General features: G+C 71.8%; 50 protein-coding genes (1 of these 50 running past the window's edge). 33 read left to right on the forward strand and 17 right to left on the reverse strand.

Annotated elements, in window-relative coordinates; genetic code table 11:
* Positions 1-155 precede the first annotated feature (155 nt).
* The 7 genes from AB0D53_RS29680 (at position 156) to AB0D53_RS29710 (ending at position 7,849) form a co-directional block, all read left to right on the forward strand.
* Entirely contained in the window at positions 156-1,049 is an 894-nt protein-coding gene (locus AB0D53_RS29680; protein ID WP_362452100.1) for a glycoside hydrolase family 16 protein, read from the forward strand.
* Between the two features lie 120 nt (positions 1,050-1,169).
* Positions 1,170-2,231 carry a GDSL-type esterase/lipase family protein gene (locus AB0D53_RS29685; RefSeq protein ID WP_362452101.1) on the forward strand — a complete coding sequence of 354 codons (1,062 nt, stop codon included), beginning with the start codon at positions 1,170-1,172 and terminating at the stop codon, positions 2,229-2,231.
* Between the two features lie 73 nt (positions 2,232-2,304).
* Positions 2,305-3,612, forward strand: coding sequence for an MFS transporter (locus AB0D53_RS29690; protein WP_362452102.1), 1,308 nt, complete (start codon positions 2,305-2,307; stop codon positions 3,610-3,612).
* On the forward strand, positions 3,599-4,783 hold the full coding sequence (locus AB0D53_RS29695; RefSeq protein ID WP_362452104.1) for an acyltransferase: 1,185 nt from the start codon (positions 3,599-3,601) through the stop codon (positions 4,781-4,783). Before AB0D53_RS29690 ends, AB0D53_RS29695 begins: the two co-directional genes overlap by 14 nt.
* A 30-nt stretch (positions 4,784-4,813) precedes the next feature.
* The gene (locus AB0D53_RS29700; protein ID WP_362452105.1) at positions 4,814-5,824 is read left to right on the forward strand and encodes an LLM class F420-dependent oxidoreductase; all 1,011 of its coding nucleotides are present in this window, start codon (positions 4,814-4,816) and stop codon (positions 5,822-5,824) included.
* Entirely contained in the window at positions 5,821-6,597 is a 777-nt protein-coding gene (locus AB0D53_RS29705; protein ID WP_362452106.1) for an alpha/beta hydrolase, read from the forward strand. The genes AB0D53_RS29700 and AB0D53_RS29705 overlap by 4 nt, the downstream gene beginning before the upstream one ends.
* A gap of 214 nt (positions 6,598-6,811) precedes the next feature.
* Entirely contained in the window at positions 6,812-7,849 is a 1,038-nt protein-coding gene (locus AB0D53_RS29710; protein WP_362452107.1) for a helix-turn-helix transcriptional regulator, read from the forward strand.
* Here the strand turns inward: AB0D53_RS29710 and AB0D53_RS29715 are convergent.
* Positions 7,804-8,688 carry an alpha/beta hydrolase gene (locus AB0D53_RS29715; RefSeq protein WP_362452108.1) on the reverse strand — a complete coding sequence of 295 codons (885 nt, stop codon included), beginning with the start codon at positions 8,686-8,688 and terminating at the stop codon, positions 7,804-7,806. The genes AB0D53_RS29710 and AB0D53_RS29715 overlap by 46 nt on opposite strands.
* A 190-nt stretch (positions 8,689-8,878) precedes the next feature.
* Between AB0D53_RS29715 and AB0D53_RS29720 the strand changes: the two genes are divergently transcribed.
* The 9 genes from AB0D53_RS29720 (at position 8,879) to AB0D53_RS29760 (ending at position 19,338) form a co-directional block, all read left to right on the forward strand.
* Positions 8,879-9,523 (forward strand): hypothetical protein, encoded by a 645-nt coding sequence (locus AB0D53_RS29720; protein WP_362452110.1) that lies wholly within the window; start codon positions 8,879-8,881, stop codon positions 9,521-9,523.
* The gene (gene asnB / locus AB0D53_RS29725) at positions 9,511-11,334 is read left to right on the forward strand and encodes an asparagine synthase (glutamine-hydrolyzing) (protein ID WP_362452111.1); all 1,824 of its coding nucleotides are present in this window, start codon (positions 9,511-9,513) and stop codon (positions 11,332-11,334) included. The genes AB0D53_RS29720 and asnB overlap by 13 nt, the downstream gene beginning before the upstream one ends.
* Positions 11,331-11,900, forward strand: coding sequence for a flavin reductase family protein (locus tag AB0D53_RS29730; RefSeq protein ID WP_362452112.1), 570 nt, complete (start codon positions 11,331-11,333; stop codon positions 11,898-11,900). The genes asnB and AB0D53_RS29730 overlap by 4 nt, the downstream gene beginning before the upstream one ends.
* Positions 11,897-13,360 (forward strand): 4-hydroxyphenylacetate 3-hydroxylase N-terminal domain-containing protein, encoded by a 1,464-nt coding sequence (locus AB0D53_RS29735; RefSeq protein WP_362452113.1) that lies wholly within the window; start codon positions 11,897-11,899, stop codon positions 13,358-13,360. The genes AB0D53_RS29730 and AB0D53_RS29735 overlap by 4 nt, the downstream gene beginning before the upstream one ends.
* 15 nt (positions 13,361-13,375) lie before the next feature.
* Complete coding sequence (locus tag AB0D53_RS29740) at positions 13,376-14,191, forward strand: class I SAM-dependent methyltransferase (protein WP_362452114.1); 816 nt, start codon at positions 13,376-13,378, stop codon at positions 14,189-14,191.
* Positions 14,192-14,268: 77 nt separating this feature from the next.
* Positions 14,269-15,921, forward strand: coding sequence for an ABC transporter substrate-binding protein (locus tag AB0D53_RS29745; RefSeq protein WP_362452115.1), 1,653 nt, complete (start codon positions 14,269-14,271; stop codon positions 15,919-15,921).
* On the forward strand, positions 15,921-16,874 hold the full coding sequence (locus AB0D53_RS29750; protein ID WP_362452116.1) for an ABC transporter permease: 954 nt from the start codon (positions 15,921-15,923) through the stop codon (positions 16,872-16,874). Before AB0D53_RS29745 ends, AB0D53_RS29750 begins: the two co-directional genes overlap by 1 nt.
* Positions 16,871-17,725, forward strand: a complete 855-nt coding sequence (locus AB0D53_RS29755) for an ABC transporter permease (protein WP_362452117.1) — start codon at positions 16,871-16,873, stop codon at positions 17,723-17,725. The genes AB0D53_RS29750 and AB0D53_RS29755 overlap by 4 nt, the downstream gene beginning before the upstream one ends.
* The gene (locus AB0D53_RS29760) at positions 17,722-19,338 is read left to right on the forward strand and encodes an ABC transporter ATP-binding protein (protein ID WP_362452119.1); all 1,617 of its coding nucleotides are present in this window, start codon (positions 17,722-17,724) and stop codon (positions 19,336-19,338) included. Before AB0D53_RS29755 ends, AB0D53_RS29760 begins: the two co-directional genes overlap by 4 nt.
* On the opposite strand, the gene AB0D53_RS29765 is transcribed toward AB0D53_RS29760, so the two are convergent.
* Positions 19,292-20,734 (reverse strand): NAD(P)/FAD-dependent oxidoreductase, encoded by a 1,443-nt coding sequence (locus AB0D53_RS29765; RefSeq protein ID WP_362452120.1) that lies wholly within the window; start codon positions 20,732-20,734, stop codon positions 19,292-19,294. The genes AB0D53_RS29760 and AB0D53_RS29765 overlap by 47 nt on opposite strands.
* A 114-nt stretch (positions 20,735-20,848) precedes the next feature.
* Between AB0D53_RS29765 and trxA the strand changes: the two genes are divergently transcribed.
* Positions 20,849-21,220, forward strand: coding sequence for a thioredoxin (trxA, locus tag AB0D53_RS29770; protein WP_072488462.1), 372 nt, complete (start codon positions 20,849-20,851; stop codon positions 21,218-21,220).
* A gap of 76 nt (positions 21,221-21,296) precedes the next feature.
* On the opposite strand, the gene AB0D53_RS29775 is transcribed toward trxA, so the two are convergent.
* Both AB0D53_RS29775 and AB0D53_RS29780 read right to left on the reverse strand, forming a co-directional pair.
* Positions 21,297-21,653: a hypothetical protein gene (locus tag AB0D53_RS29775; protein WP_362452122.1), complete on the reverse strand. Its 357-nt coding sequence runs from the start codon at positions 21,651-21,653 to the stop codon at positions 21,297-21,299.
* A gap of 89 nt (positions 21,654-21,742) precedes the next feature.
* Positions 21,743-22,765 carry a LacI family DNA-binding transcriptional regulator gene (locus AB0D53_RS29780; RefSeq protein ID WP_362452125.1) on the reverse strand — a complete coding sequence of 341 codons (1,023 nt, stop codon included), beginning with the start codon at positions 22,763-22,765 and terminating at the stop codon, positions 21,743-21,745.
* Between the two features lie 49 nt (positions 22,766-22,814).
* Here AB0D53_RS29780 and AB0D53_RS29785 point away from each other — a divergent pair, with 49 nt between their 5' ends.
* The 3 genes from AB0D53_RS29785 (at position 22,815) to AB0D53_RS29795 (ending at position 25,249) form a co-directional block, all read left to right on the forward strand.
* The gene (locus AB0D53_RS29785) at positions 22,815-23,033 is read left to right on the forward strand and encodes a hypothetical protein (protein WP_362452127.1); all 219 of its coding nucleotides are present in this window, start codon (positions 22,815-22,817) and stop codon (positions 23,031-23,033) included.
* A 140-nt stretch (positions 23,034-23,173) separates the two neighbouring features.
* Positions 23,174-24,688, forward strand: coding sequence for an SPFH domain-containing protein (locus tag AB0D53_RS29790; protein WP_362452128.1), 1,515 nt, complete (start codon positions 23,174-23,176; stop codon positions 24,686-24,688).
* Between the two features lie 93 nt (positions 24,689-24,781).
* The gene (locus AB0D53_RS29795) at positions 24,782-25,249 is read left to right on the forward strand and encodes a type II toxin-antitoxin system PemK/MazF family toxin (protein ID WP_362452130.1); all 468 of its coding nucleotides are present in this window, start codon (positions 24,782-24,784) and stop codon (positions 25,247-25,249) included.
* A gap of 262 nt (positions 25,250-25,511) precedes the next feature.
* On the opposite strand, the gene AB0D53_RS29800 is transcribed toward AB0D53_RS29795, so the two are convergent.
* The 3 genes from AB0D53_RS29800 to AB0D53_RS29810 form a co-directional block, all read right to left on the reverse strand.
* Positions 25,512-25,766 carry a DUF732 domain-containing protein gene (locus tag AB0D53_RS29800; protein WP_362452132.1) on the reverse strand — a complete coding sequence of 85 codons (255 nt, stop codon included), beginning with the start codon at positions 25,764-25,766 and terminating at the stop codon, positions 25,512-25,514.
* Between the two features lie 4 nt (positions 25,767-25,770).
* Positions 25,771-25,938, reverse strand: coding sequence for a hypothetical protein (locus AB0D53_RS29805; RefSeq protein WP_362452134.1), 168 nt, complete (start codon positions 25,936-25,938; stop codon positions 25,771-25,773).
* Between the two features lie 85 nt (positions 25,939-26,023).
* Positions 26,024-26,845: a TIGR02452 family protein gene (locus tag AB0D53_RS29810; protein ID WP_362452136.1), complete on the reverse strand. Its 822-nt coding sequence runs from the start codon at positions 26,843-26,845 to the stop codon at positions 26,024-26,026.
* Between the two features lie 148 nt (positions 26,846-26,993).
* On the opposite strand from AB0D53_RS29810, the gene egtA reads away from it, so the two are divergent.
* Genes egtA through egtD form a run of 4 tightly spaced genes read left to right on the forward strand, consistent with a single transcriptional unit; the run spans position 26,994 to position 31,367 of the window.
* The gene (gene egtA, locus AB0D53_RS29815) at positions 26,994-28,313 is read left to right on the forward strand and encodes an ergothioneine biosynthesis glutamate--cysteine ligase EgtA (RefSeq protein ID WP_362452137.1); all 1,320 of its coding nucleotides are present in this window, start codon (positions 26,994-26,996) and stop codon (positions 28,311-28,313) included.
* Positions 28,310-29,653: an ergothioneine biosynthesis protein EgtB gene (gene egtB, locus AB0D53_RS29820; protein ID WP_362452139.1), complete on the forward strand. Its 1,344-nt coding sequence runs from the start codon at positions 28,310-28,312 to the stop codon at positions 29,651-29,653. Before egtA ends, egtB begins: the two co-directional genes overlap by 4 nt.
* Positions 29,653-30,408, forward strand: a complete 756-nt coding sequence (gene egtC, locus AB0D53_RS29825) for an ergothioneine biosynthesis protein EgtC (RefSeq protein WP_362452140.1) — start codon at positions 29,653-29,655, stop codon at positions 30,406-30,408. The genes egtB and egtC overlap by 1 nt, the downstream gene beginning before the upstream one ends.
* Positions 30,405-31,367 carry an L-histidine N(alpha)-methyltransferase gene (gene egtD, locus AB0D53_RS29830; RefSeq protein ID WP_362452141.1) on the forward strand — a complete coding sequence of 321 codons (963 nt, stop codon included), beginning with the start codon at positions 30,405-30,407 and terminating at the stop codon, positions 31,365-31,367. The genes egtC and egtD overlap by 4 nt, the downstream gene beginning before the upstream one ends.
* Here the strand turns inward: egtD and AB0D53_RS29835 are convergent.
* From AB0D53_RS29835 to AB0D53_RS29845, 3 genes are all read right to left on the reverse strand, one after another.
* Positions 31,310-32,182, reverse strand: a complete 873-nt coding sequence (locus AB0D53_RS29835; protein ID WP_362452143.1) for a lysophospholipid acyltransferase family protein — start codon at positions 32,180-32,182, stop codon at positions 31,310-31,312. The two genes, egtD and AB0D53_RS29835, sit on opposite strands and share 58 nt — an antisense overlap.
* Positions 32,179-32,994 (reverse strand): GNAT family N-acyltransferase, encoded by an 816-nt coding sequence (locus AB0D53_RS29840; RefSeq protein ID WP_362452145.1) that lies wholly within the window; start codon positions 32,992-32,994, stop codon positions 32,179-32,181. The genes AB0D53_RS29835 and AB0D53_RS29840 overlap by 4 nt, the downstream gene beginning before the upstream one ends.
* Positions 32,995-33,190: 196 nt before the next feature.
* A complete protein-coding gene (locus AB0D53_RS29845; RefSeq protein WP_362452146.1) occupies positions 33,191-34,447 on the reverse strand; it encodes an extracellular solute-binding protein in 1,257 nt (418 codons plus the stop codon).
* A gap of 202 nt (positions 34,448-34,649) precedes the next feature.
* Between AB0D53_RS29845 and AB0D53_RS29850 the strand changes: the two genes are divergently transcribed.
* Positions 34,650-34,865 carry a dodecin gene (locus tag AB0D53_RS29850; RefSeq protein ID WP_072488929.1) on the forward strand — a complete coding sequence of 72 codons (216 nt, stop codon included), beginning with the start codon at positions 34,650-34,652 and terminating at the stop codon, positions 34,863-34,865.
* Positions 34,866-34,927: 62 nt separating this feature from the next.
* Here the strand turns inward: AB0D53_RS29850 and AB0D53_RS29855 are convergent, their stop codons facing one another.
* On the reverse strand, positions 34,928-35,416 hold the full coding sequence (locus tag AB0D53_RS29855; protein WP_362452148.1) for a hypothetical protein: 489 nt from the start codon (positions 35,414-35,416) through the stop codon (positions 34,928-34,930).
* A gap of 12 nt (positions 35,417-35,428) precedes the next feature.
* Entirely contained in the window at positions 35,429-36,508 is a 1,080-nt protein-coding gene (locus AB0D53_RS29860) for a hypothetical protein (RefSeq protein WP_362452149.1), read from the reverse strand.
* Positions 36,509-36,775: 267 nt separating this feature from the next.
* Here AB0D53_RS29860 and AB0D53_RS29865 point away from each other — a divergent pair, with 267 nt between their 5' ends.
* From AB0D53_RS29865 to AB0D53_RS29875, 3 genes are all read left to right on the forward strand, one after another.
* A complete protein-coding gene (locus tag AB0D53_RS29865; RefSeq protein ID WP_362452150.1) occupies positions 36,776-38,146 on the forward strand; it encodes a polysaccharide pyruvyl transferase family protein in 1,371 nt (456 codons plus the stop codon).
* Positions 38,147-38,300: 154 nt separating this feature from the next.
* Positions 38,301-40,724, forward strand: coding sequence for an excinuclease ABC subunit UvrA (locus AB0D53_RS29870; RefSeq protein WP_362452152.1), 2,424 nt, complete (start codon positions 38,301-38,303; stop codon positions 40,722-40,724).
* Between the two features lie 249 nt (positions 40,725-40,973).
* A complete protein-coding gene (locus AB0D53_RS29875) occupies positions 40,974-42,740 on the forward strand; it encodes a glycosyl hydrolase family 18 protein (RefSeq protein ID WP_362452154.1) in 1,767 nt (588 codons plus the stop codon).
* 197 nt (positions 42,741-42,937) lie between these two features.
* Here AB0D53_RS29875 and AB0D53_RS29880 read toward each other — a convergent pair whose 3' ends face one another.
* Positions 42,938-43,804 carry a fumarylacetoacetate hydrolase family protein gene (locus tag AB0D53_RS29880; RefSeq protein ID WP_362452155.1) on the reverse strand — a complete coding sequence of 289 codons (867 nt, stop codon included), beginning with the start codon at positions 43,802-43,804 and terminating at the stop codon, positions 42,938-42,940.
* A 149-nt stretch (positions 43,805-43,953) separates the two neighbouring features.
* On the opposite strand from AB0D53_RS29880, the gene AB0D53_RS29885 reads away from it, so the two are divergent.
* From AB0D53_RS29885 to AB0D53_RS29900, 4 genes are all read left to right on the forward strand, one after another.
* On the forward strand, positions 43,954-44,535 hold the full coding sequence (locus AB0D53_RS29885; RefSeq protein WP_362452156.1) for a TetR/AcrR family transcriptional regulator: 582 nt from the start codon (positions 43,954-43,956) through the stop codon (positions 44,533-44,535).
* A 194-nt stretch (positions 44,536-44,729) separates the two neighbouring features.
* Positions 44,730-45,245 (forward strand): VOC family protein, encoded by a 516-nt coding sequence (locus AB0D53_RS29890; RefSeq protein ID WP_362452157.1) that lies wholly within the window; start codon positions 44,730-44,732, stop codon positions 45,243-45,245.
* Entirely contained in the window at positions 45,242-46,927 is a 1,686-nt protein-coding gene (locus AB0D53_RS29895; protein WP_362452158.1) for an FAD-dependent monooxygenase, read from the forward strand. The genes AB0D53_RS29890 and AB0D53_RS29895 overlap by 4 nt, the downstream gene beginning before the upstream one ends.
* Positions 46,928-47,092: 165 nt before the next feature.
* A complete protein-coding gene (locus AB0D53_RS29900) occupies positions 47,093-50,629 on the forward strand; it encodes an indolepyruvate ferredoxin oxidoreductase family protein (RefSeq protein WP_362452159.1) in 3,537 nt (1,178 codons plus the stop codon).
* Positions 50,630-50,682: 53 nt separating this feature from the next.
* Here AB0D53_RS29900 and AB0D53_RS29905 read toward each other — a convergent pair whose 3' ends face one another.
* The 3 genes from AB0D53_RS29905 to AB0D53_RS29915 are packed head-to-tail and all read right to left on the reverse strand — an operon-like array spanning position 50,683 to position 54,084.
* The gene (locus AB0D53_RS29905; protein ID WP_362452160.1) at positions 50,683-51,429 is read right to left on the reverse strand and encodes a succinate dehydrogenase/fumarate reductase iron-sulfur subunit; all 747 of its coding nucleotides are present in this window, start codon (positions 51,427-51,429) and stop codon (positions 50,683-50,685) included.
* Complete coding sequence (locus AB0D53_RS29910) at positions 51,426-53,375, reverse strand: fumarate reductase/succinate dehydrogenase flavoprotein subunit (RefSeq protein ID WP_362452161.1); 1,950 nt, start codon at positions 53,373-53,375, stop codon at positions 51,426-51,428. The genes AB0D53_RS29905 and AB0D53_RS29910 overlap by 4 nt, the downstream gene beginning before the upstream one ends.
* A 1-nt stretch (position 53,376) precedes the next feature.
* A complete protein-coding gene (locus AB0D53_RS29915; RefSeq protein ID WP_362452163.1) occupies positions 53,377-54,084 on the reverse strand; it encodes a succinate dehydrogenase in 708 nt (235 codons plus the stop codon).
* Between the two features lie 95 nt (positions 54,085-54,179).
* Between AB0D53_RS29915 and AB0D53_RS29920 the strand changes: the two genes are divergently transcribed.
* Positions 54,180-55,070 carry a LysR substrate-binding domain-containing protein gene (locus tag AB0D53_RS29920; protein ID WP_362452164.1) on the forward strand — a complete coding sequence of 297 codons (891 nt, stop codon included), beginning with the start codon at positions 54,180-54,182 and terminating at the stop codon, positions 55,068-55,070.
* Positions 55,071-55,112: 42 nt separating this feature from the next.
* Here AB0D53_RS29920 and AB0D53_RS29925 read toward each other — a convergent pair whose 3' ends face one another.
* Positions 55,113-55,853, reverse strand: the 3' portion of a protein-coding gene (locus AB0D53_RS29925; protein WP_362452166.1) for an EAL domain-containing protein. Its footprint extends 1,434 nt past the window's final position; only the last 741 of its 2,175 coding nucleotides appear in the window; the start codon falls outside the window, past its right edge; the stop codon is at positions 55,113-55,115.

A 55,853-nucleotide genomic window follows, 5' to 3' on the forward strand; every position in this document is an offset into this window, starting at 1 on the left:
GAGCGCCCTCAGGGACTGGGCCTCCGCGGCGAGTCCGTCCCACGCAGAGGACGACAGGGAATGGAAGGCCGTGGCCTCGATACACACACACAACGGCAGTTTGTCATTTGCATGACAAACACTGGCCGTTCCGTTTCCGCACGGGAAGGACCCCCATGACCTCCCCCCATCTCCCCCGGCGCCTGCTCACGGCCGCGCTCTGCACACTCTCCGCGCTCGCCCTCGTCCCGGCCTCCTCCGGCCTCGCGGCCGGGGTGCCCGCGCCCGGGCCGCGTACCGCCACGACTGCGGCGGCTGCCACCTTCACCGACGACTTCGACGGCCCCGCGGGCTCCGCCGTGAACGGCGCCAAGTGGCAGATAGAGACCGGTGACAACGTCAACAACCACGAAAGGCAGTACTACACGGCCGGGAACAGCAACGCGGCACTCGACGGCCAGGGCCATCTGGTCATCACCGCGCGCCGCGAGAACCCGAACAACTACCAGTGCTGGTACGGGACGTGCGAGTACACCTCGGCACGGCTGAACACCTCCGGCCGGTTCACCCAGACGTACGGGCACGTCGAGGCGAGGATGAAGGTGCCGCGCGGCCAGGGCATGTGGCCGGCCTTCTGGATGCTGGGCGACGACATCGGCCAGGTCGGCTGGCCGAACTCGGGCGAGATCGACGTCATGGAGAACGTGGGTTTCGAACCGTCCACGGTCCACGGCACGTTGCACGGCCCGGGCTACTCCGGCTCCGGCGGCATCGGCGCCGCGTACACCCTGCCCGGCGGTCAGGCGTTCGCCGACGACTTCCACACCTTCGCGGTCGACTGGGCACCCGGCTCGGTGACCTGGTCGGTGGACGGCAACGTCTACCAGCGCCGTACGCCCGCCGATCTGGGCGGCAACGCCTGGGTTTTCGACAAGCCCTTCTTCCTGATCCTCAACCTGGCGGTGGGCGGCTACTGGCCCGGTGACCCCGACGGCGGCACCGCCTTCCCGCAGCAGCTCGTCGTCGACCACGTGCGGGTCACCACCAGCGATCTCCGGCCGCCGGCCTGACCGTACCCCGCGCCCCGGGCCGTCGGCCCTGCCGGTGAGTCCTGGTCACAGCATCCGCAACGACTGGTTGCGACCGCCCCGCCCGCCGAGGATGGCGACCGACTCGGGGAGGTGGCGGGAATGGCGGCGAAACGTGTGGTGGCCGGGGACGATCCGGTGCTGCGGTTCCGCGGAGCGGTGTCGTTGCAGCACGGGCCGGGCTGGGTGGCGCCCTGGCGGGTGCCCCACCGGGAGGCGGAACTGCATCTGCCGGAGGGCGGCATCGGCCGGGCCGCGATGCCCGCCGGTGTCCGCGTCGCGCTGCGGACCGACAGCCGCGAGCTCGGCTGCCGCTACCGGGCCGATCCCGCACCACGGCTCAACGGGCCGCAGGAGCAGCCCCGTCTGGACGTGGTGCGGGAGGGCGGGATCACCGACACCGTGGAACTGCGGTGCGACGGGAAGGACGCCGAGTTCCTGGTGTCCGGCCTGCCGGGGCGGATGACCACGGTCGAGCTCTGGCTCCCCACGTACCACCAGTTCCGGCTGCGTGCCCTGGTCGTCGACGGGGCGGCGAACGTCGCGTACGACGACCGCGAACGCCCGCGCTGGGTCCACTACGGGAGCTCCATATCGCAGGGCAGGGGCGCCCGTTCGCCCGCCGGGGCCTGGCCGGCGCTGGTGGCCGGGCGCGCCGGTCTCGATCTGACGTCCCTCGCGCTCGGCGCGGCGTGCTGTCTCCAGCCGATGACGGCCCGGCTCATGCGGGACCTGCCCGCCGACCTGCTCACGGCCTGCGTCGGCATCAACGTCCAGGCGCTCGGCAGCCACAGCCCGGCCGCCTTCAGCTCCGCCCTGGTCGGTTTCGTGGCCACGGTCCGCGAGCGGCATCCGACGACACCGTTCGCCCTGATGTCGACGGTCATCGCGCCGGACCGCGAGACGGTTCCCGGGCCCTCCGGCCTGACCGTCCAGGACTGCCGCACCCGCACCCGCGAGGCCGTCGGACTGCTGCGCAGGCACGGCGACATCAACCTCCACTACATCGACGGGCTCGACGTCTTCGGCCCGCGCGAGGCCGGACTGCTGCTGGAGCCCGAGGGGCTGGACCGGCTGCATCCGGGGCCCGCCGGGCATCCCGTCTTCGCCGAACAGTTCCTGGCGGCACTGCGCCGCAGCCTGTGTGTGCCAGTACCAGCATGAACCGGGATCTGACTGCCGGGTTCCCGCAGCGGAACGATCGCCTCGTCAGACACCGTCCGGCGAGAGGAATGCCGTGCCCGAGTCCACCCCACCCGTCGCCGACGGGACACCGCCCGCCCAGTCGCCGCCCGCCCGGGTGCCGTGGGTGACGTACACGGGTGTGTATCTGCTGCTGTTCCTGATCGGCACCGAGACGTTCCTGGTCTCGCCGCTGCTGCCGACCATCGCCGGTTCGGTCGGGGTCTCCGTGGCCGCCGCGGCGAGCACCGTCACCGCGTACACGCTGGTGTACGCACTGACCGCACCGTTCCTCGGCGCGGTGTCCGACCGGTTCGGCCGGCGTCCGACGATTCTCGCGGGAACGCTGCTGTTCCTGCTGGGCAACGCCCTCGCCGCGGTGGCCGGGAATCTCGGCGTGCTCGTCGTGGCCCGGGTGCTGGGGGCCCTGGGCGCGGCGCTGGCCGGGCCCTCGATCTGGGCCCATATCGCGGAGACGGCACCGGCGCCGGTCAGGGGCCGGGCCGTCGGGCTCGGGATGGCGCTCTTCTCCGCCGGTCAGGTGCTGGGCGTTCCCGCGGGCAGTTTCCTGGCCGGCTGGGGCGGCTGGCGGGCCTCGTTCTGGGCGCTGACCGCGCTGACCGCGGCGTCTGCGCCCCTGCTGCTCGCCCAGATCAAGGACCGGCCGGGCAAGGAGGCCGAGGCGGCGCCGCTGCGGTTCGCCGCGGTGTTCACGGTCTGGCGCGACGGAGTGCTGCGGCACACCCTGATCGTCGTCTTCCTGCTGCAGGCCGCGAACCTCGGGGCGTACACCTTCCTCGGCTCCGCGCTCCACGACCGCTTCGGGCTCTCCGTCAACGAACTGGGCCTGCTGGGCATTCTGGTCGGGGCGGGCAGTGCGCTCGGTTCGCTGGCCGCGGGCCGGATCGGGGACCGGGCGCGCGAGCGCGGCTCCGGTGACGCGTTGTGGATTCCGGTGTGGTGCCTGGTCCTGGGCGGTGCGGCGGTGCTGGCCGCGCTCGGGGCGGACTCACTGCTGGCGTACGCCGCGGTGCTGGTGTGGTTCTTCGCGAGCGGTGCCTTCGGAACGCTCGTCCAGACGCTGCTGGTGTCGTCGCGGCCGGAGCTGGGGGCGACGTCCAGTTCCTGGAACAGCGCGACGCTGTACGCGGGTACGGCGGTCGGTGTCGCGGTGGCGGGTACCTTCGCGCACGCGGACACCGGCACCGCGGTCGTCGGCGGTGGTCTCGCGGTGCTGGCCGGACTGACCGCGCTGCCGCTGGTGGGCCGGCTGCGCCCGGTGCCGGCGGAGGGCGCCGCGCGGGCGGATTCCGCGCCGGCCGGTACCGGCACGAAGGAGGCGGCGGCCGATGGGCGTTCCTGACACCGGGCGCCACCGTGCCCTCCCGCTCGACGGGCTCCGCGCCGTGGCCGCGCTGCTGGTGATCGCCCTGCATGTGGGCATCTACACCGGCCAGGTCGCCTCCAGCTGGCTCGGCATCGGCGAGGCCGGGCCGCTCGGGCCGGTCATCTCCCGCTTCACGGTGGGGGTGCCGATCTTCTTCGTGCTGTCCGGGCTGCTCCTCTACCGCCCTTTCGCCGACGCGGCCCGCGAGGGCGGTCCGCGTCCCTCCATCGTCCGCTATCTCCGCCACCGGGCGGTGCGCATCCTGCCCGCCTACTGGCTGGTGGCGCTGGTGGCGCTCGTGTGGTTCGGGCGGGACACCCTCGGTGCGCCGTGGCCCGCGCTGCGGACGTTCCTGCTGCTGCACATCTACGGCTCCGACCCGATACCGGCCGGCATCCCGCAGACCTGGAGCCTGGCGACCGAGGTGTCGTTCTACGTCTTGCTTCCGCTGCCGGCCGTCGCGCTCCACCCCTTGCTGCGACGGGGCAGGACAGCGGTCGTGCTCGGTGTGCTGGGCGCCGTCGAGGCGGCGACGCTGCTGTCGGTGGTGCTCACCCATGTGCCGTCGGCCGGGCCCTACCCTCCGGCCCAGCTGTGGCTCCCCGAGTACGCCGGGTACTTCGCGGCGGGCATGGCGCTGGCGGTCCTCGCCTCACGGACCGCCGAGCCGCCGGCCTTCGCCCGCAGGCCGTGGCTGTGCTGGGGGGTGGCGCTGCTCGCGTACGTCCTGGTGTCGACGCCGCTGACCGGCTCGACGCTGCGCTACCCGACGGTGGGCGAGGCGCTGCTGGAGCACGCGCTCTGTCTCGTGGTCGCGGTGGGGCTGGTGGCGCCGCTGGCCCTGGGCCCGGCCCGGCCGGAGCGGGCGACGCCCGCCCGTCTGCTGTCCCGCCCGGTGCCCGCCTGGCTCGGGCAGATCTCGTACGGGCTGTTCCTCTGGCACATGGTCGTGGTCGAGGCCTGGCTCCGTACGACCGGCGAACGGGCCGGTTCGGCGGACTTCCTGGTGCTGTTCCCGGTCACCGTGGTGCTGTCCGTCGGATGCGCCGCGCTCAGCCACTACCTGGTCGAACGCCCGCTTCGCCGGCTGCGCGGCCGGACACCCGTACCACGCGGGCGCCCACTGCCCAGGCCCGCCGCAACCTGAGATCCACGACCCACAGGAGTACGTACGCCCATGAACGCCGTCCGCTGGGGCATCAACCTGCCTCTGCCCTCCCGCGCCCTGACCGATCACCGTCGCACCGTCGAGGCGCTCCCCGATCTCGGGTTCACCGATGTGTGGACCGGGGAGGGCGGAGGCATCGACGCCTTCACCCCGCTCGCCGCGGCGGCGGCCTGGCAGCCGAAGCTCCGTCTGGGTACGGGAGTGGTGCCGGTCTTCACGCGGGGCCCCGGCATCCTCGCCCAGACCGCCGCAACCCTCTCCCAACTGGCTCAGGGCGACGTGCTGTTGGGTGTCGGGGCCTCCGTACCGGCCCATACGACCGCGCTCAACGGCGGGGCGCACGACCGGCCACTGGCCAGGGTCAGGGACACGGTCCGGTTCCTGAGGCGGGCGCTGCACGGGCAGCCGGTGGGCGATGCCTACGAGACGCTGTCCGCCCCCGGTTTCAGCCTCGGCTTCACGCCGACCAGACCGCCGAAAGTGCTGGTCGGGGCCTTGCGCCCGAGGATGCTCGGGGTGGCGTACGGGGACGGGGACGGGGCGGTCGTCAATCTCCTCACCGCCGAGGACGTACCGCGGGTGATCGCGGCCGGACGGGCGGAAGGAGGTGTGGACGGCTCGGACGGTACCCCGCCGCCGGACAGGGAGACCGTGGTGAAGCTCTTCGTCTGCCCGACGCGCGATGTGGCGTACGCCAGGAGCGCGGGCCGCGGCTTCCTCGGCTGGATCCTCAACCAGAAGCCCTATCACGCGTTCCACGAGTGGCTCGGACGCGGGGAGTTGCTCAGGGAGTCGTACGAGGCCCATCTGGCCGGCGACCGTCACGGGGCCGCCGCCGCGCTGCCCGACCGGCTCGTCGACGCGCTGTGGCTGCACGGCGAGCCGGCCGCACTGCGCGAGCGCATCAGCGGCTTCCTGCACCCCGGGGTGACGACCCTGCTCCTCTACATCGCGCCGACGCCCGAACTGTACGGACGGCCGGAGGCGCTGACCGGACTCCTCGCGGATCTGCGGGCATGACGGTCAACCAGTCCCTCGGCGGGCGCCCGGTGCTGCGTGTCCGGCCGCCCGCCGGAGGGGAACGGACCGGACGGACCGTGGTGCTGCAGCTGCACGGGGGTGGTTACCGGGCGGGATCCCCCGAGCCGAGCCGGCCGCTCGCCGCCCGCCTCTCCCGTCTGACCGGTGCCGAAGTGATGCTGCCCGCCTATCGGTTGGCGCCCGCGCACCCGTTTCCCGCAGCCGTGGCGGACGGGCTCGGCGCGTACGCGGATCTTCTGCGGGGCGGCGTTCCCGCCGACCGGATCGCCGTCCTGGGCGAGTCGGCCGGCGGAGGACTGGCGCTCGCCGTGCTCCTGGAGGCGCACAAGGCCGGGCTGCCGATGCCGGCCGCCGCGGTGGGGCTGTCGCCGTGGCTGGATCTCACTCTGGAATCAGCGGCGTTCGCGCGGTGCGCGGCCACCGATCCGGTGCTCGACCGCCCCTCGCTGCGCCACTCCGCCTCGCTCTACCTCGCGGGCGCCGACCCCCGTACCCCCGCCGCTTCACCGCTGTTCGCCGACGCGACGGCGCTGGCCGCCCTGCCGCCCGTGCTGCTCCAGGCGAGCCGCGCGGAGGTGCTGGCGGACGACGCGGAGCGCTTCGGCGCCCGGATGACGGCCGCGGGCGGCGACTGCCGGGTGGAGATGTGGGACGGGACGACGCACTGCTGGCAGCTGGCCGTGGACCGGCTGCCGGAGGCCGTGGCGGCCGTGGGATCTGTTGCGGAATTCTTAACGGAACATCTCGCCTGACGGACAACTCCCGAGAAACCGGACAGCGGTGGAGCGGGCACGGTTAAGCTGGCCCTTGAAAACCGCAGGATCGCGGAGAATCGGGGGGCGGCATGCAGCCGGGCGACGGAGTGGTGAATTCCGGACCGTGCGAACGGCGCCGGCGATGTAGGGGCGCACAGCAGCGCACCCACTGACCTCGCAGAAGCCGCGAACATCCGGAAGGCAGTTTTCCATGAATGCATCCGCGAATACGCCCCTGAATACGCCTGCGAACAGGTCCGCGGGCTCCTCTGCGGACACATCCGCGCAGACGAACGCGCACCACGGCGAGGAGACCGGCGAGAACCGGCAGTTCGCCAATTCGAAGGAGCTGGGGGCGTTTCTCCGCGCCCACCGCGAAAGACGCTCGCCGCGGGATGTCGGCCTGCCCGACACCGGCCGGCGCCGCACGCCCGGTCTGCGCCGCGAGGAGGTCGCCGCCCTCTCGGGCGTCGGGCTCGCCTGGTACACCTGGCTGGAGCAGGGCCGGGTGATCCCGTCCCGGAAGGTGCTGGAGGCGGTGGCCCGCACGCTCGGGCTGAACGCTGTGTCGTACCGCCATGTCCTTGCCCTGTCCGGGCTGTTGCCGCCCACTCCGGACGGCGCGGGCCACGACGAGGTGGCCGCCCGGGTGCAGAGCCTGCTGGACACCTGGGAGAACAGCCCGGCGGTGCTGCTGGACTCGCGCTTCGACATCACCGCGTGGAACGAGGCGTACGCCGCCGTGTGGTCCGATCCGGCCGCGATCCCCGCCGAGCGCCGCAATCTGATGTGGTGCGTGGCCGGGAGTCCGGCGTTCCGTTCCACGCTGCTGGACTGGGAGCCGGTGGCCCGCGCGGTGCTGGCCCACTTCCGGGGGCAGACCGCGCGGCTCGCCGCCACCGACCGTCGCGCCCGGGAGATCTACGCGACCTTGCGCGAGGACTTCCCCGAGCTGACCGAGTGGTGGGAGTGCCAGGGGGTCGGCGATCTGACGGCCCGCCGGATCTCGGTGCTGCTGCCCCGTCACGGCGGGCTCGACCTGCTCTTCTCCGCATTCCGCCCGGTGGACGACCCGGAGGCGCTGATCGTGGTGCAGGCGCCGGTCGGTCCGGCCGACCGTGAGCTGGTGTCCCGGCTGGTGCGCGAGAGCCGCGGCACGGGCGCGGAGATCGTCCGGATCGGGCGGGACCGGGCGGCCGCCGGTCATCCGGTGGCGGCCTCGGCGAAGAAGGAGCGCAGCTCCGCGTAGGTCTCGGCGGGCGCTTCCTCGGGCAGGAAGTGCCCGCAGTCCAACGCTCTCCCCCGCACGTCGTGCGCCCAGCGCCGCCACACGGCGAGCACGTCATGGCGCTGCTCGGTGTGCGAGCGCTTGCCCCACAGGGCGAGCACCGGCGCCTCGATCCGTCGCCCGGCCCGCAGATCCGCCCGGTCCTGCTCCAGGTCGGGACCGAACATCGCCCGGTAGTCCTCGCAGATCGCGTGCACGACGGCCGGGTCCGCGGCGGCGGCCCGGTAGGCGGCGAGCGCCTCGGGCGCGAACAGCCCGGTGTGCGACCCGAAGAGGAACGTCTCCGGGTCGCCCGCGATCATCCGCTCCGCGACGGGATACGGCTGGGCCATGAGGAACCAGCGCCACAGCTGTCTGGCCCCCGGCGCGTCGACCGCGTCCAGCGCGTCCGCCGTCGGCACGACGTCGAGCACCGCGAGCCGGCCGACCCGTTGCGGATGGTCCAGGGCCAGCCGGTAGGCACACCGGGCGCCCCGGTCGTGGCCGGCCACGTCGAAACGGTCGAAGCCCAGCTCGCCCATCACCCGGACCAGGTCGCCGGCCATGGCGCGCTTGCTGTACGGCGACGGCCCGTCGCCCGCCGGGACGGTCCGCACGCTCTCCCCGTACCCCCGCAGATCGGTGGCCACGACGGTGAACTCCGCGGCCAGGAGAGGGGCCACGGCATGCCACATCGCGTGTGTCTGCGGAAATCCGTGCAGCAGGAGCAGCGGTGGCCCCTCGCCCGCCCGGCGGACACGCACGGGTCCGCCGTCGGCTCCGGCGACGGTCAGTGAATCGAATCCCTGGAACAGCACCATCGGTTCAGCGTAATCGGGTCCGAAGCCGTCAGGAATTCATTACGGATGCTGTTATTCACAGTCACAGGATGACCGGTGCACCGCCTCAAGAATTGCCATTGACGGGGTCGAACCCGCATTCCTATTCTGCGTCAGGAATTTCGAATTCATTCTTTCCGAAGTCCTTCTTCTCCGGTCGAAAGAGCTGCTCATGAAGCAGAAGTACTCCACCGACATGAGCCCGTCGGAGCGCGCCGCACTGTGGCGGCAGCGCCTCTTCGAGGCCGAGGCAGGCCTGACCCGCTATCTCACCGAGGCCCGCGGCGGCCAGGACATCGACGACTGGATCGCGGTGCGTTCGGAGATCTTCGCCGATCTCCCGGGCCGGGACGCCGATGCGGATACCGATGCCGGCACCGACGACTGGCAACGCGTCTTCTTCCGCGCCCAGGCCCTGATGGAGCGGTTCCTGGTCTCCCGGTACGGACACGGCGAACTGGCCGCCTGGGCACGGGCCGGCGCCGAGGTCCACCGCTACGTCGAAGCCGGTCACGGCCGCGGCGCGCTGGACCCGGTCCTCCGGGTGGCCCGCCAGGCCGAGTTGTACGGATCGCGCTACCGCGTCGTCGAGGACGGCACCGAGCGCGCCTCGCTGGAGATCTCGCACTGTGCCATCTGGGACTACCGCGAACAGGCGCGCGCCCGCGGCGTACGGCTGACGCTCGCGTCGCCCTGCGAGTACTGCGTGCACGCCACCGGCGCCAACATCGCCGCCAAGGGTTTCGTCGCACGCCATGAACTCACCGAGGGCCCCGACGGCCCCGGTTGCATCTGGGAGGCGCAATGTGCGGCATAGCCGGGTGGGTCGACCGGGACCGCGATCTGCGGGCCGAGGCCCGGACCGTGCGGGCCATGACCGACACCATGGTGCTGCGTGGTCCCGACGCGGGGGACATCTGGCTCTCCGAGCACGCCGCTCTCGGCCACCGCCGGCTCGCCGTCATCGATGTGGAGGGCGGCGCCCAGCCGATGGAGGCCCGGGACGGCGAAGGCCAGGTCCTGGCCGTGATCACGTACAGCGGCGAGGTCTACAACTTCCGCGAGCTGCGTGACGAACTCAGCGCGCTGGGGCACCGGTTCCGTACCGGCTCGGACACCGAGGTGGTGCTGCGGGCCCACCTCCAGTGGGGCGAGGCGGCGGTGCCCCGGCTGAACGGGATGTTCGCGTACGCCGTCTGGGACGTGCCCCGGCAGGAGCTGCTGCTGGTCCGGGACCGGCTCGGGGTGAAACCGCTGTACTGGACGGCCGGTGACCGCCATCTGCTGTTCGGTTCGGAGCCGAAGGCCGTCCTGGCCAATCCGCTCTTCACCGCCGAGACCGACGCGCAGGGACTGGCCGAGCTGTTCGCGGTGCCGTCCGCGCCGACACCCGGTCTCACCGTGTTCCGGGGGCTGCGCACGGTACGCCCCGGGCACACGGTGCGCTTCGGTCCGGCAGGGGTGAGCGAGCGGGCGTACTGGACGCTGGAGACCCGGCCGCACACCGACGACCTCGACCTCACCGCGGCCCGGGTGCGTGAGCTGCTCACCGACACCGTGCGGCGCCAGCTGGTCAGCGACGTCCCTCTGGGGCTGCTGCTCTCCGGCGGGCTCGACTCCTCCACCCTGACCGCGCTGGCGGCGTCCGATGCCGACGGCGAGAAGGTCGCGACGTTCTCGGTGGACTTCCCGCCGGACGAGCAGCCCGAGCGGCTGGGCGACTGGAACCGGGACAGCGACGCGCCGTACATCCAGGAACTGGCGGGCCGGCTCGCCACCACGCACACGACGGTGACCGTGCCGGGCGGCGAGCTGCTGGCCCACCGTCCGATCGGGCTCCAGGCCCGCGACCGGCCCGGCTGGGGCGAGCCGGACGTATCGCTGTACCTCCTGTTCAAGGGAGTGCGGCGGCATGTCACGGTCGCACTCTCCGGCGAGGTGGCCGACGAGGTGTTCGGCGGCTATCCGTATTTCCACCACGACCGTCCGCTCGACACCTTCCCCTGGCTGAGCGGCAGGCCTTCCCCGGCGAGCCTGCTGCGGCCGGACGTCGCTTCGTGGGTCCGGCCCGAGGAGTACGCCGCCCGGCGCTTCGCCGACGCGCTCGCCGAAGTCCCGCACCTGGAAGGCGAGTCGGGCCGGGAACGGCGGGCCCGGCAGATCTCCTATCTGGCGCTGACCCGCTGGCTGCCCGCCCTGCTGGACCGCAAGGACCGGATGAGCATGGCGGCGAGTCTGGAGGTGCGGGTGCCGTTCGCGGACCACCGGCTCGTCGAGTACCTGTGGAACGTGCCCTGGTCGCTGAAGAACACGGGCGGGGTGCCCAAGGGGCTGCTGCGGCGGGCGGTCGGCGATCTGCTGCCGCCGAGCGTGCTGCACCGGCCCAAGAGCGGCTACCCGGCCAGTTCCGCACCGGGCTACGGGCAGACCCTCCGGGCGCTCGCCGAGGACCTGGTGCAACGGAACGGCCCGGTCTTCGAGTTGGTGGACCGGGACGTGGTGAAGCGGCACCTGGCGGCGGGCACCCCACTGCCCGGACCACGTGCCGCGCCCCACCCGACCGGCGGGCTCGACCATCTGCTCGCCGTCGACCGCTGGCTCGACACCCACGGGGTGAGGGTGCGATGAGCCTCACGACCGGGCACGGCGGGCCGACGGCGGCGGAGTACCTCGCCGCCGCCCGGACGTTCCCCACCGGGGTGACCGTGGTGGCCACCCGCTACCGGGACGGCACCCCGGCCAAGACCGTCTCCGCCTTCGCGTCGCTCTCCCTCGATCCGCTGCTGATCGCCGTGGCGATCGGCAGGCACAGCCCGCTGGTGTGGGCGGCGCGCGCCTCCGGGGTGCTGTCGGTGAACGTCCTGCGCCACGACCAGCAGGAGGTCGCCGACTACTACGCGGCGCCCGAGCGCGGCCGGGCGCAGCCGCCGCCGGTGGGCCTGGTGCGGGAGCGCACCGGCGCGCCGGTCCTCGACGACTGCCTGAGCTGGTTCGACTGCCGGCTCGTCACCGTGACGCCGGGCGGGGACCACGCGCTCCTCATCGGCCAGGTCGTCGGTGTGCGCGGCGGCAGCGGTACGCCGCTGGTGCACCACGCCGGCCGCTACCGCGGCCTCAGCCCTGCCGCGCCCCTCCACAGGACGCCACCGCCGCGTCAGACCCCTCTCCCGCATCAGCAAGGGACCTCAGCATGACTTCCTCTCTCACTTCGGCCGTCGAACCGCTGGGCGTACTCGACGGCGCGCGTTTCCGGGCCGGTCTCGACGACGGGCGCAGTGTGTGGCTGGACGGCGAAGAGATCAAGGACGTGGCCGGGCATCCGGCGTTCGCCGCGCCGGTCGCCGAACTCTCCCGGCTGCTCGACCTCCAGCACGACCCGGCCCACCGCGACCTGCTCACCGTCGAGGACCCGGAGTCGGGTCTGCGCATCGGCCGCGGCTACCATCCACCGCGCAGCGCCGAGGAGCTGCGGGCCGCCCGGGACAGCGCCGAGGTGTGGATGCGGGAGTCCTGGGGCCAGCACGGCCGCTCCCCCGCCTTCATGGCGTCCATCGCCGTCGGTCTGCTGGATTTCCGGCACCGGCTGGAGACCAACCGGCCCGGCTTCGGCGCCAACGCTCAGGCGTACCACCGCTTCGCCTCCTCGCGCGACCTGCTGCTGACGCATGCGCTGGGCGACCCGCAGATCGACCGGTCGGCCAGTCCGGTCGACCACCCGGACCACGCGCTGCGGGTGCTGCGCGAGGACAGTGCCGGGATCGTGGTCCGCGGGGCCAAACAGCTCACCACGCTCGCGCCGTTCGCGCACGAGGTGCTGGTCTATCTCTCGGCCTCGTTCGCCCGGCGCGGCGCCGAGGAGTTCGTGCTGTGGTTCGCGCTGCCGCTCAACGCTCCGGGGCTGCGCATCCTGTGCCGCGAGCCGTTCGGCAGCAGGCCGCACGGGCACGCCCATCCCTTCGCGAGCCGGTACGACGAACAGGACGCGATGCTGTTCTTCGACGACGTGACCGTGCCGTGGGACCGGGTGTTCCTGCTCGGCGACGGGGCGCTGGCCCGTGAGGGGCTCGGCAGGATCAACGCGTGGAGCCAGTACATCGGGCAGGTCCGCTACCGGGAGCGGCTGCGCACCCTGCTCGGGGTCGGCTCGCTGCTCGCGGAGTCGATCGGGGTCGACGGCTTCCGCAACATCCAGGAGGACCTGGGGGAACTCGCCGGCTACGCCCAGGTCCTGGACCACTTCCTGGATGCCGGGGAGGCCACCGCGTACCGCACCGACAGCGGGCTGCTGGCCCCCGGTCCGACCCCGGCGGCGGCGGTGTGGGCGGCGCAGGTGGCCGGGCGTGCGGTGGGGATCGTACGGGGCATCGGGCAGTCCGGAATCCTCATGCAGCCCACGGAGAACGATCTGCGTTCGGCCGAGCTGCGGCCGCTCCTGGACCGCTACATGCGCGGCAGGGGCATCGATGCCGAGCACAAGTCCCGCCTGTTCAGGCTCGCCTGGGACCTGACGGCCGACAGCTTCGGGCAACGGCAGGACCTGTACGAGTACGTGCACCGGGGCGACCTCGCTCGCAACCGCATCAACCTGTACCGCAACCACGACCTGTCGGCGGTGCGCGAGCGCATCGCGGCACTCGTCGACGCCCCGCTGTGAAGGGACCGTTCCGACATGACCGACGACATACTCGACCGCGCCCGCACCCTCTCCGGGTACGACGACGTCAGCCGGATCCGGCAGGCCCAGGACCACGACTGGGTCCTCGGGCTCGCGCCGGACGGCCCGCGCACCCTCCTCGATCTGGGCTGCGGGACGGGGGCGTTGCTGGAGGCGGCGCTGGACCGCTGGCCGGACGCGGTGCGGGCGGTGGGGATCGACGGCTCCGGCCACCGGGTCCGCGAGGCCGGGGTGCGGCTGGCCGGGCGGGCCGAGCTGCTGACCGGTGACCTGCTGCGGCTGCCCGCCCTGGACGACCGGTTCGACGTGGCGTTCATGACGTCCGTGCTGCACTGGCTGCACCCTGACGAGGACCGGGCGTTCGCCTGGGTCGCCCGCCATCTGGCACCCGGCGGCGCCTTCGTCCTGACGACACATCACCCGGTGACGGACCATAAGGGTATCGGCGGTGAGGATGTCGTCGCGGTCGACGCCCTGCGGCTGCTGGGTGTCCGGGCCGACCTGTCCGGGGTCGTGCCGATGGGGGTCCGGGCCCGGTCGGCGGACGACGTACGGAAGCTGCTGGAGCGGCACTTCACGATCGAGGAGTCGCACGGGCGGACGGTGCCGGTGCGGGCCGCGGGCGACCGGCAGTACCGCGACTTCCACGCCTCCACGTTCGGCACGTACTTCAGCCGGCTGCTCCCCGACGAGCGGCAGTCGGAGTTCTTCGACGCGGTCGGCCGGGCCGCCGCCGACCGGACCGCCGAGCGCGGCGAGGTCTACCGCATCACGGTGCGGGCCTGGCGCGCGGTGCCGCGCCCCCGGTGACCCCCGTCCCTCCGCCCCCCTTTCCCGCTTTCTCGTTTTCCCGTTTCCCGTCGCACGACTCTGAACGGAGCCCCGCCGTGCCCACTCGCCGGTCCTTCCTCCTGCTGTCCGCCGGTGCCCTGACGGCGGCCGGCCTCACCGCCTGCTCCTCCGGCACCGCGGCCGACTCCTCCTCGGGTGCGGGCGGTGCGCCGCGCGACGGCGGGACGCTCACCTTCGCCACCGATGTCGAGCCGGACAACTTCGACCCGCACGTGTCCCCGGCCGACATCGTGGGAGTGCTGCTGCGCAATGTCTTCGACTCCCTGGTGGCACAGCGCCAGGACGGTGGTTTCGAACCGTGGCTGGCCAGGGAGTGGACGGTGTCGGACGACGGGAAGGCGTACACCTTCCGGCTCCGGGACGATGTGGAGTTCACCGACGGCACCCCGTTCGACGCGGCGGCGGTGAAGGCGAACTTCGACCACATCGTCGCTCCGGCCACCAAGTCCCAGTACGCCGCCACCCTCATCGGCCCCTACGAGCGCACGGACGTCGTGGACCGGCACACGGTGACGGTCCGGCTGAAGAGGCCGTACGCCTCGTTCCTGCACGCCGTGTCGACGACGTATCTCGGCTTCCACTCACCCGCGGCGCTGCGCGGGTGGCCGGGCGAACTGGCGGCGGGCGGCACGGCCTCCGTCGGCACGGGGGCGTTCACCTTCGTCTCCCGCGTCAAGGGCCAGCAACTCGTCCTCGCCCGCAACAAGTCCTACGCGTGGGCGCCCTCCTCCGCGAAGAACAACGGCCCCGCCCACCTGGAGCGGCTGGTCGTCACGTTCCTGCCGGAGAACGCGACCCGGGTCGGCGCGGTGACCTCCGGTCAGGCGGACGTGGCCGACGCCCTGCCGGCCAACCGGATCGCCGCGCTGAAGTCGCAGCCGGGCCTGACCGTCAGCAGCCACGACTCGCCGGGCATCGTCTACTCCTACTTCCTGAACACCGCACGCGCCCCGTTCGACCAGCGAGACGCCCGGCTCGCCGTGCTGCACGCCGTCGACACGGAGGCCATCACCAAGGCGGTCTTCGCGGGCCAGTACCGGCGGGCCTGGGGCCCGCTCAGTCCGTCCACCCCCGGCTACGACGCCTCCTTGGAGAACAGCTGGAGGCACGACCCGGCCAAGGCGGGTGCGCTGCTCGACGGACTCGGCTGGACGGACCGTGACTCCGACGGGTACCGGACCAAGGACGGCGGACGGTTCCGGCTGACGCTGCTGTATGTGCCGGCGTACACCAAGTCCGAGCGGCGCACCTTCGACACCGCGGTCCAGGACGACCTGAGGAAGGCGGGCATCGAGCTGGTCCTCAAGCCGCTGGACGCGGGCAGCTACACCCCGGTGCGCAATCGCGGCGACTACGACATCATCGCCTTCGCCTGGGGCGGTTCGGACCCGGATCTGCTGCGTACGGTCTTCCACTCCGAAAGCCAGCTCGCCGACGGCGGGGCGAACGGCTCCCGGGTGCACGACCCGCGCGTCGACGGCTGGCTGGACGCGGCGACGGCGACCACCGTGCGCAAGGAGCGCGAGGCGCTGTACGCGAAGGTGCAGCGGCGGATCGTGGCGCAGGGGTACGCCCTGCCCGCGTTCGTCGGCACCCGCCAGCTGGGAGTCCGGCGCCGGGCGCACGACGTGACGTTCGACGCCTCGGCGTGGCCGCTGTTCCAGGGCGCGTGGGTGGACGGCCGCTGATGTCCGCGATTCATCGGTGGGCGGTGCCCGTGGCGCGCCGGCTCGGCTCCGGGGTGCTGGTGCTGTGGGGCGCGGCGACCGTGTCGTTCCTGGTTCTGCATCTGGTCCCCGGTGATGTGGTGGACACGGTGCTCGGGCCCTCGACGGCGGCGACGCCCGAGCTGCGTGAGCGGATCCGGGCCGACTACGGGCTCGGCGATCCGCTGCTCGTGCAGTATCTGCGGCAGCTGGCCGGGCCGCTGACCGGAGATCCGGGCCGCTCGTACCAGCTGGGCCTGCCGGTCGGCGATGTGCTGGCGGGCCAGATCGGGCCGACGGTGGAGCTGGCGCTGACGGCGACCGTGCTGGCGCTGCTGATCGCGTTCGTGGCGGCCGTCGCGACCGCGGGCCGGGGCCGGGTCGCCCGCGCGGTGGCTTCGGGTCTTGAGCTGCTCGCAGTGTCCGTGCCGTCGTACTGGCTCGGCATTCTGGCACTCACGGTCCTGTCGTACCGCTTCCGGCTGCTGCCGGCGGCGGGCGACCAGGGTCCGGCGGCGCTGGTGCTGCCCGCGCTCACTCTCGCGCTGCCGATCGGCGGCATGCTGGCCCGGGTCGTCCGGCAGGAGCTGGACGAGGCGCTGGCCAGACCGTTCGCACTGACGGCGCGGGCCAGGGGCGCCACGGAGCGGACGGTGCTGCTGCGGCACACCCTGCGTCATGCGGCGCTGCCCGTGGCCACGCTGTCCGGGTGGGTGGTCGGCAGCCTGCTGGGCGGGGCGGTGCTCACCGAGACGGTGTTCGCCCGGCCGGGTCTCGGCCGGGTGCTGGTGACGGCGGTGACGTCCAAGGACATCCCCGTGGTGACCTCGCTGGTGCTGTTGTCCGCGGCGGCGTTCGTCGTGGTGAATCTGCTGGTGGATCTCGCCTGCCTGGTGATCGATCCGCGGCTGCGTACGGAAGGGGCGGGCGTATGAGCGCGGTCGCGCGGACATGGGGCGGGCGGGCCGGCCGCCCGGAGGAACGGCGGGTGGCTCCGGCGCTGGCCGCGGCGGTGCTGGCGCTGCTGGCGGTGGCGGTGGTCTTCCCCGGGCTGCTCGCCCCGCACCCGCCGAACGACACGGATGTGGTGTCGGCGTTCCGCCCGCCCGGCGGTGCGCACCCGTTCGGCACGGACGAACTGGGGCGCGATGTGCTGTCCCGGGTGGTGTACGGGGCGCGCCCGTCGCTGGCGATCGGGCTCGGCGCGACCGCGCTCGGTGTGCTGGCCGGGCTCCTCGTCGGGCTGCTGGCGGCGACGGGGCCGCGGGTGGCCGACCGGGTCCTGATGCGTGGTCTCGATGTGCTGCTGGCCTTCCCCGAACTGCTGCTGGCGCTGCTGGTGGTCACGGTCGTCGGGTCCGGTACGGCGAATGTGCTGGTGGCGATCGGCATCGCGGCCGTGCCCACCTACGCGCGGCTGGTGCGGGGCCAGGCGCTGCTGGCCGTCAGGTCGCACTACGCGGAGGCGGCGAAGGTGCTGGGGGTGCGGCGGCCGGTGATCGTGCTGCGGCATGTGCTGCCCAATGTGACGGGGCCGCTGCTGGTCCTGGCCACCATCGGCACCGGGACGGCGGTGATCTCCGGGTCGGCGCTGAGCTTCCTGGGGCTCGGCACGCCGCCGCCGGCCGCGGAGTGGGGTTCGATGCTGTCGGACGGGCGGGAGTTCCTGGCGACCGCGTGGTGGACGGCGACCTTCCCCGGGCTGGCGATCGTCGCGGTGGTGCTCTCGGTGACGGTGCTGGGACGGTCGCTGCGGTCCGGTACGCCGAAGGGGGCGGGGGCATGAGTGCGTTGCTGACCGTCGAGGGCCTCGATGTGCGCTTCGGGTCCGGACGCGGGGGTGAGGGGCCGGGTTCGGTGCATGCCGTGCGGGACGTGAGTCTCTCCGTCGCCGCGGGCGAATGCCTGGCCCTGGTCGGGGAGTCGGGCTCGGGCAAGAGCACGGTGGCGCGGGCCCTGCTCGGGCTCGCCGGGGCCGGGGCGCGGACGAGTGTGAGGACGCTGCGGGTGGACGGGCGGGACGCGAGCGGCTTCGGGGCACGCGACTGGCGTACGGTGCGGGGCCGGACCGTGGGGCTGGTCGCCCAGGACGCGCTGGTGTCGCTGGACCCGCTGCGCCGGATCGGGGCCGAGGTCGCGGAGCCGATGCGGCTGCACCGTACGGCGGACCGGTCGCGGATCGGCGCCCGGGTCGTCGAGCTGCTGCGCCGGGTGGGTGTCCCCGATCCGGAGGCACGGGCGGCCCAGTATCCGCACGAGCTCTCCGGAGGGCTGCGGCAGCGGGCGCTGATCGCCTCGGCGCTGGCCGCCGGCCCCCGTCTGCTGATCGCGGACGAGCCGACCACCGCGCTCGATGTGACCGTGCAGGCTCAGATCCTCGACCTGCTCGCCGCGGCGAAGGAGAACGGCACGGGGCTGCTGCTGATCAGTCACGACCTCGGTGTCGTGGCGCGGATCGCGGACCGCGCGGCGGTACTCAGACATGGCGCGGTCGTGGAGGCGGGGCAGGTGCCGGGGCTGCTCGCGGAGCCCCGGCACCCGTACACCCGCGCCCTGCTGGCGGCCTCCGTGCTGCGTTCCCCGCCGCGCGCCCCGAAGCGCTCGCGGACCGTGCTGGAGGTGGAGTCGGTGTCGCTGTCGTACGGGGCGCGCGCGGCGGTCCGCGATGTCTCCTTCACGCTGCGCGCGGGCGAGACGGTCGGACTGGTCGGTGAGTCGGGCTCCGGCAAGAGCACCGTGACCCGGCTGGCGACCGGTCTGCTGCGGCCGCACTCCGGCACCGTGCGGATGGACGGCGAGCCCTGGTCCGGGCTGCCCGAACGCCTGCGGCGGCCGCGCCGCGCCCGGATCCAGCTCATCCACCAGGACCCGTACAGCGCCTTCGATCCACGCTTCACGGTCTCCCGGATCATCGCCGAGGGCGTCCCGCGCCACGAGGACCGGGCCGCCCGCACACGCGAACTCCTGGGTCTGGTGGGCCTCGGCCCCGAACATCTGGACCGCCGCCCCGACCAGCTCTCCGGCGGCCAGCGCCAACGCGTCGCCATCGCCCGTGCCCTGGCCCCGTCCCCCGCCGTCCTGGTGTGCGACGAGCCGGTGTCGGCGCTCGACGCCCCGGTGCGGACGCAGGTCCTGGATCTGCTGGACGACATCCAGCAGCGCCTGGGAACGGCCCTGTTGTTCGTCTCGCACGATCTGTCGGTGATCCGGCGGATCAGTGACCGGGTGCTGGTGATGAAGGACGCGGAGGTGGTGGAGGAGGGCACGGCCGAGGAGGTGTTCGACCGGCCCCGGCATCCGTACACGAGGTCGCTGCTCGCGGCTGCCCTCACGGCCGGCCCGCCTCGGGGGGCTACGCGTCCCGGTACGCCTCCAGCAGCCGCAGCCAGACCTCGCTGATCGTCGGGTACGCGGGTACGGCGTGCCACAGCCGGTCGATCGGGACCTCGCCGGCGACCGCGACCGTCGCCGAGTGCAGCAGCTCGCCGATGCCCGGTCCGACGAAGGTGACACCGAGCAGGATCTCCCGGTCGAGGTCCACGACCATGCGGGCGCGGCCCCGGTAGCCGTCCGCGTACAGGCCGGAGCCGGCCACCGCGGCGAAGTCCTGGTCGACGGCGCGTACCCGGTGGCCGGCCCGCTCCGCCCCGGCGAGGGTGAGTCCGACCGAGGCGGCCTCCGGGTCGGTGAAGACGACCTGGGGGACGGCCGCGTGGTCGGCGGTGGCGGCGTGGGCGCCCCAGCGGCCGGTCTCCAGCTGCGGTACGCCGGCGGCGCGGGCGGCGATCGCGGCGCCCGCGATGCGTGCCTGGTACTTGCCCTGGTGGGTGAGGAGCGCCCGGTGGTTGACGTCACCGACCGCGTAGAGCCAGGTGGTGCCCTCGACCCGGCAGCTGTCGTCGACGGTGAGCCAGGATCCGGGCTCCAGGCCCACCGTCTCCAGTCCGAGGTCGTCGGTGCGCGGGGCCCGGCCGGTGGCGAAGAGGATCTCGTCGGCCTCGATCTCCTCACCGCCCGCGAGTTCCACGGTGACCGGACCGTCCGGGACCGCGCGCCGCACCGCGGCGACCGAGGCCCCGGTGCGGATGTCGGCGCCCGCCTCGGTGAGGGCCGTGCCGACCAGTTCGCCGGCGAAGGGCTCCATCCTCGGCAGGAGCCCCTTGCCCCGGACCAGCATCGTCACCCGGGCGCCGAGGGCCTGCCAGACGGTCGCCATCTCCACGCCGACCACGCCGCCGCCGACGATCACGAGGCGGCCGGGCACCTTCTTGGCGCTGGTGGCCTCCCGGCTGGTCCAGGGGCGGGCCCCGTCGATGCCGGGCAGGTCGGGGACGACGGCGCGGCTGCCGGTGCAGACGGCGACGGCCCGGCGGGCGGTGAGCCGGTGCTCGGTGCCGTCGGGCGCGGTCACGGCCACCGTCCTCTCGCCGGTGAGCCTGCCCTGGCCCCGGTAGATGTCCGCGCCGATGCCCTCCACCCAGGCGACCTGTCCGTCGTCCTTCCAGTGCGATGCGTAGGTGTCACGGTGGGCGAGGACCGCCGCGGTGTCCAGCGGCCCCTGCACGGCGTCGCTGAGACCGGGGACGCGGCGGGCGTCGGCGCGGGCGACCACCGGGCGCAGCAGGGCCTTGCTGGGCATGCAGGCCCAGTAGGAGCACTCGCCGCCGATGAGTTCCACCTCGACGACCGCGGCGCTGAGCCCGGCGGCACGGACCCGGTCGGCGACGTTCTCGCCCACGGGCCCCGCTCCGACCACCACGACGTCGTACTCGGCATTCAGGGAAGCATCAGTCATGGGGACAGTCTGGTCGCGGGTGTGCGTGGCGGCCACATGGGCAGGCGGAATAGTGCAGAAGCAGGCACCGTTGTGCGGACAGGTCCGAACGGGCACAGGAAGAGGTAACAGAGAATGAGCACCGTTGAGCTCACCAAGGAAAACTTCGATCAGGTCGTCAGCGACAACGACTTCGTCCTGATCGACTTCTGGGCTTCCTGGTGCGGCCCGTGCCGGCAGTTCGCCCCGGTCTACGACGCGGCCTCGGAGCGCCACGACGACCTGGTCTTCGCCAAGGTCGACACGGAGGCGCAGCAGGAGCTGGCGGCGGCATTCGAGATCCGCTCCATTCCCACGCTGATGATCGTCCGGGAGAACGTGGCGGTGTTCGCGCAGCCCGGGGCGTTGCCGGAGGCGGCGCTGGAGGACGTGATCGGACAGGCGCGGAAGCTGGACATGGACGAGGTCCGCAAGTCCATCGAGGAGCAGCAGAAGGGGCAGCAGTAGGCCCTGTTCCGTGGGTGAGGGGTCCGGCCCGGGCGGTCGGGCCCCTCACCCGTGTCCGGGGCCGGGCGGCGCGGTCTCAGCGGTCGGATTCGCGCTCGGCGTCCCTCTCCTTGACCCGGGCCGAGAGGCCGAAGGCCAGTTCGGCGCCGTCGACCAGCAGGGCCTCGACCGCGTGCGTCGCGGGGTCGATGTCGGCGACGATGCCTTCGCCGGAGTACCGGGGGTAGCCGGACGCCCCGGTCTGCCCGGTCGCCGACACGACCGCCGAGCGGACTGCGCCGCCCGGCTCGGCGATGTCGGGCTCGGCGGCATCGGGCTCGGCGGCATCGGCAGTTCCGGCGGTGCCCTCGGCCGCTGCGGTGTCCTCGGCTTCGGTGGTGTCCTCGGCGAACCGGGGGACCAGCAGGATCTCGTAGCTCTGCGGATGGCTCATGGTCATGACGCTAGGCAAGCGGCACCGGGTACGCACCTCGCCGCGCTGCCGCACGGTGCGGTACGGGCGGTGCGCCCGCCCGCGCCGCCTCAGCCGGATTCGCGGCGGACCACCCCGGCCCGCAGCAGGTCGTGGTGTTCGGGTGCCCCGCCGGGATCCCGTACCAGCCGGTCCACCAGGTCCGCCAGCGGCTGCGCGGTGGCCAGCTCCATCCGTACGGTGCTGAGCCGGGGCCGCAGCAGCCTGCCCAGCATCAGGTCGTCGGCACCGACCACGGCGGTCTCGCGCGGCACGTCGATGCCCGCGTCCTGAAGGGCCCGCATCAGGAGCATCGCGTATTCGTCGTTGTAGGCGAACACCGCGTCGAGGTCCAGGGCGCGCCAGCGGGCCGCCAGCCGGGCGGCCGAATCCTCGTCGTACCGCAGCGGCAGCGGTTCCACCCGGGCGCCGTGGAGCCGGGCGGCCTGCCTGGCCCCGGTCAGCCGGGGTTCGGCGAACAGGCCGAGTCCGCACTCCTCGGGCATGACCACGCCGATCCGGCGCCGGCCGCTCTCCAGCAGGTGTCCGACCGCGCAGCCGCCGACCTCCCGCTGGTCCATGACCAGTGCGTGGGCGCCCGGCACCGGCCGCGGGCCGAGCGTGATCACGGCCTTGGCCCCGGAGCGCCTGAGTACGGATATCCCGCGCGGCGTGAGGTCGATCGTGCCGGGGGCGATCACGGCGACCGGGCGGAGTTCGGCCCAGGCGCGGGGCGCGTCGTCGGGGTCGAGTCCGGTGCTGCCGTACTGGACGACGGTGTAGTCGAGCCGGCGCAGCCCCGATTCCAGTTCGTGGAAGAAGCGGTGGTGGAGCGGGCCGGTCGGGAAGTTCACGGTGGGCAGCAGCACCATGCGGGTGTGTCCGGCCCGCAGGCTGCGGGCCGCGGCGTGCGGTACGTAGCCCAGTTCGGTGGCGGCTTCCCTGACCCGGCGGCGGGTGGTCTCGCTGATCCGTACGGAGACGTTGTTGTTCAGCACGTACGACACGGTGGCCCTGGAGACCCCGGCGAGCCGTGCGACATCGGCACTGGTGGGGACGGGGGGTTCGGTGGGCTGGTTCGGTAACTGGCTCATGGCGTCGGGCAGTCTTCCAGACCCCCGGTGCGTGGGTACGCTCCGGGGCATGGATGAATCCTCGATGGTGGGACTGCTCGGCCGGGTGACCGGGACGGTGGGGCCGGGACTGGTCGGCGAGGTGATGGTCCGGATCCGGGGCGGCGCCGAACACTTCCTCGCGCATCCGGCCCGGGCGAGGGAGCGCATCGAGGTGGGCACAGTGGTGACGGTGATCGAGCACCTGCCTCCGCGCACGGTCTATGTGGCGCCCGCGTACGGGAGTTGAGGGACGCGCGGGGGGTTCTTGACGGATTTCGTCGTCAAGAATTCGGCAAGGATCCGCACGCGTCTTCTGCCCGGTCGCGAGCAGGAGAAGACTCCCCCCGTATTCAGCGGTGCCGACGGGGTACCGCGATAAGGGGGCGCATGCCGATGGTCATCGGCGTCACGGCGGGTCTCGCACTCGCCGCCATCATGGTGTTGTTCGGGCTGTTCAAGTTGATGTGGCGGGTCGCCGAACCCAACGAGGCACTCGTCATCTCGGGTTCCAAACACAGGACCGAGGGCCTGGGGCAGGGCATGGGGTTCCGGATCGTCACCGGTCACGGCACGCTCGTCATGCCCGGGGTCCAGGCGGTGCGGAAGATGTCCCTGGACCTCAACGAGACCGAGCTGTCCGTGGACTGCGTCACGCACCAGGGGATACCCCTGCGGGTGCGGGGCGTCGTCATCTTCAAGGTGGGCGACGACTTCGTGTCGATCGCCAACGCTGCCCGCCGCTTCCTCGATCAGCAGAAGCTGATGTCGGAGCGGGTGCACAACGTCTTCGCCGGTCATCTCCGTTCCATCGTGGGCGGGTTGACGGTCGAGGACATGATCCGGGACCGGGAGAAGCTCACCGGGCAGACCCGGGCCGCGTGCGGGACCGAGATGGAGAAGCTCGGACTCATCGTCGACTCGCTCCAGATCCATGAGATCGAGGACCCGACGGGTTACATCAAGAATCTGGCGATGCCGCACGCGGCGGCCGTGCAGCGGGACGCCCGGATCGCGCAGGCCGAGGCCAACCGCCTGGCCACCGAGGCGGAGCAGCAGGCCGCGGCCCGGATGTCGGAGGCGACCCGGGACAGCGAGATCCTGCAGGCCGGGTACCAGGCCGAGCGCGACAAGGCGGCGGCCAGTTCCCGGCAGGCGGGCCCGCTGGCCGACGCGGCGGCCCGGCAGGAGGTCGTGGTCCAGGAGACCAGGGTCGCCGAACTGGAGGCACAGCGGCGCGAGCAGCAGCTCCAGGCCGATGTGCGCAAGCCCGCGGACGCCCAGGCGTACGAGAAGCGCACCCTGGCCGAAGGGGAGCGCGACGCCCGGATCTCGGCCGCCGAGGCGAAGGCGCGGGAGACGGAGCTCGCCGCGGTAGCGGAGGCCAACCGGGTGAAGACGGCGGCGCTCGCCGAGGCCGAGGCGACGAAGGCGCGCGGCGCCGCCTCCGCGACCGCGACCAGGGCGACGGGTGAGGCGGAGGCCGCTGCCGCCCAGGCCAAGGGGCTGGCGGCGGCGGAGGCGGCCCGCGCCAAGGGCCTCGCCGAGGCGGAGGCGATCAAGGCGCGGGCAGCCGCCCTGGCGGAAAATCAGGAAGCGGTCGTCGCACAGCAGTTGGCCGAGAAGTGGCCCGAGATCGTCCGGGCGGGCGCGGGCGCCTTCGGCAGCGTCGACCACATGGTGCTGCTGAACGGGGCCGACGGCATGTCGGACATGTTCGCGAAGGCGCTGACCATGGGCGGCACCGGCCTGGGGCTGGCCCGGCAGTTGCTGGCCACGATGAGCCAGGGCGACCGGGCGGAACCTGCGCCGCAGGTGAACGGGGTGTCCCCGGCCACCCCGCCGTCGCCGCGCAAGCAGCGGATTCCCGTGACGGATGATCAGGAGGGCGGCCCGGCCGCCTGACCGGTCCGGTGGTGGCCGGTGCGCGCGCCTCGGTCCGGGGCGCGCACCGGCCCCGCTCCATGAAACCGGCCGCCCAGGTCCTACGGTGTGGGGATGACCATCCAGCACCGTGACGACAGCATCGACAGCTCGACGGACTTCCCCGGCCGCAGCGGCCCGGCCGCCACCACCGAGGCCGACCCGCATGACGTGGGACCGGTCCGCACCTCGTACGCCCCCGACCGGGACGGCGACCCCGACCCCGGTGAGATCGTCTGGACGTTCGTGCCGTTCGAGGAGAACGACGGGCGCGGCAAGGACCGCCCGGTCCTGGTGGTGGCCCGTGAGGCGGCGGGCACGCTGCTCGCCGTACAGCTCTCCAGCAAGCAGCACGACCGGGACCGCGAGTGGGTGGCGCTCGGGGCCGGTCCCTGGGACAGCTCCGGCCGGCCGTCGTGGGTCGATCTGGACCGGGTCCTGCGGGTGCACGAGGACGGGATGCGGCGTGAGGCGTGTGCGCTGGACCGGGACCGGTTCGACCTGGTGGCCGGCCGGCTGATGGAGCGCTACGGCTGGCAGTAGGGGCCGGGCCGTGCGCGGCGGCCCCGCACGGGGACCGCTGCGACGGCCGCATCGGCGGCGACGCCCTGCGGGACCTGTGCTGCCGTGCTGCCGTGCTGCCGTGCTGCCGTGCTGCCGTGCTGCCGTGCTGCCGTGCTGCCGAAGCACATGTACACCGGCGGCGCACCGGCGTCCAGGAACGCCTCCGGTCCCTCCGGCAGCGACCGGCCGTCGGGCGGGCTCCACGTCCGACGGCCGTCGGACCGGCCCGCGTCGTTGCCGGTCAGCCGCAGAAAGACGACCGTACAGCGGCCACGATGTCGGCAGCCCGGTCGTCCGTGAGGCTCGGCACGGTCGCTCCCTCGAACCGCGTTTTCGCATGGCGCCGGACCGTCGCGGCGTCCTTGCCGTCCCTCATGTCGAGGCAGACGTCGCGGGACAGGTCGACAGCACGGTCCTCGTCGACGACCAGGCCCTCGTCCACCGCCCGCAGAGCCTTCATCAGCGCCGCGCGTTGTTCCCCGCCGGACAGAGGCATACCGCTACGCGTGGTCGTCCGCGACGAATTCGCGTCGCCGTCCCCGGCGGGCGCCGTGGCAGTCGGCCTCGCCGGGGCGCCCGCCGTGCTCCGAGTCGTCCTGCAGCAGCAGGACCGCCCCGCCCAGCACGACCCCTGCAACCCCTGCGACGACCCATGTGTTCCGTTTCATGCGGCCACTCCCCTGATGATGCGACAAGGCAGCTGTGCCTGCCGCATGCTGCGGGGCCGCACACGGATCGCGCCGACGAACTCGTTCAGCCGAAGGTCCGGTCGAAGGCGGACCGGGTGGCGGATCCGGGGCTGCGGTCGAGGATGCCGAAGACGATCTGCTCGAAGTGGCCGGCGAACCTGCCGTCGTCGAGCAGCAGCGCCCGGAACGCACCTGCCACCTGCGCCGGATCGTTGCGGAACACCCCGCAGCCCCAGGCCCCCAGCACCAGCCTGCGGTACCCGCGCACCGCGGCGACCTCCAGCACCCGTTCCGCCCGGGAGGCGAGCGCGGCGGGGATGCGAGGGGCCTCCTCGGGGGTGCGGCTGCGGATGACCCCGGCGTTGGGCGCCGGGGAAGTCAGAAAGCCCACGGTGTACGGGGTGTCGAGCAGCCGCCCCCGGTCGTCGCGGAACACCGGCACGCCCGGCGAGTGAATCACCCGGTCGGTGTAGAAGGCGCTGCGTTCCTCGCGGTGGTGGGCGTAGTAGCCGGGGGCGCGCAGCAGCGTGGCGTAGAGGGCGGAGCCCCGGCACAGGGCCTCTTCCTGGGCCTGTGCCCCGTTGAGGTAGCCGCCGCCGGGATTGCGGGCGGAGGCGTAGTTCAGCACGGCGACCTTGCCGGGGTCCTCGCCGGTCATCCGGCGCGCCGCCTGCAGGCTGCTCTCACCCGTGACCTCGACCACCGGTGTGCGGTCGGCGTCGAGCACCGCGACCGGCACCGGCTCCGGGCCGTACAGCCTGGTCCCCGAGAGTGCGGTGGTCAGCGCACGCTCGATGCTCACCTCGCGTCCGTCGTCCGTACGGTAGCGGCCGGCCTCGACGATGGCCTCGGTCTCACGCGCGATGCCGCGCAGTCGTGCGCTCATCGGTACTCCCCCGTGTGGTGCATACGGGGCATGCTCGGCGCTCCGACGGCATGGACGCAACCGGATTTCCGTCGCAGAGGGGCGCCCTTGTGCGATCCATCCGTAGGGGTTTGGGTGGTGGGAAGGCACCCGGAGAAGGAGGCCCGGCATGTCGTACGACACACCCGGCGGCCACGGTCCGCCCGGCCAGTACCCGCCCCTGAGCGAGGGCGAGGCCGAGGATTTACTGCGCTGCATCTGTTTCAAGACGGGACCGCCCCGCAAGGTCGGCGTCGAACTCGAATGGCTCATCCACGACCGGGATCATCCCCGCGTTCCCGTCCCGCACCACCGTCTCGAAGCGGCCGCCGGCATCCTGCGGGCCCTGCCCCTGAACGCGGCGCTCACCTTCGAACCCGGCGGCCAGCTGGAGCTCAGCTCGCGCCCCGCCGACTCCCTCATGGCGTGTGTCGATGCCACCGCCGCCGATCTCACCGCGGTACGTGACGCCCTGCACCGGGTGGGGCTCGCGCCGGTCGGAATCGGTGTCGACCCGTGGCACGCGCCGCGCCGGCTGCTGCGCGAGCCCCGCTACGACGCCATGGAGGCCTCGTTCGACCGGTCGGGCCCGGCCGGCCGCGCCATGATGTGCACCACCGCGTCCGTCCAGGTCTGTCTGGACGCCGGAGAGGAGGAGCCCGGTCCGCTCGGGTACGGGCGGCGCTGGCAGCTGTGCCACCTGCTGGGCGCGGTCCTGGTGGCGGCGTTCGCGAACTCGCCCCTGCGGCTCGGCCGCCGGACGCCGTGGCGCTCCGCCCGGCAGTCGCTCTGGGCCGACCTCGACCCCTGGCGGTCCCTGGCACCGTCCGGCGGTCTGCCGCCGCGCGAGGCCTGGACCGCGCATGTGCTGGACACCCCGGTGCTGTGCATCCGGGACGACACGGGCCCATGGACCGTGCCGCGGGGACTGACGTTCCGCGACTGGATCCGCACCGGCGCGCCCAGAGCACCGGTGCGGGCCGATCTCGAATACCACATCAGCACGCTCTTCCCGCCCGTGCGCCCGCGCGGTCATCTGGAGCTGCGCATGATCGACGCACAGCACGGTGCGGACGGGTGGCTGGTGCCGCTCGCCGTCACCACCGCGCTGTTCGACGACCCGGAGGCCGCCGAGACCGTGTACCGCACCGTGAAGCCCCTGGCCGAGACGGCCGGGGCGCAGCCGGCGCCACGCAATCCGCTCTGGGTCGGCGCCGCCCGCGACGGGCTGGCCGACCCCGAGCTGCGTGCGGCCGCGGCCACCTGCTTCCGGGCCGCACTGGAGGCGCTGCCCCGGATGGGGGCCTCGACGGCCGTGCAGGACGCCGTGGCCGGCTTCAACGACCGCTTCGTGGCCCGGGGCCGATGTCCGGCCGACGATCTCCCCGAACTGCTGGCGCCTGTTGCGCCCAACGGTCCGGGCCACCACCGAGAGGGGCCCCGCCCATGACCCGCTCCCCCGCTCGCTCCGGATCCGCGCCCCAGGACGCGGACGCCGAGGCGCTCCGGCAGCGCGCGCTCGCCGCGCTGCTCACCGCCCGCGAACGCACCGCACTGCTCACCGACAGCGTGGACGACCACGAACTGACCTCCCAGCACTCGCCGTTGATGTCCCCACTGGTCTGGGACCTCGCGCACATCGGCAACCAGGAGGAGCTGTGGCTGCTGCGCGGGGTGGCCGGGCGGGAGGCGATGCGCCCGGAGATCGACGGACTGTACGACGCCTTCGAGCATCCCCGGGCGGCCCGCCCCTCGCTGCCGCTGCTGGCCCCCGCCGAGGCACGTGCGTACGCCGCGGAGGTGCGCGGCCGGGCGCTGGACGTGCTCGACGGCACCGCGCTCGACGGCGACCGTCCTCTGGTGCAGGCCGGGTTCGCCTTCGGCATGATCGCCCAGCACGAACAGCAGCACGACGAAACGATGCTGATCACTCATCAGCTCCGGTCGGGGCCGGCTGTGCTGGCCGCACCCGTGCCGCCCACCGCCACCGACGCGGCGGACCTGCCCGCGGAGGTCCTGGTACCGGGCGGCCCGTTCACCATGGGGACGTCCACCGAGCCGTGGGCCCTGGACAACGAACGCCCGGCGCATGTGCGTGACGTACCGGCGTTCCTCATCGACACGACCCCGGTCACCTGCGGCGCGTACCAGGAGTTCATCGAGGACGGCGGCTACACCGAGCAGCGCTGGTGGGCACCCGAGGGCTGGGCGATGGTCCGTGAACACGATCTGGCCGCTCCGCTGTTCTGGCACCGGGACGGCGGACAGTGGCTGCGCCGCCGCTTCGGGGTCACCGAGGTGGTGCCCGCCGACGAGCCGGTGCTCCATGTCAGCTGGTACGAGGCGGACGCGTTCGCCCGCTGGGCCGGGCGCCGGCTGCCCACCGAGGCGGAGTGGGAGAAGGCGGCGCGCCACGACCCGGTGTCGGGACGTTCCCGGCGCTATCCCTGGGGCGACGAGGACCCGGCGCCCGAGCTGGCCAACCTGGGGCAGCGTCATTTGCGGCCCGCGCCCGCGGGGGCCTATGCGCAGGGCCGGTCTCCTTACGGTGCACGGCAGTTGATCGGTGACGTGTGGGAATGGACGTCGAGCGACTTCCTTCCCTATCCCGGCTTCTCGGCGTTCCCGTACCGCGAGTACTCCGAGGTGTTCTTCGGGCCGGCCCACAAGGTGCTGCGCGGTGGTTCGTTCGCCGTGGACCCGGTGGCGTGCCGGGGGACGTTCCGCAACTGGGACCTGCCGGTGCGGCGTCAGATCTTCTCCGGTTTCCGGACCGCGAGGGATGCCTGATGTGTCGTCATCTCGCTTACCTGGGGCCGTCGGTGACGCTCGGCGAACTGCTGACACGGCCGCCGTACTCGCTCGTGCGCCAGTCCTGGGCGCCCAGACACCAGCGGTACGGGACGGTCAACGCGGACGGTTTCGGCGTCGGCTGGTACGCGGACGGTGATCCGGAGCCCGGACGCTACCGCCGCCGGGGCCCTGTCTGGGGCGACGAGACCTTCGCCGACCTGACCAGGGTGGTGCGCAGCACGGCGCTGCTCGCCGCCGTCCGTGACGCCACCGAGGCGGGCGCCGACGGCGAGGCGGCGGCCGCGCCGTTCGCCGCCGGGCCGCTGCTGTTCAGCCACAACGGTGCAGTGAAGGGCTGGCCGCACTCCGTGGCCCCGCTCGCCGCGACGCTGCCGCCGGCCGAGCTGCTCGCCCTCACCGCACGCTGCGACTCGGCCCTGGTCTGGGCCCTCGTCCGGCACCGTCTGGCCGACGGCGACGCGCTGCCGCAGGCCGTCGCCGACACCGTGCTCGACGTGGCGGCCGCGGCACCGGAGTCCCGGCTGAATCTGCTGCTGACCGACGGTACGACGATCGTCGCGACGGCCTGGGGCGACACCCTGTCGTATCTCGCCGGGCCGGGCCCGCGCACGGTCGTGGCCTCGGAACCGTACGACGACGATCCGCACTGGCGCGCGGTCCCCGACCGCACCCTGCTGACGGCGACCCGCACCGACGTTCTGCTGACCCCGCTCAAGGAGCCCGCCGAGTGAGTCCCTTTCTGCTGACCCGTACCCTGCCGGTGGACGCCACGGACGCGGCGCTGCGCGCCGATGTCCTGCACGGTCTGACCCGGTCCCCGAAGACACTGCCGCCCAAGTGGTTCTACGACGCGCACGGCAGTGTGCTGTTCGAGGAGATCACCCGGCTGCCCGAGTACTACCCGACCCGCGCCGAGCGCGAGATCCTGATCGACCGCGCCGACGAGATCGCCCGGGTGTCCGGGGCGCGGACCCTGGTCGAGCTGGGCTCCGGATCGTCCGAGAAGACCCGGCACCTGCTGGACGCGCTGCCCGCACTGCACAGTTACGTACCGGTCGACGTGAGCGAGAGCGCGCTGCGCGGTGCCGCCGAGGCCCTCCTCGCACAGCGGCCCGAGCTCTCCGTGCACGCGCTGATCGCGGATTTCACCGGCGGACTCGCGCTGCCGGGAACGCCGGGGCCCCGGCTGGTCGCGTTCCTGGGCGGCACGATCGGAAATCTGCTGCCCGACGAGCGGGCGGTGTTCCTGAAGTCCGTACGGTCGCTGCTCTCCCCGGGCGACGCGCTGCTGCTCGGCACCGATCTGGTGAAGGAGGAGAAGGTGCTGGTCGCCGCCTACGACGACGCGGCCGGGGTGACCGCGGAGTTCAACAGGAACGTACTGCGGGTCGTGAACCGGGAACTGGGCGCCGACTTCGACCCGGCCGGTTTCGACCATGTGGCGCTGTGGGACCCGGAGCACGAATGGATCGAGATGCGGCTGCGGGCCCGTCGGGCGCACACCGTGAAGATCCCGGACCTGGACCTGGTGGTGTCCTTCGAGGCCGGTGAGGAGTTGCGTACGGAGGTGTCGGCCAAGTTCCGCCAGGAGGGGGTCCGGGCGGAACTCGGCTCGGCCGGTCTGCGACTGGATCAGTGGTGGACGGATTCCGGCGGCCGGTTCGCGCTCTCGTTGGCGACGGCGGCCTGAGCGCGGCGTGCCAGGGCACGGCGGTCGGCCGGGCCGCTCGCCGGGATCGGCGGCAGGACGCGGATCTCGGCGGTCAGGCCGGCCGCCGTCACCACCCGCCACAGTGAGGCGATGAGCGGGTCGTCGCCGACGAACGCGGCCGCACCGGCCGGGGTGCCGTGTTCCGCCGGGGTGCCGTGTTCCGCCGGTGCGGCGCGGTAGCTGATGCGCACCGGCCGGACCGTCGCGTCCGCGTCGATGGCGGCCTGGAAGGCGGCAGGCCCGAACCGGCCACCGGGGCCGCGCCCGCACCAGGTGGTGCCCTCCGGGAAGACCACCACGTGTGAACCGCCGCGCAGCGCCGCCCCGATGGTGCGCACGGTCGCCGGCAGCGCGCGCAGGCGGTCGCGTTCGACGAAGAGCGTGCCGCCCCGTGCGGCGAGCGGGCCGAGCAGCGGCCAGTCGCGGATCTCGCTCTTGGCCAGCATCCGGCCGGGGAACACGGCCGCGACGAGCGGGATGTCCAGCCAGGAGATGTGGTTCGCGACCACGAGCGTGCCCGGTGCCCCGGCCGTTCCGTCGGGCAACTCGGGTGTGCCGACGATCCGCACCCGCACCCCGAAGGCGCGCACGACGCCGTACGCCCAGCGCCGGATCAGCCGTTCCCGCCGGGCCGCGCCGAGCATCGCCGCGAACGGGGCGCCCAGCGCGCCGGCCAGGATGCAGGCGCATCCGGCGAGCAGCAGGGCCGCGGCGGCCGGGCGGCCCCGCATCCGCCCCTCGTGGGCGGCGCAGTCGCGCGGGGTGCAGGGCGCGGTGGGCAGCCAGGGGTTCATCGCAGCGGGGCGAGGGCGAGGAAGTGGCGCAGGTAGCGCGGGTCGGTGCGGCGCAGCGACAGCAGTACGTACAGGTCGGCGACGTTGAATTCGGGGTCGTGGGCGGGCGCCCCGCACACTTGGGCGCCGAGGCGCAGATAGCCGCGGAGCAGCGGAGGGAGTGTGGCGAGTCCGGTGCGTACGGGAGCCCCTCCCCCGGTGGGCTGCCAGAGGCGGTGCGGGGTGACCCAGTGGTCCTCGGGGGCCAGGTACCTGGTCCGTACGGTCTCCCACGCGCCGGCCGCCGCGGCGCCGCCGTCGGCGAGGGGGATCGAGCAGCAGCCGGCCAGCCAGTTGTGCCCGGTACGTTCCATGTAGCGGGCGAGCCCGGCCCAGATCAGCGCTATGACGGCGCCGTCGCGGTGGGCCGGGTGGACGCAGGAACGTCCGACCTCGACCAGGTCGTCACGGATCGGGCCGAGCCGCCCGAGATCGAACTCGCTCTCCGCGTAGAGGCGCCCGGCGATCCGTGCCCGGTCGGGCGGCAGCACGCGGTAGGTGGCGACGACATCGCCGGTGGACTCCTCCCGTACCAGCAGGTGGTCGCAGTACGCGTCGAACTCATCGCTGTCCAGGCCGGGTTCGGGCCCTTCCAGCCTGGCGCCGAGCTCACCGGCGAAGACCAGGTGGCGCAGCCGCTGGGCAGCGCGGACCTCGTCCTGGTCGGCGGCGAGGGACACCCGGTAGCGCGATGGGGCCGGGGCGACGGGCTGCGCGGGAACGGCGGGGGCGGTGGGGGCGGCGGGGAGCGGGGTAACGGGCAGCGCGTTCATGTCAATCTCCGGGGACGGATCGGCAAGGGCGGCCGCCGGGCCACCGCACTGGGTGCGAAGGCCCGGCCCCTTAACTTCTTCCGTGACCGGCTTGATTCGACATGACCGCTCGGGAGCCCCGACATGTGCGAAGGCTGAATCCCGGGGGTGGCCGACAACGGCCCCCGTCCGGCCGTCTGCCGGTGGATCGCGCGGGTCAGCCCCCGGCCAGCTTGGAGGTGATCTTCTCCGAGGCCTTCTTCGCCTCCCGCAGCGGGTCGCCGCCTTCGAGCACCGCCGTCATGTACGGCTTGATCGGGTTGTCGGCCTCGACGTCCGCCCACTGCGGCGAGTTGGGGGTCGCGCGGCCCTGGGTGGCGCCACGGGCCATCGCCGCGGTGCCCTCCTGCCCCACGACGACGCCCGCGAGAGCGGGTTTGTTGGGTACGTAGCTCATGCTCCTGGCGAGCTCCTCCTGCCACTTGCGGCCCGCCAGCGCCTTGATCACCTCGATGCCCTCGGCGCGCTGGTCCGCCTTGTCGGGAACGATCAGGTCGGATCCGCCGGTGAAGACGGCTCCGGGCTCCTTCGCGGTCTTGCCCGGGATGGGGAAGTAGCCGAGTTTTCCCTTGAGTTCGGGATTCTGCTTCTCGATCTGCGCGACGGATCCGGGCACCGAAATAATCTGTGCGACATCACCACCGGCGAACACATCGGACTGCGGAGGCTTTTCCTCGTCGGCGTTCTTGGGACCGTCGCCGAGTGCCTGGAGTTCCTTGTAGAAGCTCATGCCCCGGATCGCGGCGGGGCTGTCCAGGGCGCCTTCCCACTCCCCGCCCTTCTCCTCGGCCAGTTCGCCGCCCTCGTCCCAGATGAATCCGGCGAGGACATACCAGTTCTGGCCCGCGAGATAGATTCCCTGATTGCCGTTCCGGTTCAGCAGTTGACTGTCCTGGATCCACTCGTCCCGGGTCTTCGGCGGGTTCTTTATACCCGCCTGCTCGAAGAGCTCCTTGTTGTAGATCACCACTCGGTTGGCCGCGTACCAGGGAATTCCGTACTGCATGCCGTCGATGCTGCCCGGCTCGGCGAGACCGGGCAGCCACTCCTCGCTGCCGAGATCGCGTACGGACTCCAGGGTGAGATCGCGCAGGCCACCGCTCTCCGCGTACTGGGCGACCTGAGTGTTTCCGACCTCGATGACATCCGGGGTGTCCTTGCCCTTGAGGGCGCCGATGACCTTCGGGCCGATTCCGCTCCAGCTCTGGAACTTGAAGTCGAGCTCGACGGACGGATGCTCGTCCTCATAGGCCTTGGTGAACCGCTTCAGGAAATCTGCGGAAACGCTGTCCTTCATCAGCCAGATCGTGACCTTCTTGCTGCCGGATGCCTCCGAGCCGGAGCCCAGCCCGCATCCACCCAGCGCAAAGGTGGAAACGAGCGCGACGGCTCCGACGAGTATGCGGTTCTTCACCAGGTTCACCTTCTGTGAAACGGCACGACTGAATTCAGGGACCCGGTGTGGGGGACTGCGGGCAACGCTCGCACGGGCGTGGCTGGATTTTGGTATGGACCAATGAATTGGTCAAGGCCCGTTCACGGGACATTCTGCACGTCGACCCCTCGCGGTCTCGGGCCGGGTGGGGCACCGTGGTAGGGACGAGAGGAGACATAAGATGTCAAACCACACCTATCGGGTCACCGAAATCGTGGGAACCTCCCACGAGGGCGTCGACGACGCCATCCGCAGGGGCATCGCAAGAGCTTCGGAAACGTTGCACAATCTCGATTGGTTCGAGATCACGCAGGTACGCGGCGAGATCAAGGACGGCCGGGTCGAGCACTACCAGGTGGGACTGAAAGTGGGCTTCCGGCTCGACGAGACGAGCTGATCCGGCCGGCCCGGCGCGACCGGACCGAGGTCACGTCACCCGCCCGGCACATCGGGCCGGGTTCAGGTGCGGCCCTCACGCTCCTGCGCGTCCTTGAGCGCGTCCGACGGCTTCGCCCAGCGGGCCCGCACCACGGCGAAGCCCGCCTGCTCCGCCGCGTCGCAGACGAGTTCGTCGTCGTCGACCAGCATCCGCACCTCGCGCTCCCGGCCCAGCCGCCGCAGGATCTCCAGCTTGGTGTGCCGGGCCGGCCTGCGGTCGTCGTCGCGGCGCATGTACACCCGCCCCTGGGGCAGTCCGTGTTGCGCCAGCCAGGCCACGGTGTCCCGGCGGCACCGCTCGGGCCGTCCGGTGAGATATCTGACCTCGCAGTTCTCGGCGCTGCTCAGTGCCAGCCGCACCCCCTCGGGAAGCGGCGGGTCGTCGACGGCCGCCGAGAAGAAGCCGTTCCAGTCGCGCCGACGACCCTCCAGGAAGTGCTGCCGGTGGCCGCTGTCCGCGAGCGTGCCGTCCAAGTCGAATACGGCCAGGGGCCGGTGGTCGCCTCTCATACCTCCAGCAAATCAGACCAGCGCGGCCACCAGCAGCACCAGCACGACCACCCCGGCCACCACGGCGGCGACCCGCAGGGACCGGCGCCTGGACCAGACCGGGAGAACCTCGGGGCCACCGTCTCCCGGGAAGACGTAGAAGACATGGTCGGGATCGTCCGGGACCGCGACCGAGACCAGGTCCAGCCACCCGATCTCGACACGCCTGGCCACCTCGTCGGGCCGGGGCGCGAGCGCCGATTCGACCGCCTTCACATGGGCGGGGTCCAGGGTGCCGGGGAGCGGATCGCCTGCCGAGGTCAGCGTGACCCGTTCCCACGCTCCGGTGCGTCCGGTCTGCTGGCGGACCCGCAGTGGCGGCGCCGGGTCCGGGAGTTTCGCCGTGCTCCGCTGCGGGGCGTGTCCGACCGAGCCGGCGGTCCACCGGGTGATCAGTCCCGTGCCTTCGCACGGCGCGTGCTTCGTCGACCGCTCGCCCTCGCAGACCGGGCAGTCCCGGAAGCCGGTGTCGTCGCACTGGGGGCACTTCTCGGCGCCCCGTCCACGGCACTGCGGACAGGCGGTACGGGGCTTGCGGCATTTCACGCAGGTGGTCCGACCGGCGAGCTGCTTCTCCCGCTCCGGCCCGGCGGCCGCACGGTCCTTGCGGCGCTCGCCCGTACCGTCGCACCAGGTGCACGGCTCCACGCCCTCGCAGGCCGGACACAACGGGCCGATCTCGCAGCGCAGTTTCCCCTTGGCCCTGCAGCGCGCGCAGGGCTGCCTGCCTCCGTCGCAGCCGCAGTCCACCGTCCGCGCCGAGCCGTGGAGCACGAGCTCCACCTCCCGCGACCGGGCCGGGTCCTTCGGCGGCTCGACGGGATGGTCGCGCAGCTCGCCCTCGTACGTCGGCCGCCCCGAGATGTCGTACGTGCCGGGCCTGGTCTCCGGCCGTGTGCTGCGGGTCTCCATGGAGCGGACGATGCTCAGGTCGAGCATCGGGTGCCGGGTGATGTCGGCGCCGGCCCGCCGCAACTGGGGCCCCTGCCCCGGGCGGCCGATGTGCCGGGCGATCGCTTCGAGGATCTCGTCCTCGGACAGTGCGTCGGCCATGACCGCGCTTCCACCTCCCCGGTAGGCGCGCCCGCGCGCCCGACGCAGCGTACGGGCGGGTCCGTCCGACGTTCAAGAGGGCGTACGAGGAGCCGGTGCGGGCCGCACCGGGTGTCCGTCAGACACCACGCGCACACCCGCCCGTGCGCGGATGGGTCATCCCACGCTCACGTTCCGCCAAGATCGCAAAAGGTTGTACAGGATGCACGTGGAAGCAAAAGCGTTCGTAAAGCTATATTCAGGTTTGTGGCATCCAACGTTAATGATGTGAAGCGAATACTCCTGCGTTCAGGGAAGAGCCCCTACGACGTCGTCCCTGTCGAGCGCGCCCTCCAGGAGGACGTGTTCGCCACCAACTCGGGCAACCTGATCTTCAGCGACGCCGCTCACAAGATCCTCGAGACGCCACGTTCGGAGGTGATGTCGAACGGCATCACCACCAGGGTCGCCGACGCGGACCGGATCAACAGCGAGTTCGACGTCTTCGTCATCCCGCTCGCCAACGCCTTCCGGCCGTCCTTCGAACCGCAGCTGAAGCGGCTGACCCAGCTCATCTCGAAGCTGAAGATCCCGGTGGTCGTCCCGGGCGTGGGCGCCCAGACCGGCATCAACTACTCCGCGGACCGGCTGAAGCCGATGCAGTCCACGGTCTACGAGTTCGTCTCCGCCGTACTCGACCACAGCGCCTCGATCGGCGTGCGCGGGGAGTTCACCGAGCGCTATCTGCGGGACATGGGCTTCCGCGACGTGGACGTCATCGGCTGCCCCTCGATGTTCCTGCACGGCAGCAAGCTCGTCGTCCGCGAGGACGGACGGGCGCTCGGGCCGGAATCACGCATCGCCGTCAACGGATCGCACGACGCGGTGCGCAAGCACAAGCTCGGGCAGATCATCGACCGCGCCCACGCGCGCTACCCCCACCTCCGGTTCATCGGCCAGAACCTCTCCGACGCCCGTCAGCTGCACTGGCGCGACCTGTCCCACCAGAACGCCGCGATCACCGACATCCCCACCCATCCCGACCACCCCATGTACGGGGAGGACAAGGTCCGGGTCTACATCGACCCGGTCACCTGGTTGGACGACCTGAGGGGCTTCGATTTCTCCTTCGGTTCCCGGATCCACGGCAACATCGCGGCGCTGCTGGCCGGAACGCCGGCCACCGTGCTCTGCGGCGACTCCCGGACGCTGGAGCTGTGCCGCTACTTCGACATCCCGCACCGGACGCTCGCCAAGGTCCCGGCCGACCTCGACCCCGCCGATCTGCACGCCGCGGCGGACTTCGGGCCGCTGATGCGCGGTCACCAGGAGCGCTTCGACCGGTTCATGAACTTCCTCGACAAGAACGGCCTGGAGAACACCTTCACCCACGGCGACGGCGGCACGGCCTTCGAGACCCGGATGAGCAAGCTGTCCTTCCCGCCGGGCGTCCGCCCCTGGGTCGGCTCCGACCCCGCCACGGTGGCACCGCGGCTGAACTGGCTCCAGAGCCAGCTGACCGAACTCGCCGCCGAGAACGCCCAGCTCAAGCGGAAGCTGCTGAAGAACGCCTCGCTGCCCGCCCAGCGCTCCACGTACCAGCGCGCCCGCAGCGTCGTGGGACGGCCCATCAGGCGCGCACTGCGTCCCTCCCGCTAGCGGGATTCGCACCGGACGAACCCGTGAGGCCGGCCCGATCGGGCCGGCCTCCGGCCGTTGCGCGAGGGACGGCGCCCATCGCACCCATGCCTAGAATCGGAGTGTTTGCACCAGGCCGTCGGCCCTGCCCCGATCCGTACGGAGACCCGCGCACATGTCCACCCCCCACGATCCGTACGTCCGGGTGCGCGGCGCCCGTGAGCACAATCTCCAGGACGTATCGGTCGACATCCCGCGCGACACCCTCACCGTCTTCACCGGTGTCTCCGGTTCCGGGAAGTCCTCCCTCGCCTTCGGGACGATCTACGCCGAGGCCCAGCGCCGCTACTTCGAGTCCGTCGCCCCGTACGCCCGCCGGCTGATCCACCAGGTCGGCGCGCCCGCGGTCGGCGAGGTCACCGGTCTGCCGCCCGCCGTCTCCCTGGAGCAGCGCCGTTCGGCGCCCGGCGCCCGTTCGTCCGTCGGCACGGTCACCACGCTCTCCAACTTCCTGCGGATGCTGTTCTCCCGGGCCGGGGAGTATCCCGCCGGTGCCGAACGGCTGGACTCGGACGCCTTCTCGCCGAACACCGCCGCCGGGGCGTGCCCCCGGTGCCACGGCCTCGGCCTCGTCCACCGCACCACCGAGGAGCTGCTGGTCCCCGACCCCTCGCTGTCGATCCGTGACGGTGCGATCGCCGCCTGGCCGGGGGCCTGGCAGGGCAAGAACCTGCGCGATGTGCTGGACGCGCTGGGGTACGACATCGACCGGCCGTGGCGCGAACTGGGTGCCGAGGAGCGGGAGTGGATCCTGTTCACCGACGAGCAGCCGGTGGTGACGGTCCATCCGGTGCGGGAGGCGGGGCGCATCCAGCGGCCCTACCAGGGCACCTACACCAGCGCCCGCCGCTATGTGATGCACACCTTCGCGGACTCCAGGAGCCGCACCCTGCGGGCGAAGGCCGAGCGGTTCCTGACCAGTACCCCGTGTCCGGTCTGCGGCGGCAGCCGGCTGCGTCCGGAGGCACTGGCCGTCACCTTCGCCGGCCGTACGATCGCGGAGCTGGCCGCGCTGCCGCTGACCTCGCTGGCCGAACTGCTGAGCCCGGCGGGCGGGAGCGACACGGCGCGGGTGCTGACGGCGGATCTGCTGGGCCGGATCGAGACGGTCACCGAGCTCGGCCTCGGCTATCTCAGCCTCGACCGCACGGCCCCGACGCTCTCCTCCGGCGAGCTGCAACGGCTGCGGCTCGCCACCCAGTTGCGCTCGGGCCTCTTCGGTGTCGTCTACGTGCTGGACGAGCCGTCGGCCGGTCTCCATCCGGCGGACACCGAGTCGCTGCTGGGGGTGCTGGGCCGGCTGAAGGAGGCCGGGAACTCGGTCTTCGTCGTGGAGCACCAGATGGACGTGGTGCGCCGGGCGGACTGGCTGGTCGATGTGGGGCCGCTGGCCGGTGAGCACGGCGGCCGGGTGCTGCACAGCGGTCCCCCGGCGGGGCTCGCGGAGGTGGCGGAGTCGGCCACCCGGCGCTTCCTCTTCGACGACGGGCCGGCGCCCGCCCGGGAGGTGCGTACGCCGTCGGGCTGGCTGAGGCTGACCGGGGTCGACCGGCACAACGTGCGGGGCGTGGACGCCGCGTTCCCGCTCGGGGTGTTCACGGCCGTGACCGGGGTCTCGGGGTCCGGGAAGTCGACGCTCGTCGGGCAGGTCCTGGCCGGTGCGCTCGCCGACCGGCAGGTCTCCGCCACCGAGGACCCGCCCGCGGAACGGCCCGCGCCCTGGTGCGCGTCGGCGCGGGGGCTGGAGGCGGTGGACCGTCTCGTCCAGGTCGACCAGCGGCCGATCGGCCGTACCCCCCGGTCCAATCTGGCCACGTACACCGGGTTGTTCGATGTGGTGCGGAAGCTCTTCGCCGGTACGGACACGGCCCGGGAGCGCGGCTACCGGGCCGGGCGGTTCTCCTTCAATGTGGCCGGCGGGCGGTGCGAGACCTGCCAGGGCGAGGGGTTCGTCTCGGTGGAGCTGCTCTTCCTGCCCAGCACGTACGCGCCCTGTCCGGACTGTCACGGCGCGCGGTACAACCCGCAGACGCTGGAGGTCACGCTGCGCGGGCTGGACATCGCGCAGGTGCTGGATCTGACGGTGGAGTCGGCGGCAGGGTTCTTCGCGGGTACGCCGGCCGCCGAGCGCAGTCTGCGGACGCTGCTCGACGTGGGGCTCGGCTATCTGCGGCTCGGGCAGCCCGCGACGGAGCTGTCGGGCGGTGAGGCCCAGCGGATCAAGCTCGCAGCCGAGCTCCAGCGCACCCGCCGGGGCCACACCCTGTATCTGCTGGACGAGCCGACCACGGGGCTGCACCCCGCCGATGTCGACGTGCTGATGCGGCAGTTGCAGGGGCTCGTCGACGCGGGCGACACGGTGGTGGTCGTGGAGCACGACATGGCGGTGGTGGCGGGTTCCGACTGGGTGATCGACCTCGGCCCCGGCGGTGGCGACCGGGGCGGCCGGATCGTGGCGGCCGGAGCACCCATGGAGGTGGCCCGGGTCCCGGAGAGCCGGACCGCTCCGTACCTCCGGACCGCACTCCAACTCGGCTGACTGCCCAGGCACCGCCAACTCCCCCACTGGCGAGGCGAGTTGCCGGGCACGGGCAAGCAAAGGGGAATGAAACAGTAAAGAACATTGACAGTCACTTGGTCCAGACCAATTATGGGCATGCCTCACGGCCGCTCCTCGCCGTGCGGCACGTGACCCCGGCCGGGAATCACAGGAACGGGCCGCACCCCTCCCCGGGCGCGGCCGAGCCGAGCGATCCGCCCGTTGTCTCACCCCGCTGGGAGCTGCCCCATGAGACCCCCAAGAACAGCCGGCGCCGTCCTGAGCGCCTTGGCCACCGTCGTCGCGTCCGCCGGCCTGATCCTCGGATCGGGCGCCGGCGCACAGGCCGCCACCACCGCCGCCACTCCCCTGCCCGCGCACGTCTTCGCCCCGTACTTCGAGGCGTGGAACGGCGACAGCCCGGCCGCGCTCTCACAGGCGTCCGGAGCCAAGTACCTGACCATGGCCTTCATCCAGACGGAGGCCCGGGGCTCCTGCACCCCCTACTGGAACGGCGATTCGAGCACACCCATCGCCCAGTCAGAGTTCGGCGCCGACTTCACCACCATGCGGTCCCGCGGCGGCGATGTGATCCCCTCGTTCGGCGGATACACGGCCGACAACGGCGGCACCGAGATCGCCGACAGCTGTACGAACGTCGATTCCATCGCGGCGGCCTACGAGAAGGTCATCACGACCTACGACGTCTCCCGCCTCGACATGGACATCGAGGACAACTCCCTGGAGAACAGCGCCGGGATCGACCGCCGCAACAAGGCGATCAAGAAGGTCCAGGACTGGGCCGCCGCCAACGGGCGCTCGGTGCAGATCTCGTACACCCTGCCCACCACCACGAGCGGTCTGGCCGACAGCGGTCTCGCGGTGCTGGAGAACGCGGTGTCCAACGGTGCCAAGGTCGACGTCGTCAACCTGATGACCTTCGACTACTACGACGGCGCCTCGCACAACATGGCGCAGGACACCCAGACGGCGATCACCGGCCTCAAGGGCCAGCTGGCCGATCTGTACCCGTCGAAGACCGACGCCCAGCTGTGGGGCATGACCGGTGTCATCGAGATGCCGGGCATCGACGACTACGGCCCGGCCGAGACGTTCACCACGGCCGACGCCACCTCGGTCTACAACTGGGCCGTGGCCAAGGGGCTCAGCACCCTGTCGTTCTGGGCGCTCCAGCGTGACAACGGCGGCTGCCCCGGCACCGGCGGGAGCGACACCTGCTCCGGCATCGCGCAGGACACCTGGTACTTCAGCCACACCTTCGCCCCGTTCACGGGCGGCGGCACCGGTCCGGTGACGGACGACTACTCGGTGGCCGTCGCGCCGGCCTCGGCGACGGTCGCCCCCGGCAGCTCCACGACGGCGACGGTGAACACCGCGGTCGTCTCCGGCAACGCGAAGACCGTCGCGCTGACGACGAGCGGTGCGCCCGCGGGCGTGACGGCGACGCTCAGCCCGGCCTCGGTCACCGCGGGCGGGACGTCGAAGCTGACGGTCCAGGCGTCGGCCTCCGCGGCGCCCGGCACGTACACGGTCTCCGTGACCGGTGCGGCGGGCACGCTCAGCCACACGGCGTCCTTCACCCTGACGGTGTCGGGCCCGGGTGGCGGCACCGGGGCCCTGGTCAACGGCGACTTCGAGACCGGAGCGCTCGGCCCCTGGACGTGCGAGTCCGGTGGCGCGGTCGTCTCCACGCCGGTGCACGGCGGCTCGCACGCGCTCGCCGCGGCGGCCACCGCTTCGCAGACCGGTGAGTGCACGCAGACCCTCACCCTGTCGCCCAACACCAAGTACACGCTGAGCGGCTGGGTGCAGGGCAGCTACGGATACCTCGGGGTGCGCGGCGACGCGACCGCGAGCGTCTGGGGTTCGTCGAGCGGCTACGCGAAGCAGTCGGTGACGTTCACCACCGGTTCGACCGGCAAGGTCACCGTCTATCTGCACGGCTGGTACGGGCAGGGCACGGTCTACGGCGACGACCTCTCCGTGACGTCCTGACGATCGGGCATCCGAAGACACTCCTGGTCCCGGGGGCGGGCGGCTCCCGGGACCGGGTCCCCGCCGTCAGGATGTCCGGTGCCGTCGTCCGCGCGGATCCGATGGCCGGACGCGGGCGGGTATCAGGGCAGGTCCGGGACGGCCGGGAGCGGTGCGCGGCCGGCACAGCGAGGGGCCGGACCCCGGCAGGTCGGCGTTCACGCCGACGCCACGCCGTTGCGGAGAGTTCCGATGCCTTCGACCTCGATCTCCACCACGTCGCCGGGCCGGAGGAACCGGTTGGAGAAGAGGCCGGCGCCGCGCGGCGATCCGGTGCAGATCACATCCCCCGGTTCGAGGGTCTGGTACCGCGAGAGGAAGGAGATCAGCTCCGGCAGGCGGTGGATGAGGCTGCTGGTGCGATCCTCCTGGCGCAGCTCGTCGTTGACCCGGGTGCGGATGCGCAGGTCCAACGGCTCGCCGAACTCGTCCTCGGTGACCAGACACGGCCCGAGCGGCTTGAAGGTGTCGAAGCTCTTGGAGACACCGATGGACGCGGTCGGGTCACCGGACATGGCGCGGTGCTGGATGTCCCGCGCCGACACATCGTTGGCGACGGTCAGACCGGCGAGATACTTCCCGGCGTCCACCGCCGATACCGCCGTGGCGGCGCGACCGATCACCGCGGCCACCTCGCCCTCGTAATCGGCCCGGGTGGCCGCGACGGCCGGAAGAACGATGGCGTCCGACGGTCCGACCACCGCGGATCCGGCCACCACCTGGAAATTCGGCTCCCGCGGCAGATCGACGGGACCGTTGCCCATCGCGGCCAGCATCTCCAGCGCCTCGTCGGCGTGGCTGGGGTAGTTGAGACCGACGATGAGGACCTTGCCGGGGCGGTGAACCGGCGCGAGGACGCGCACCTCGCCGAGTGCGACCCGGCGTACGGCCTTCGCCGATCGCGCCGCCTCGACGCCGGGGCCGCGCAGCAGCGCCCCCAGCTCGCCGAAAGGCAGGTCGAGCACGGACAACTCCCCGGGGGAGTCCTCCCTGGCGATGCCTTGATCGGTGCTGTACAGACGCATCGGGAACTCCTCGGGTCGACCGGCCACTCTCTTGTTTTCAAGTCAAGAGAACTCTTGTTCCGGAGTCAAGAGGTACCGCCGGGCAGTACCACGACACCCTCCCGCGCCGCCGCCGAGAGCCCGGGGCGCCCGGCATAGGCTTCCGTGCCATGCCACGTAATCGACAGCAGATCCCGAAGGCCGAGCGCGAGGCCGCATTGGTCGACCACGCCTGGGAGCTCTTTGCGGCCCAGGGGTACCGAGGGACCAGCCTCGCCGAGGTGGGGCGCACCGCCGGCGTCGCGGCCAATGCCGTGCGCTGGTACTTCCCCACCAAGGACGACCTGTTCGCGGCCGCGATCGACCACCACTTCACACGGGTGCGCGAGCGCATCGAAGCCGACGAAGCGCTGGCCGGGGACCCGCGCCGGGAACTGGTCGCCCTCCTGGTGGACCTGGAGCCCTATCGCGGACTGCACCGAGAGGCCTATGAGCGGATCGGCGACTCCGAGGCGCTCGCCGGCACGTACAGCGGGATTCAGGAGTGGCTCGAACGGCGCCTGCTGGCCGACATCACGAGCGGACTGCCGGACGGCGCCGATGTCGGGCTGATCACGGACACCGCCCACGTGCTCTTCGAGGGCCTACTGGTCAGCGCCCGGCGCCTGGACCGCCCCACGGCGGAAGTCATTCAGCTTCTGACCGAGGCACTCACGGCGGCGGCAGCAGCGCGTTGCGGCGCCGCAGGGTGACGAGGCGGGCACCCACCCGGCCCGCGGAGCAGGGGCGACGGCGAACCGGGAACCCCGAAACGGCCCGACCGCCGCCTTCCGGGCCCGCCAGGGTCCGCACACACCCTCTCTTGTCTGACGTACAAGAGCATGCCTATGCTGCTCTTGTGCGTCAGACAAGAAAGTGTCGTGCCTACGACCAGGAGGTCGGTCCCATGGCTTCTCCGAACAAACTCGCCCATGTCGTTCTCAAGACCGGGCAGCTGACAACGATGACCGAGTGGTATCTCCGCGTCCTCGAAGGCCGCGTCACCTTCGCCAACGACGCCCTCGCCTTCCTCACGTACGACGATGAACACCACCGGGTCGCACTCATCGCCACCGGGGCGACGGAGCAGCCGGGGGACGGGCACACCGGCCTGCACCACGCGGCGTTCACCTACGCCACTCTCGCGGATCTGCTCGGCACCTACCAGCGGCTGAGTGCGGAGGGGATCCGTCCGTTCTGGTGCATCAACCACGGGCCGACCACCTCGATGTACTTCGAGGACCCCGACGGCAACCACATCGAGCTCCAGATCGACAACTTCGCCACCGAGGAGGCGCTCTACGAGTGGTTCGGTTCGGGAGCCTTCGAAGCCAATCCCATCGGAACCCAGTTCGACCCGGACGACCTGGTACGCCGCTTCGAGTCCGGTGAGTCCTTCGACGAACTGGTCAAGCGCTCATGACGGCCGCCGAAACCCCCGTGGTCATCGTCGGCGCCGGCCCCGTCGGCCTGGCCACCGCCTTGGTGCTCGGCCGGCACGGCGTGCCCAGCATCGTGTGCGAACAGTACGGGGGCATCAATCCGCATCCACGTGCCCATGTCGTCAACACCCGGTCCATGGAGCTCCTGCGGACCTGGGGGATCGCGGACGCGGTGCTCAAGGACTCGGTCGACCCCCGCTGGGCGCAGCACATCCTGTGGAAGCAGACCCTCTCCGGTCCCGTGCTCGGCCGGATCGACATGGCCGAGGGGCCCGATGAGCACATACTCCGGCGTATGGCCGCCTCCCCCGAGATGATCACCTCCTGCGCCCAGGACCGGGTGCAGCAGCATCTCCTCGACGCGGTCCTGGCGCAGGGTATGGCCACGGTCCGCTACAACACCACCGTTCTCGATGTGACGGACCGGGGTGACGCGGTGGACGTCACGGTGGAGAGCGGACGGCGGAGGCAGACCCTCCGTGCCCGCTACGCCGTTGCCGCCGACGGGGCCGGCGGCGCCCTGCGCGAGGCACTCGGAATCACGGCCGGAGGCTCGGCGGATCTGGGCCACCAGATGAACATCTACTTCCACGCGGATCTGTCCCCCTGGACCGAGGACAGTCCGGCCCTGCTCGTCTGGGCCGTCAACACCGCCTCCCCCGGTGTCTTCATCGGGATGGACGGAGTCCGCAGGTGGACCTTCCAGAAGAGCTTCGACCCGGCCGTTGAGTCACCTGACGACTACTCGCCCGAACGGTGCGCGCGGATCATCCGGGAAGCCGTCGGAGTGGACCGACTGGACGTGGAGATCCGGTCCGTGGGCCCCTGGACGATGACGGCCCGCACCGCCGACCGGTACCGGAGCGGCCGTGTCCTTCTCGCGGGCGATGCCGCGCACCAGTTCCCCCCGACCGGCGGTCTGGGCATGAACACCGGCCTGGCCGACGCGGACAATCTCGGCTGGAAACTCGCCGCGGTGCTGAACGGATGGGCTCCGGAGGCCCTGCTCGACAGCTATGAGACCGAACGCCGCCCGGTCGCCGTCGGCAATGCCCACCACAGCGTCCTCAACGCGGTCAAGATGGCCGAGGCGGGCATCGGACCGGATACGGCCGGTATCGCCGCCCGCCTCGAAAGCCCGGACCCTGCGATCGCGGCGGAGGAACGCCGTCGGATCGCGGCGGCCATCCCCCTGCAGCGGCCGCATTTCGACTCCCTCAACCAGGAGATCGGCTACGTCTACGGAGCGGCAGGGCACGCGGAGGGTGTCGCGGATGCCCCCCTCTCGGCAGCCGACTACTCACCCGCTCCTGTCGTCGGCGGGCGGCTGCCGCACACCTGGGTCGAACGTGACGGCGTCCGGCTGTCGACGCTCGATCTCCTGGTCCCGGGCTTCACACTGATCACGGGGCCGGCCGGAACCGCGTGGGCCGAGCTGTTCGCGGAGGCCGCCGAAGGCGTACCCATGGAAACCGTCGTGGTCGGCCGGGACGTCATCGGTGCGGACAACTCCTGCCTGGAGCGCCTGGGCATCGCCGAGGACGGAGCCGTCCTCGTACGCCCCGACAGCCACATCGCGTGGCACAGCGGCGACGGGACGTCGCCCTTCTCGCTCGGCACCGCTTTCCACGACGTGCCGGCCGCAGCACCCCAGTCCGCCTGACCGCTTCGAGCCGGATGGTCCGGGCCCCGGTACCCCGTGACCGGAAGCAACAGGAAACCGCCAGGCGGGCGGTCCCGGCGTGCGGCTGCGTCCGTCGCGCCGGGACCGCCGCGAACCGCGCGGTCCGCGCGCCCCGACCACCGATGTTCTTTCGGAGAAAAGCACATGGTGACTCAGAAAGCAGCACGCCCCACGCTCCAGGACCGATTCGTGCGCGAGGAGGGCACGCTCCATCTCACCGGTATCCAGGCACTCGCCAGGCTGCCCCTCGACCTGCGCCGCGCGGACCTCCGCGCGGGCCGCAGTACCGCCGGCTTCGTCTCCGGGTACGAGGGGTCGCCACTGGCCGGCTACGACATGGAACTCGAACGCTGCCGGTCGCAGCTCGACGAGTACGACATCGTCTTCCGCCCCGGGGTCAACGAGGAACTGTCCGCCACAGCGGTTCAGGGGACACAACTCGCCGCGATGCAGCCGGACAAGCGCGTCGACGGCATCACGGGCATCTGGTACGGCAAGTCCCCGGGCCTGGACCGTGCCTCGGACGCCATCCGGCACAGCAATCTGATGGGCACACACCCCGACGGCGGGGTACTCGCCCTGGTCGGCGACGATCCGGCCGCGAAGTCCTCGACCGTGCCCGGCGCATCCGAACTGCTCCTGGCCGATCTCGGAATCCCCACGCTCTACCCGGCGGACCCGCAGGAAGCGCTCGACTTCGGACTGCACGGCGTGGCCCTGTCCCGGGCCAGTGGGCTCTGGGTCGCGCTGAAGATCGTGACCGGCGTCGCCGACGGCTCCGGCACCGTCGACGTACAGGCCGGGCGCGTATCCCCCATCGTGCCCGATCTCACGACCGGTGGCACGCCCTACCGGCACAGTGTGACCGCCCATATGGTGCAGCCGACGCTCGGCGAGCTGGAACGCAGCAGGGACGGTGCCAGACTGGAGATCGCCCGCCGATACGCCGCCGCCAACGGCCTCAACCGGATCATCGGGCAGGGCCCGGACGACCGCGTCGGCATCATCGCCCCCGGCAAGACCTTCCTCGACCTTCGCCAGGCCCTGCGCATCATCGGACTCGACGACACCGAACTGGACAGACGCGGGATCCGGCTGCTCCACCTCGGCATGATCCACCCGCTCGAACCGTCGGTCGTGGAACGGTTCGCGGCCGGCTTGAGCCACATCATCGTGGTCGAGGAGAAGCGGCCGCTGATCGAGACCGCCGTCAAGGAACTGCTCTACGGCAGGGCCGACACGCCGACCGTCACGGGAAAGCGCGCAGCCGACGGCAGCGTGCTCTTCCCACTGGACGGAGAACTGGGGCCCGATGCGATCGCCACCCGGTTGGCCGCCCGGTTGATGTCCATCGGCGGATTCCCCACTGTCCGGCGCTGGTCGGAGACCGCCCGGCCCGCGCACCGACGCATGCAGCTGCCTCTGCTGACCCGTACCCCGTACTTCTGCTCCGGCTGTCCCCACAACATCTCGACCCGGACTCCCCAAGGGTCCACCGTCGGTGCCGGGATCGGCTGCCATGCCATGGTCACGCTCATGGACCCCGTCCAGGCCGGAGACGTGATCGGCATGACGCAGATGGGCGGTGAAGGCGCCCAGTGGATCGGGATGCAGCCCTTCCTCGACCGCGACCACCTGATCCAGAACCTCGGGGACGGCACCTTCCACCACTCCGGCAGTCTCGCCGTCCGGGCCGCGGTCTCCGGCGGAGTGAACGTGACCTACAAGCTGCTGTACAACTCGGCGGTCGCCATGACGGGCGGGCAGCAGCCCGTCGGTGTCATGCCCGTGCCGGCGATCTGCGCAGCGCTCCTCGCCGAGGGCGTCAAGCGGATCGTCATCACCACCGAGGAGCCCAGGCGCTACCGAAAGGTCAAGCTCCCCGAGGGGGTTCGGGTATGGCATCGCGACCGGCTGACGGAGGCCCAGGAGACCCTCGCGCAGATTCCCGGCGTGACCCTGCTCATTCACGACCAGGAATGCGCCACCGAACTCCGCCGCAAGCGCAAGCGCGGACTCGCGGTGGACCCCGCCCGACGAGTGGTGATCAACGAGCGGGTCTGCGAGGGATGCGGCGACTGCGGCAGCAAGTCCAACTGCCTCTCGGTCCAGCCGGCCGACACCGAGTTCGGACGCAAGACGCGGATCGACCAGTCCTCGTGCAACAAGGACTACTCATGTCTGAGCGGCGACTGCCCCTCGTTCCTCACGGTCGTCCCGGCCGAGGGGGAAGCCGCGTTCACGCCGGTACCGATGCCGGACCTCACCGCGCTCCCCGAGCCGGCGTGCGGCGAACCCGTGTCACACACCACTCGTATCACCGGGGTCGGCGGATCCGGGGTCATCACCCTCGCCCAGATCCTGAGCACCGCGGCTTCTCTCGCCGGCCGTCACGTGCGGGCCCTGGATCAGACGGGCCTGGCACAGAAGGGAGGTGCGGTGGTCTCGGACATCAAGATCACCAGGGAACCCGTGGCGCAGTCCGGCAAGGCGGCCGCGGAGGAATGCGACCTGTATCTCGGCTGCGACCTCCTGGTCGCGGCCGGCCCCGATCAGCTGTCCGCCGCAACCCCCTCCCGAACGGTGGCGGTCGTCTCCACGGCCGAGGTCCCGACAGGACGGATGGTGATCGACACAGCGGTGTCGTTCCCCGCCGTCGAACCGATCAGGGAACGCATCCGTGCGGCGGCAGGCAAGGCCGTCTTCCTCGACGCCCGCCACTTGGCCAACACCCTGCTGGGTGAGGACCAGTTCGCCAATATGCTGCTTGCCGGAGCGGCCTATCAGACCGGCGCGCTGCCGCTTCCCGCGGAGGCCGTCGAGGAGGCGATCACCCTCAACGGGGTGAAGGCCGAAGCCAACGTCAAGGCATTCAGGCTCGGCCGTCAGGCAGTCGGCGACCCCTCCGGCTTCGCCGCGACCCTGGAGCGCGTGAGCGGCCCTCCGGCACCGGAGCGCACCGATCCCGCCGCGGCACGCACCGTGACGGCGCTGGTCGGTGCCGCGCCGGAATCGGAGCTGGCCCGCCTGATCGAGGTCCGGGTGCCGGATCTCATCGGCTACCAGAACACCGCCTACGCGCAGCGGTACGCCCGTCTCGTGGAGCGGGTGCGCCGTACCGAGGCCGAGCGGGTCCCCGGCTCGACCGCGCTGGCCGAGGCGGTGGCCCGCTACCTGTACAAACTGATGGCCTACAAGGACGAGTACGAGGTGGCGCGCCTCTCGCTGGATCCCGCCGTGGAACACGCGGTGCGGGCCCGGTTCGGGGACGGCGCACGAATGTCCTACCGGCTCCACCCGCCCGTGCTCCGGGCGCTCGGAATGAACCGCAAGATCGTGCTCGGCCCGTGGTTCAAACCGGCCTTCCGGATCCTCGCGGCGCTGCGCCGTGTCAGAGGAACCCGGCTCGACCTGTTCGGTGCCGGCGAAGTGCGCCGTACCGAACGGGCGCTGGTGGTCGAGTACGAGGCGATGATCACGCAGGCATGCCTTGCGCTGAGCCCGGACAACCACGCGCTGACCGTCGAACTCGCCGAGCTTCCCGACATCGTGCGCGGGTACGAGGACATCAAGATGGCGGCGGTCGCCCGGTACCGTGCCGAAGCGGCCGAGCTCGTGGAACGGCTCGCGCAGCCGCTGCCGGGTGCTCCTGCGGCCCCGGGGGCCACGACGGCCCCGTAGGGGGCGCATCGCCATCGCGGGCGGGTCCGGTGCCGGGCCCGCCCGCGAACCCTCTAGCGGCGGACCTTGCGGGTGGCCCGCAGCCACTCCTTGTTCATGGCCGAGATCGACGGCAGCGGGATGCCCTTGGGGCAGGCGGTGGCGCACTCCCCGGTGAGGGTGCAGCCTCCGAAGCCCTCGCTGTCCATCTGGCCGACCATGTCGAGGACCCGGGTCTCGCGCTCCGGGGCGCCCTGCGGCAGGACGTTGAGGTGGTTGACCTTCGCCGAGGTGAAGAGCATCGCCGAGCCGTTGGGGCAGGCCGCCACACAGGCGCCGCAGCCGATGCACTCGGCGTGCTCGAAGGCGAAGTCGGCGTCCGGCTTGGGCACCGGGGTGGCGTGCGCCTCCGGGGCGGTGCCGGTCGGGGCCGAGATGTAGCCGCCCGCCTGGATGATCCGGTCGAAGGCCGAGCGGTCCACGACCAGGTCCTTGACGACCGGGAAGGCGGAGGCGCGCCAGGGTTCGATGTCGATGGTGTCGCCGTCCGAGAAGGACCGCATGTGGAGCTGGCAGGTGGTGGTGCGCTCGGGGCCGTGGGCGTCGCCGTTGATGACGAGGCTGCAGGCGCCGCAGATGCCCTCGCGGCAGTCGTGGTCGAAGGCGACGGGGTCGTCGCCGGCGAGGATGAGTTCCTCGTTGAGGGTGTCGAGCATTTCGAGGAACGACATGTCCTGCGAGATGCAGTCCACTTCGTAGGTGGACATGGCGCCGGGGGCGTCGGCGTTCTTCTGGCGCCAGACGCGCAGGGTGAGCTTCATGCGTAGCTCCGCTGGGTGGGGTGGACGTACTCGAAGACGAGGTCTTCCTTGTGCAGGACGGGGGCCGTGCCGGTGCCGGAGAACTCCCAGGCGGCGGCGTAGGAGAACTCCTCGTCCCGGCGGGCGGCTTCGCCGTCCGGGGTCTGCGACTCCTCGCGGAAGTGGCCTCCGCAGGACTCGGCGCGGTGCAGTGCGTCGAGGCACATGAGCTCGGCGAGCTCCAGGTAGTCGACGATGCGGTTGGCCTTCTCCAGCGACTGGTTGAACTCCTCGCCGGTGCCGGGGACCTTGATGCGGCGCCAGAACTCCTCGCGGATCCGCGGGATGCGTTCGAGCGCCGTGCGCAGCCCGTCCTCGGTGCGGGCCATGCCGCAGTACTCCCACATGAGTTCACCGATCTCGCGGTGGAAGGAGTCGGGGGTGCGGTCGCCGTCCACCGAGAGCAGCAGGTTCAGCCGGTCCTCGGTGTCCGCGACGGCCTCCTCGACCACGGGGTGCGAGGCGTCGATCTCGTCATGGTGCGGATTGCGGGCCAGGTAGTCGTTGATCGTCGACGGGAGGACGAAGTAGCCGTCGGCGAGGCCCTGCATCAGCGCGGACGCGCCGAGGCGGTTGGCGCCGTGGTCGGAGAAGTTGGCCTCGCCGATGGCGAAGAGGCCGGGGACGGTGGTCTGGAGGTCGTAGTCGACCCAGAGTCCGCCCATCGTGTAGTGCACGGCGGGGTAGATCCGCATCGGCGTCTCGTACGGGTTCTCCGCCGTGATCCGCGCGTACATGTCGAAGAGGTTGCCGTACTTCTCCTCGACCTTCTCCCGGCCCATGCGCTGGATGGCCTCGGCGAAGTCCAGGTAGACGCCCTGGCCGCCGGGGCCGACGCCACGGCCCTCGTCGCAGACGTTCTTGGCTGCGCGGGAGGCGATGTCCCTCGGGACGAGGTTGCCGAAGGCGGGGTAGATGCGCTCCAGGTAGTAGTCGCGCTCGTCCTCGGGGATCTCGTTCGCGGGGCGGTCGTCGCCCTTGGCCTTCGGGACCCAGATCCGGCCGTCGTTGCGCAGCGACTCGCTCATCAGGGTCAGCTTGGACTGGTGGTCGCCGGTGCGCGGGATGCAGGTGGGGTGGATCTGGGTGAAGCAGGGGTTGGCGAAGTAGGCGCCGCGGCGGTGGGCGCGCCAGACGGCGGTGGCGTTGGAGTTCATGGCGTTCGTCGACAGGTAGAAGACGTTGCCGTAGCCGCCGCTGGCCAGGACCACCGCGTCGGCGAAGTAGGTGTCGATCTTCCCGGTGACGAGATCGCGGGCGACGATGCCGCGGGCCTTGCCCTCGACGACGATCAGGTCGAGCATCTCGGTGCGGGCGTGCAGTTCGACGTTGCCCGCGGCGATCTGCCGGGACAGCGCCTGGTAGGCGCCGAGGAGGAGCTGCTGTCCCGTCTGGCCGCGGGCGTAGAAGGTGCGCGAGACCTGGACGCCGCCGAAGGAGCGGTTGTCGAGGAGTCCGCCGTACTCCCGGGCGAAGGGGACGCCCTGGGCGACGCACTGGTCGATGATCTCCACGGAGATCTGGGCGAGCCGGTGGACATTGGACTCGCGGGCGCGGAAGTCGCCGCCCTTGACCGTGTCGTAGAAGAGCCGGTGGACCGAATCGCCGTCGTTGCGGTAGTTCTTCGCGGCGTTGATGCCGCCCTGGGCGGCGACCGAGTGGGCGCGGCGGGGCGAGTCCTGGAAGCAGAACTGGACCACGTGGTAGCCCTGTTCGGCGAGGGTCGCGCCGGCCGAACCGCCGGCGAGGCCGGTGCCGACGACGATGACGGTGTGCTTGCGGCGGTTGGCCGGGTTGACCAGCTTGGCCGTGAAGCGGCGGGTGTCCCAGCGTTCGGCGACGGGGCCTTCGGGGGCCTTGGTGTCGACGACGGGCGCGCCCGTCTCGTAGTGCGAGTAGTCGGACATGTCAGCTCACGACTCCGGTCATGACGGCGACGGGTACGGAGATGAAGCCCACCGTCAGCACCAGTGCGAGGACGTTGGCGATGGTCTTGAGGACGCGGTCGCGGGTCGCGTTTCCCGCGCCGAGGGTCTGGGCGGCGCTCCAGAAGCCGTGCTGGACGTGGAGTCCGAGGGCGAGCATGGCGACGATGTAGATGGTGTTGCCGTACCAGGTGGAGAAGGTGTCGATGACGTTCTGGTACGGGTGGCCGGACTGGAATCCGCCGGGGTGCACGGTGCCCGTCGTCAGGTCGAGGATGTGCCAGACGATGAACAGGGCGAGGATGATCCCGCCCCAGCGCATGGTGCGGGTGGCGTAACTGGCGCGCGGCTTCCTGTGGACGTACGTGGCGGGGCGCGCCCTGATGTCGCGGCGGCTCAGCTGGTACGCGGAGACGGCGTGCAGCACCACGGCGGCGACGAGCACCACACGGACGATCCACAGCGCCCACTCGTAGTGCAGGAAGGGCTCGCCCATGGTCCGCAGCCAGTGCGCGTAATGGTTGAACTCTCCGGACCCGAAGAAGATCTTCAGGTTGCCGATCATGTGGACGACCAAGTAGAGCAGCATGATCAAGCCGCTGACGGCCATGATCGTCTTCTTGCCGATGGACGAGTCCCAGAGCGTACGCGTCATGGACGGCCGTCGGTCCGTCCGGGTTGCCAATGCCATGGACACGACGCTAGGACCGAACCACCTCATCAGTCCAAGACATGGAGTGGCTCATGTTCATAGGCCGAGGCTATCGTGCTAGCTAGAATGGGTTCATGCAGTTCCAGCAGCTGACGTATTTCGTGGCGGTGGCCGAGACCCGTCACTTCACCCGCGCCGCCGAGGAAGTGCATGTCTCGCAGCCCTCGCTCTCCCAGCAGATCAGGGCGCTGGAGAGCGAGCTGGGGGCGGAGCTCTTCAGCCGGGCGCGCGGCAACATCACGCTCACCGACGCGGGCGAGGCCCTGCTGCCGCTGGCCCGCCGCATCCTCGCGGACGCCGACACGGCACGCCACGAGGTGCAGGAGCTGGCGCAGCTGCGCCGGGGCCGGGTCAGGCTCGGCGCGACGCCCAGCCTCTGCACGGGCCTGCTCCCCGAGGTGCTGCGCGCCTTCCACGACCGGCATCCGGGGATCCGGCTGCTGCTGGAGGAGGGCGGCTCGCTCGACCTGGTACGGGAGCTGGCGCGCGGCGCACTCGACCTCGCCCTGGTCGTGCTGCCGCTGCCCGCCGCGTCCCCCGCGCTCACGACGGTCGAGCTGCTCCAGGAGGACCTGGTCGTGGTGTCCTCGGCGCAGGCACCGCGGCCCGGCCGGGGCGGGAGCGTAAGGATCGCCGACCTCCAGGGCGAACCCCTGGTGATGTTCCGGCACGGCTACGACCTGCGGGAGCTGACCGTCGCCGCCTGCCGGGCGGAGGGCTTCGAGCCCTCGTTCACGGTGGAGGGCGGGGAGATGGACGCGGTGCTCGGCTTCGTCCGGGCGGGGCTCGGGATCGCGGTGGTGCCCAGCATGGTCGCCGGCCGGTCCGGTCACGGCCTGCGGACCACACCGCTGGCCCGGCCGGGGCTGCGGCGCACGATCGCACTCGCGCACCGCAGCGACGTGGCCCCGCCGCGCGCCGCACGCGAGCTGCAGGAGGTGCTGCTCGCCGCCGGACGGGCCTGACGGGCCCGTCCGGCGGCGGGGGGCGGGCCGGGCCCGCCTGCCTCACACCGCGTCGGCCAGCAGCAGCGAGTGGATCCGGTCGGGCGCGCCCGGCCGGGCGTAGTACCAGCCCTGAGCCGTGTCGCAGCCCAGCTTGCGCAGCTGCTCGGCCTGCGCCCCGGTCTCCACGCCCTCCACCGTGACCGCGAGGTCCAGACTGTGGGCCAGCGAGACGATCCCCTCCACGATCTTCAGATCGACCGGGTCGGCCGGGTGCTGCTGCATGCCCCTCGTGAAGGAACGGTCCAGTTTGAGGACGCTCACCGGCAGTCGGCGCAGATTCGCCAGGTTCGAGTACCCGGTACCGAAGTCGTCGAGCGCTATGTCCACGCCCATTTCGGCCAGTTGCCGCAGCGGCTTGAGCAGGTCGTCGTCCGCGCCGATGAGCGCGGACTCGGTGACCTCCAGGCAGAGCGCCCCGGGTTCGAGCCCCGAGCGCTCCAGCACGTCGACCGTCTCGGCGACCAGCCGGGGATGGTGCAGCTGGGTGGGTGAGAGGTTGACGTTGATCCGCAACGGACCGCCGTCGGTGTGCCTCTCCTGCCAGACGTTGGCCTGGCGTACGGACTCCTCCAGCACCCAGCGGCCCAGCGGCACGATCAGCCCGGTGTGCTCGGCGAGCGGGATGAACCGGTCCGGGCCGAGCACCCCGTGCTGCGGGTGGCACCAGCGCACCAGTGCCTCCGCACCGTGCACCGTGCCGTCGTCGAGGTGCACGAGCGGCTGGTACTCGATGAAGAACTC

Origin of the sequence: Streptomyces sp. NPDC048295 (assembly GCF_040652135.1) — a bacterium.
Taxonomy (GTDB): domain Bacteria; phylum Actinomycetota; class Actinomycetes; order Streptomycetales; family Streptomycetaceae; genus Streptomyces.

Excerpts from the sequence above, each read along its gene's own strand:
- AB0D53_RS29680 (WP_362452100.1), top strand. The coding sequence starts at position 156 with ATGACCTCCCCCCATCTCCCCCGGCGCCTGCTCACGGCCGCGCTCTGC.
- AB0D53_RS29685 (WP_362452101.1), top strand. The coding sequence starts at position 1,170 with ATGGCGGCGAAACGTGTGGTGGCCGGGGACGATCCGGTGCTGCGGTTC.
- AB0D53_RS29695 (WP_362452104.1), top strand. The coding sequence starts at position 3,599 with ATGGGCGTTCCTGACACCGGGCGCCACCGTGCCCTCCCGCTCGACGGG.
- AB0D53_RS29700 (WP_362452105.1), top strand. The coding sequence starts at position 4,814 with ATGAACGCCGTCCGCTGGGGCATCAACCTGCCTCTGCCCTCCCGCGCC.
- AB0D53_RS29705 (WP_362452106.1), top strand. The coding sequence starts at position 5,821 with ATGACGGTCAACCAGTCCCTCGGCGGGCGCCCGGTGCTGCGTGTCCGG.
- AB0D53_RS29710 (WP_362452107.1), top strand. The coding sequence starts at position 6,812 with ATGAATGCATCCGCGAATACGCCCCTGAATACGCCTGCGAACAGGTCC.
- AB0D53_RS29715 (WP_362452108.1), bottom strand. The coding sequence starts at position 8,688 with ATGGTGCTGTTCCAGGGATTCGATTCACTGACCGTCGCCGGAGCCGAC.
- AB0D53_RS29720 (WP_362452110.1), top strand. The coding sequence starts at position 8,879 with ATGAAGCAGAAGTACTCCACCGACATGAGCCCGTCGGAGCGCGCCGCA.
- asnB (WP_362452111.1), top strand. The coding sequence starts at position 9,511 with ATGTGCGGCATAGCCGGGTGGGTCGACCGGGACCGCGATCTGCGGGCC.
- AB0D53_RS29730 (WP_362452112.1), top strand. The coding sequence starts at position 11,331 with ATGAGCCTCACGACCGGGCACGGCGGGCCGACGGCGGCGGAGTACCTC.
- AB0D53_RS29735 (WP_362452113.1), top strand. The coding sequence starts at position 11,897 with ATGACTTCCTCTCTCACTTCGGCCGTCGAACCGCTGGGCGTACTCGAC.
- AB0D53_RS29740 (WP_362452114.1), top strand. The coding sequence starts at position 13,376 with ATGACCGACGACATACTCGACCGCGCCCGCACCCTCTCCGGGTACGAC.
- AB0D53_RS29750 (WP_362452116.1), top strand. The coding sequence starts at position 15,921 with ATGTCCGCGATTCATCGGTGGGCGGTGCCCGTGGCGCGCCGGCTCGGC.
- AB0D53_RS29755 (WP_362452117.1), top strand. The coding sequence starts at position 16,871 with ATGAGCGCGGTCGCGCGGACATGGGGCGGGCGGGCCGGCCGCCCGGAG.
- AB0D53_RS29760 (WP_362452119.1), top strand. The coding sequence starts at position 17,722 with ATGAGTGCGTTGCTGACCGTCGAGGGCCTCGATGTGCGCTTCGGGTCC.
- AB0D53_RS29765 (WP_362452120.1), bottom strand. The coding sequence starts at position 20,734 with ATGACTGATGCTTCCCTGAATGCCGAGTACGACGTCGTGGTGGTCGGA.
- trxA (WP_072488462.1), top strand. The coding sequence starts at position 20,849 with ATGAGCACCGTTGAGCTCACCAAGGAAAACTTCGATCAGGTCGTCAGC.
- AB0D53_RS29775 (WP_362452122.1), bottom strand. The coding sequence starts at position 21,653 with ATGAGCCATCCGCAGAGCTACGAGATCCTGCTGGTCCCCCGGTTCGCC.
- AB0D53_RS29780 (WP_362452125.1), bottom strand. The coding sequence starts at position 22,765 with ATGAGCCAGTTACCGAACCAGCCCACCGAACCCCCCGTCCCCACCAGT.
- AB0D53_RS29785 (WP_362452127.1), top strand. The coding sequence starts at position 22,815 with ATGGATGAATCCTCGATGGTGGGACTGCTCGGCCGGGTGACCGGGACG.
- AB0D53_RS29790 (WP_362452128.1), top strand. The coding sequence starts at position 23,174 with ATGCCGATGGTCATCGGCGTCACGGCGGGTCTCGCACTCGCCGCCATC.
- AB0D53_RS29795 (WP_362452130.1), top strand. The coding sequence starts at position 24,782 with ATGACCATCCAGCACCGTGACGACAGCATCGACAGCTCGACGGACTTC.
- AB0D53_RS29800 (WP_362452132.1), bottom strand. The coding sequence starts at position 25,766 with ATGCCTCTGTCCGGCGGGGAACAACGCGCGGCGCTGATGAAGGCTCTG.
- AB0D53_RS29805 (WP_362452134.1), bottom strand. The coding sequence starts at position 25,938 with ATGAAACGGAACACATGGGTCGTCGCAGGGGTTGCAGGGGTCGTGCTG.
- AB0D53_RS29810 (WP_362452136.1), bottom strand. The coding sequence starts at position 26,845 with ATGAGCGCACGACTGCGCGGCATCGCGCGTGAGACCGAGGCCATCGTC.
- egtA (WP_362452137.1), top strand. The coding sequence starts at position 26,994 with ATGTCGTACGACACACCCGGCGGCCACGGTCCGCCCGGCCAGTACCCG.
- egtB (WP_362452139.1), top strand. The coding sequence starts at position 28,310 with ATGACCCGCTCCCCCGCTCGCTCCGGATCCGCGCCCCAGGACGCGGAC.
- egtC (WP_362452140.1), top strand. The coding sequence starts at position 29,653 with ATGTGTCGTCATCTCGCTTACCTGGGGCCGTCGGTGACGCTCGGCGAA.
- AB0D53_RS29835 (WP_362452143.1), bottom strand. The coding sequence starts at position 32,182 with ATGAACCCCTGGCTGCCCACCGCGCCCTGCACCCCGCGCGACTGCGCC.
- AB0D53_RS29840 (WP_362452145.1), bottom strand. The coding sequence starts at position 32,994 with ATGAACGCGCTGCCCGTTACCCCGCTCCCCGCCGCCCCCACCGCCCCC.
- AB0D53_RS29850 (WP_072488929.1), top strand. The coding sequence starts at position 34,650 with ATGTCAAACCACACCTATCGGGTCACCGAAATCGTGGGAACCTCCCAC.
- AB0D53_RS29855 (WP_362452148.1), bottom strand. The coding sequence starts at position 35,416 with ATGAGAGGCGACCACCGGCCCCTGGCCGTATTCGACTTGGACGGCACG.
- AB0D53_RS29860 (WP_362452149.1), bottom strand. The coding sequence starts at position 36,508 with ATGGCCGACGCACTGTCCGAGGACGAGATCCTCGAAGCGATCGCCCGG.
- AB0D53_RS29870 (WP_362452152.1), top strand. The coding sequence starts at position 38,301 with ATGTCCACCCCCCACGATCCGTACGTCCGGGTGCGCGGCGCCCGTGAG.
- AB0D53_RS29875 (WP_362452154.1), top strand. The coding sequence starts at position 40,974 with ATGAGACCCCCAAGAACAGCCGGCGCCGTCCTGAGCGCCTTGGCCACC.
- AB0D53_RS29880 (WP_362452155.1), bottom strand. The coding sequence starts at position 43,804 with ATGCGTCTGTACAGCACCGATCAAGGCATCGCCAGGGAGGACTCCCCC.
- AB0D53_RS29885 (WP_362452156.1), top strand. The coding sequence starts at position 43,954 with ATGCCACGTAATCGACAGCAGATCCCGAAGGCCGAGCGCGAGGCCGCA.
- AB0D53_RS29890 (WP_362452157.1), top strand. The coding sequence starts at position 44,730 with ATGGCTTCTCCGAACAAACTCGCCCATGTCGTTCTCAAGACCGGGCAG.
- AB0D53_RS29895 (WP_362452158.1), top strand. The coding sequence starts at position 45,242 with ATGACGGCCGCCGAAACCCCCGTGGTCATCGTCGGCGCCGGCCCCGTC.
- AB0D53_RS29900 (WP_362452159.1), top strand. The coding sequence starts at position 47,093 with ATGGTGACTCAGAAAGCAGCACGCCCCACGCTCCAGGACCGATTCGTG.
- AB0D53_RS29905 (WP_362452160.1), bottom strand. The coding sequence starts at position 51,429 with ATGAAGCTCACCCTGCGCGTCTGGCGCCAGAAGAACGCCGACGCCCCC.
- AB0D53_RS29910 (WP_362452161.1), bottom strand. The coding sequence starts at position 53,375 with ATGTCCGACTACTCGCACTACGAGACGGGCGCGCCCGTCGTCGACACC.
- AB0D53_RS29915 (WP_362452163.1), bottom strand. The coding sequence starts at position 54,084 with ATGGCATTGGCAACCCGGACGGACCGACGGCCGTCCATGACGCGTACG.
- AB0D53_RS29920 (WP_362452164.1), top strand. The coding sequence starts at position 54,180 with ATGCAGTTCCAGCAGCTGACGTATTTCGTGGCGGTGGCCGAGACCCGT.